Annotated in this window: 49 protein-coding genes and 6 tRNA genes (1 of these 55 running past the window's edge); 17 read left to right on the forward strand and 38 right to left on the reverse strand. The window is 46.3% G+C overall.

The features are described from left to right. Nucleotides 1-139: 139 nt before the first annotated feature. Nucleotides 140-613 (reverse strand): Lrp/AsnC family transcriptional regulator, encoded by a 474-nt coding sequence (locus ACQEXP_RS17200; RefSeq protein WP_426971058.1) that lies wholly within the window; start codon nt 611-613, stop codon nt 140-142. Between the two features lie 152 nt (nt 614-765). Between ACQEXP_RS17200 and ACQEXP_RS17205 the strand changes: the two genes are divergently transcribed. Next, on the forward strand, nt 766-1,728 hold the full coding sequence (locus tag ACQEXP_RS17205; RefSeq protein ID WP_426971059.1) for a hypothetical protein: 963 nt from the start codon (nt 766-768) through the stop codon (nt 1,726-1,728). A gap of 30 nt (nt 1,729-1,758) precedes the next feature. On the opposite strand, the gene ACQEXP_RS17210 is transcribed toward ACQEXP_RS17205, so the two are convergent. Then, on the reverse strand, nt 1,759-3,318 hold the full coding sequence (locus ACQEXP_RS17210) for a methyl-accepting chemotaxis protein (protein ID WP_426971060.1): 1,560 nt from the start codon (nt 3,316-3,318) through the stop codon (nt 1,759-1,761). Nucleotides 3,319-3,784: 466 nt separating this feature from the next. Here ACQEXP_RS17210 and ACQEXP_RS17215 point away from each other — a divergent pair, with 466 nt between their 5' ends. The 6 genes from ACQEXP_RS17215 (at nt 3,785) to cqsA (ending at nt 11,541) form a co-directional block, all read left to right on the forward strand. Next, complete coding sequence (locus ACQEXP_RS17215) at nt 3,785-5,173, forward strand: diguanylate cyclase domain-containing protein (RefSeq protein ID WP_426971061.1); 1,389 nt, start codon at nt 3,785-3,787, stop codon at nt 5,171-5,173. Nucleotides 5,174-5,235: 62 nt separating this feature from the next. Beyond that, the gene (gene ylqF / locus ACQEXP_RS17220) at nt 5,236-6,171 is read left to right on the forward strand and encodes a ribosome biogenesis GTPase YlqF (protein ID WP_426971062.1); all 936 of its coding nucleotides are present in this window, start codon (nt 5,236-5,238) and stop codon (nt 6,169-6,171) included. A 97-nt stretch (nt 6,172-6,268) separates the two neighbouring features. After that, the gene (locus tag ACQEXP_RS17225; RefSeq protein WP_269375474.1) at nt 6,269-7,249 is read left to right on the forward strand and encodes a CobW family GTP-binding protein; all 981 of its coding nucleotides are present in this window, start codon (nt 6,269-6,271) and stop codon (nt 7,247-7,249) included. Between the two features lie 418 nt (nt 7,250-7,667). After that, a complete protein-coding gene (gene clcA, locus ACQEXP_RS17230) occupies nt 7,668-9,068 on the forward strand; it encodes a H(+)/Cl(-) exchange transporter ClcA (protein WP_269375475.1) in 1,401 nt (466 codons plus the stop codon). 124 nt (nt 9,069-9,192) lie between these two features. Continuing rightward, on the forward strand, nt 9,193-10,149 hold the full coding sequence (locus tag ACQEXP_RS17235) for a TDT family transporter (protein ID WP_426971063.1): 957 nt from the start codon (nt 9,193-9,195) through the stop codon (nt 10,147-10,149). Nucleotides 10,150-10,359: 210 nt separating this feature from the next. Continuing rightward, nucleotides 10,360-11,541 (forward strand): alpha-hydroxyketone-type quorum-sensing autoinducer synthase, encoded by a 1,182-nt coding sequence (cqsA, locus tag ACQEXP_RS17240; protein WP_426971064.1) that lies wholly within the window; start codon nt 10,360-10,362, stop codon nt 11,539-11,541. Nucleotides 11,542-11,567: 26 nt separating this feature from the next. Here the strand turns inward: cqsA and ACQEXP_RS17245 are convergent, their stop codons facing one another. The 4 genes from ACQEXP_RS17245 to ACQEXP_RS17260 all read right to left on the reverse strand — a co-directional run bounded on the left by ACQEXP_RS17245 (nt 11,568) and on the right by ACQEXP_RS17260 (nt 19,106). Then, nucleotides 11,568-13,625 carry a hybrid sensor histidine kinase/response regulator gene (locus tag ACQEXP_RS17245; protein ID WP_426971104.1) on the reverse strand — a complete coding sequence of 686 codons (2,058 nt, stop codon included), beginning with the start codon at nt 13,623-13,625 and terminating at the stop codon, nt 11,568-11,570. Between the two features lie 118 nt (nt 13,626-13,743). After that, nucleotides 13,744-16,785 carry an SbcC/MukB-like Walker B domain-containing protein gene (locus tag ACQEXP_RS17250; protein ID WP_426971065.1) on the reverse strand — a complete coding sequence of 1,014 codons (3,042 nt, stop codon included), beginning with the start codon at nt 16,783-16,785 and terminating at the stop codon, nt 13,744-13,746. 9 nt (nt 16,786-16,794) lie between these two features. Then, entirely contained in the window at nt 16,795-17,925 is a 1,131-nt protein-coding gene (locus ACQEXP_RS17255) for an exonuclease SbcCD subunit D (protein WP_426971066.1), read from the reverse strand. 98 nt (nt 17,926-18,023) lie between these two features. Next, nucleotides 18,024-19,106: a ketoacyl-ACP synthase III gene (locus ACQEXP_RS17260; protein ID WP_426971067.1), complete on the reverse strand. Its 1,083-nt coding sequence runs from the start codon at nt 19,104-19,106 to the stop codon at nt 18,024-18,026. 103 nt (nt 19,107-19,209) lie between these two features. On the opposite strand from ACQEXP_RS17260, the gene trxC reads away from it, so the two are divergent. After that, nucleotides 19,210-19,644: a thioredoxin TrxC gene (gene trxC / locus ACQEXP_RS17265; protein ID WP_426971068.1), complete on the forward strand. Its 435-nt coding sequence runs from the start codon at nt 19,210-19,212 to the stop codon at nt 19,642-19,644. On the opposite strand, the gene ACQEXP_RS17270 is transcribed toward trxC, so the two are convergent. Continuing rightward, nucleotides 19,636-19,893, reverse strand: a complete 258-nt coding sequence (locus ACQEXP_RS17270) for a hypothetical protein (RefSeq protein WP_426971106.1) — start codon at nt 19,891-19,893, stop codon at nt 19,636-19,638. The two genes, trxC and ACQEXP_RS17270, sit on opposite strands and share 9 nt — an antisense overlap. On the opposite strand from ACQEXP_RS17270, the gene ACQEXP_RS17275 reads away from it, so the two are divergent. Further along, complete coding sequence (locus ACQEXP_RS17275) at nt 19,841-21,001, forward strand: MFS transporter (protein WP_269375512.1); 1,161 nt, start codon at nt 19,841-19,843, stop codon at nt 20,999-21,001. The two genes, ACQEXP_RS17270 and ACQEXP_RS17275, sit on opposite strands and share 53 nt — an antisense overlap. Before the next feature lie 36 nt (nt 21,002-21,037). On the opposite strand, the gene ACQEXP_RS17280 is transcribed toward ACQEXP_RS17275, so the two are convergent. Both ACQEXP_RS17280 and ACQEXP_RS17285 read right to left on the reverse strand, forming a co-directional pair. Then, nucleotides 21,038-21,418, reverse strand: a complete 381-nt coding sequence (locus tag ACQEXP_RS17280; RefSeq protein WP_269375513.1) for a nitrous oxide-stimulated promoter family protein — start codon at nt 21,416-21,418, stop codon at nt 21,038-21,040. A gap of 2 nt (nt 21,419-21,420) precedes the next feature. After that, complete coding sequence (locus tag ACQEXP_RS17285; RefSeq protein WP_426971069.1) at nt 21,421-21,939, reverse strand: GNAT family N-acetyltransferase; 519 nt, start codon at nt 21,937-21,939, stop codon at nt 21,421-21,423. A 109-nt stretch (nt 21,940-22,048) separates the two neighbouring features. Here ACQEXP_RS17285 and ACQEXP_RS17290 point away from each other — a divergent pair, with 109 nt between their 5' ends. After that, entirely contained in the window at nt 22,049-22,483 is a 435-nt protein-coding gene (locus tag ACQEXP_RS17290; RefSeq protein ID WP_426971070.1) for a DUF4174 domain-containing protein, read from the forward strand. Here ACQEXP_RS17290 and ACQEXP_RS17295 read toward each other — a convergent pair whose 3' ends face one another. The 6 genes from ACQEXP_RS17295 to ACQEXP_RS17320 all read right to left on the reverse strand — a co-directional run bounded on the left by ACQEXP_RS17295 (nt 22,484) and on the right by ACQEXP_RS17320 (nt 26,636). Beyond that, a complete protein-coding gene (locus ACQEXP_RS17295; protein WP_426971071.1) occupies nt 22,484-23,080 on the reverse strand; it encodes a class I SAM-dependent methyltransferase in 597 nt (198 codons plus the stop codon). It lies immediately after the preceding gene. Between the two features lie 38 nt (nt 23,081-23,118). Further along, nucleotides 23,119-23,880, reverse strand: coding sequence for a carbon-nitrogen hydrolase family protein (locus tag ACQEXP_RS17300; protein ID WP_426971072.1), 762 nt, complete (start codon nt 23,878-23,880; stop codon nt 23,119-23,121). 225 nt (nt 23,881-24,105) lie between these two features. Further along, nucleotides 24,106-24,179: transfer RNA gene (locus ACQEXP_RS17305), tRNA-Cys, on the reverse strand. Nucleotides 24,180-24,192: 13 nt separating this feature from the next. After that, nucleotides 24,193-24,279, reverse strand: a tRNA-Leu gene (locus ACQEXP_RS17310). 191 nt (nt 24,280-24,470) lie between these two features. After that, entirely contained in the window at nt 24,471-24,983 is a 513-nt protein-coding gene (locus tag ACQEXP_RS17315; RefSeq protein ID WP_269375518.1) for a hypothetical protein, read from the reverse strand. 96 nt (nt 24,984-25,079) lie between these two features. Continuing rightward, nucleotides 25,080-26,636 (reverse strand): hypothetical protein, encoded by a 1,557-nt coding sequence (locus ACQEXP_RS17320; RefSeq protein ID WP_426971073.1) that lies wholly within the window; start codon nt 26,634-26,636, stop codon nt 25,080-25,082. A 504-nt stretch (nt 26,637-27,140) separates the two neighbouring features. Here ACQEXP_RS17320 and ACQEXP_RS17325 point away from each other — a divergent pair. Both ACQEXP_RS17325 and ACQEXP_RS17330 read left to right on the forward strand, forming a co-directional pair. After that, a complete protein-coding gene (locus tag ACQEXP_RS17325) occupies nt 27,141-27,842 on the forward strand; it encodes a response regulator transcription factor (protein WP_426971074.1) in 702 nt (233 codons plus the stop codon). Further along, entirely contained in the window at nt 27,836-29,179 is a 1,344-nt protein-coding gene (locus ACQEXP_RS17330; protein WP_426971075.1) for an ATP-binding protein, read from the forward strand. Before ACQEXP_RS17325 ends, ACQEXP_RS17330 begins: the two co-directional genes overlap by 7 nt. A gap of 58 nt (nt 29,180-29,237) precedes the next feature. On the opposite strand, the gene nirD is transcribed toward ACQEXP_RS17330, so the two are convergent. From nirD to ACQEXP_RS17375, 9 genes are all read right to left on the reverse strand, one after another. Next, nucleotides 29,238-29,564: a nitrite reductase small subunit NirD gene (nirD, locus tag ACQEXP_RS17335; protein ID WP_269375887.1), complete on the reverse strand. Its 327-nt coding sequence runs from the start codon at nt 29,562-29,564 to the stop codon at nt 29,238-29,240. Continuing rightward, nucleotides 29,564-32,047: a nitrite reductase large subunit NirB gene (gene nirB, locus ACQEXP_RS17340; RefSeq protein ID WP_426971076.1), complete on the reverse strand. Its 2,484-nt coding sequence runs from the start codon at nt 32,045-32,047 to the stop codon at nt 29,564-29,566. Before nirB ends, nirD begins: the two co-directional genes overlap by 1 nt. Nucleotides 32,048-32,058: 11 nt before the next feature. Next, nucleotides 32,059-32,907, reverse strand: a complete 849-nt coding sequence (locus ACQEXP_RS17345; RefSeq protein ID WP_269375523.1) for an ABC transporter ATP-binding protein — start codon at nt 32,905-32,907, stop codon at nt 32,059-32,061. Between the two features lie 10 nt (nt 32,908-32,917). Beyond that, complete coding sequence (locus ACQEXP_RS17350; protein ID WP_426971077.1) at nt 32,918-33,886, reverse strand: ABC transporter permease; 969 nt, start codon at nt 33,884-33,886, stop codon at nt 32,918-32,920. Between the two features lie 65 nt (nt 33,887-33,951). Then, nucleotides 33,952-35,325, reverse strand: coding sequence for a CmpA/NrtA family ABC transporter substrate-binding protein (locus tag ACQEXP_RS17355; RefSeq protein ID WP_426971078.1), 1,374 nt, complete (start codon nt 35,323-35,325; stop codon nt 33,952-33,954). Between the two features lie 272 nt (nt 35,326-35,597). Continuing rightward, a complete protein-coding gene (locus ACQEXP_RS17360) occupies nt 35,598-36,179 on the reverse strand; it encodes an ANTAR domain-containing response regulator (protein ID WP_426971079.1) in 582 nt (193 codons plus the stop codon). Between the two features lie 72 nt (nt 36,180-36,251). Next, nucleotides 36,252-37,199, reverse strand: a complete 948-nt coding sequence (locus tag ACQEXP_RS17365; RefSeq protein ID WP_269375527.1) for a glycosyl transferase family protein — start codon at nt 37,197-37,199, stop codon at nt 36,252-36,254. After that, nucleotides 37,196-38,080: a uroporphyrinogen-III C-methyltransferase gene (gene cobA / locus ACQEXP_RS17370; RefSeq protein WP_426971080.1), complete on the reverse strand. Its 885-nt coding sequence runs from the start codon at nt 38,078-38,080 to the stop codon at nt 37,196-37,198. The genes ACQEXP_RS17365 and cobA overlap by 4 nt, the downstream gene beginning before the upstream one ends. Before the next feature lie 10 nt (nt 38,081-38,090). Continuing rightward, nucleotides 38,091-40,706 carry a nitrate reductase gene (locus ACQEXP_RS17375; protein WP_426971081.1) on the reverse strand — a complete coding sequence of 872 codons (2,616 nt, stop codon included), beginning with the start codon at nt 40,704-40,706 and terminating at the stop codon, nt 38,091-38,093. A 339-nt stretch (nt 40,707-41,045) separates the two neighbouring features. Here ACQEXP_RS17375 and ACQEXP_RS17380 point away from each other — a divergent pair, with 339 nt between their 5' ends. Then, entirely contained in the window at nt 41,046-42,026 is a 981-nt protein-coding gene (locus tag ACQEXP_RS17380; protein WP_426971082.1) for a diguanylate cyclase domain-containing protein, read from the forward strand. A 49-nt stretch (nt 42,027-42,075) separates the two neighbouring features. Here the strand turns inward: ACQEXP_RS17380 and ACQEXP_RS17385 are convergent. The 14 genes from ACQEXP_RS17385 to ACQEXP_RS17450 form a co-directional block, all read right to left on the reverse strand. Then, nucleotides 42,076-42,149: transfer RNA gene (locus ACQEXP_RS17385), tRNA-Cys, on the reverse strand. Between the two features lie 14 nt (nt 42,150-42,163). Continuing rightward, nucleotides 42,164-42,250: transfer RNA gene (locus ACQEXP_RS17390), tRNA-Leu, on the reverse strand. 69 nt (nt 42,251-42,319) lie between these two features. Further along, nucleotides 42,320-42,395 (reverse strand) — tRNA-Gly (locus tag ACQEXP_RS17395). Nucleotides 42,396-42,398: 3 nt separating this feature from the next. Next, nucleotides 42,399-42,472, reverse strand: a tRNA-Cys gene (locus ACQEXP_RS17400). A gap of 166 nt (nt 42,473-42,638) precedes the next feature. Next, nucleotides 42,639-42,992: an MmcQ/YjbR family DNA-binding protein gene (locus ACQEXP_RS17405; RefSeq protein ID WP_426971083.1), complete on the reverse strand. Its 354-nt coding sequence runs from the start codon at nt 42,990-42,992 to the stop codon at nt 42,639-42,641. A 46-nt stretch (nt 42,993-43,038) separates the two neighbouring features. Beyond that, nucleotides 43,039-43,386, reverse strand: a complete 348-nt coding sequence (locus ACQEXP_RS17410) for a HopJ type III effector protein (RefSeq protein ID WP_331428251.1) — start codon at nt 43,384-43,386, stop codon at nt 43,039-43,041. Nucleotides 43,387-43,510: 124 nt separating this feature from the next. Beyond that, nucleotides 43,511-45,823 carry a methyl-accepting chemotaxis protein gene (locus ACQEXP_RS17415; RefSeq protein ID WP_426971084.1) on the reverse strand — a complete coding sequence of 771 codons (2,313 nt, stop codon included), beginning with the start codon at nt 45,821-45,823 and terminating at the stop codon, nt 43,511-43,513. Nucleotides 45,824-46,052: 229 nt separating this feature from the next. After that, nucleotides 46,053-46,811: an SDR family oxidoreductase gene (locus ACQEXP_RS17420; RefSeq protein ID WP_426971085.1), complete on the reverse strand. Its 759-nt coding sequence runs from the start codon at nt 46,809-46,811 to the stop codon at nt 46,053-46,055. 22 nt (nt 46,812-46,833) lie between these two features. Further along, nucleotides 46,834-47,733, reverse strand: coding sequence for a 3-hydroxyisobutyrate dehydrogenase (gene mmsB, locus ACQEXP_RS17425; RefSeq protein WP_426971086.1), 900 nt, complete (start codon nt 47,731-47,733; stop codon nt 46,834-46,836). Between the two features lie 11 nt (nt 47,734-47,744). After that, complete coding sequence (locus ACQEXP_RS17430; protein ID WP_426971087.1) at nt 47,745-48,875, reverse strand: enoyl-CoA hydratase/isomerase family protein; 1,131 nt, start codon at nt 48,873-48,875, stop codon at nt 47,745-47,747. Nucleotides 48,876-48,886: 11 nt separating this feature from the next. After that, complete coding sequence (locus ACQEXP_RS17435; protein ID WP_426971088.1) at nt 48,887-49,675, reverse strand: enoyl-CoA hydratase; 789 nt, start codon at nt 49,673-49,675, stop codon at nt 48,887-48,889. A 9-nt stretch (nt 49,676-49,684) separates the two neighbouring features. Further along, on the reverse strand, nt 49,685-50,839 hold the full coding sequence (locus tag ACQEXP_RS17440) for an acyl-CoA dehydrogenase family protein (RefSeq protein WP_426971089.1): 1,155 nt from the start codon (nt 50,837-50,839) through the stop codon (nt 49,685-49,687). 9 nt (nt 50,840-50,848) lie between these two features. Next, nucleotides 50,849-52,342, reverse strand: coding sequence for a CoA-acylating methylmalonate-semialdehyde dehydrogenase (locus ACQEXP_RS17445; protein ID WP_426971090.1), 1,494 nt, complete (start codon nt 52,340-52,342; stop codon nt 50,849-50,851). Nucleotides 52,343-52,372: 30 nt separating this feature from the next. Further along, nucleotides 52,373-53,584 (reverse strand): thiolase family protein, encoded by a 1,212-nt coding sequence (locus ACQEXP_RS17450; RefSeq protein WP_426971091.1) that lies wholly within the window; start codon nt 53,582-53,584, stop codon nt 52,373-52,375. 174 nt (nt 53,585-53,758) lie between these two features. On the opposite strand from ACQEXP_RS17450, the gene ACQEXP_RS17455 reads away from it, so the two are divergent. The 4 genes in view from ACQEXP_RS17455 to ACQEXP_RS17470 are tightly spaced (at most 57 nt apart) and all read left to right on the forward strand, a layout consistent with a single transcriptional unit that may run on beyond the window. Next, entirely contained in the window at nt 53,759-54,133 is a 375-nt protein-coding gene (locus tag ACQEXP_RS17455; RefSeq protein WP_138973529.1) for a MerR family transcriptional regulator, read from the forward strand. A 57-nt stretch (nt 54,134-54,190) separates the two neighbouring features. Beyond that, nucleotides 54,191-55,360, forward strand: a complete 1,170-nt coding sequence (locus ACQEXP_RS17460; protein WP_426971092.1) for an isovaleryl-CoA dehydrogenase — start codon at nt 54,191-54,193, stop codon at nt 55,358-55,360. A 12-nt stretch (nt 55,361-55,372) separates the two neighbouring features. Further along, a complete protein-coding gene (locus ACQEXP_RS17465; RefSeq protein WP_426971093.1) occupies nt 55,373-56,986 on the forward strand; it encodes a carboxyl transferase domain-containing protein in 1,614 nt (537 codons plus the stop codon). A 3-nt stretch (nt 56,987-56,989) separates the two neighbouring features. Next, on the forward strand, nt 56,990-57,671 hold the 5' portion of the coding sequence (locus ACQEXP_RS17470) for an enoyl-CoA hydratase-related protein (protein ID WP_426971094.1). It continues 137 nt past the right edge of the window; 682 of the gene's 819 nt are visible here — the first part of the coding sequence; the start codon lies at nt 56,990-56,992; its stop codon lies beyond the right edge, outside the window.

The raw sequence follows: 57,671 nt of genomic DNA on the forward strand, positions 1-57,671 counted from the left end.
GGTGAATCAGCGCCAGCTGACCAACTGTTCAAGATGTTTGGTTTCACTACTGAAAACGTAGTAAACACAGCAAAAGAGTTGCTAGCGTAATCAACGCACTCTTCGAAGTGGAAGCCCTGCTCATTTGAGCAGGGCTTTTTTATTCTGGTGAGGAATCGAGATTTACTTCGGTCGTATATTTGACCGTTTTGGTCGACACTGAAGTATGAAATTTGCGAATATTCCTGTCTTGGTGGAGAACACGCTCGATAAATTGCTCGTAAGCCTGAATATCGCGCACCGAGACAATTAACATAAAATCGTATCCACCCGTGATTTGATAACACTGAGTCACTTCCGGAGCCCTTTCTATTGACTGCCTGAACTGACTGTAGATATCCCCCCTATCTCGTTCCATCTCTATCGAGACAATCAAGGTCAATTTATTTCCTGCTAGGCTGGGATTCACAATCGAAACATCGCGAACAATAACCTTGCCCTCTCTTAAGCGTTTTACTCGTTTTAAGCACGCTGGTGGAGAGAGACCCACTTCTTCCGCTAGGTCAACATTAGCGATGCGATTATTCGTTTGCAATACCGCTAGAATCTTTCGGTCAAGACGATCAATTTCCATATATTTCTTAAATTCCACACTCTACGAAATATAGTTATCAAATGGGCATAATTAAGAAATTATGCCTCGATTATTTCGCATTTAGTTTACTCATATTTCTTAACATTCACATAATATTTTGACCATATCGACCGATTTCAAGGATTTACAGTATGCGCAAGCTACAGCAGTTCTTCTCAGAGCTCGCCAAGGAAGTATTCGACGTAACATGGACACTCTATAAAGTAATGGTGCCGATCATTATCATCATCAAAATCATCGAAGAGTTCGGTGGCGTTACACTTCTGAGTCAGTGGTTAAGTCCACTCATGAGTGTTGTTGGTCTGCCTGATGAAATGGGATTAGTTTGGGCAACGACAATTCTGACCAATATTTACGCCGGGCTATTGGTGTTTATGAATACCAATGCCGAACTCAGTGTCGCTCAAGTTTCTGTCCTTGGTTCACTTATGCTTATTGCCCACTCCCTACCTATCGAGGCGGCTATTGCCAAGAAAGCCGGTGTCAGCATATTGATGACACTCGCCGTGCGCTTAGGAGGCGGATTGCTATTCGCAATAATACTTCACCAGATTTATCAAGTTGGCGGTCTGTTCACTGACACAGCACAACTGGTTTGGTCACCTGAACCGACAGCAAAGCAAAGTTATCTTGAATGGGCGTGGTCACAAGCCGAGAATCTGGTGGTCATATTCATTATCATTTCAGCCTTATTATTAACTCTTAAAATCCTGAAATTGCTTGGGATAGAACGGTTGATGGCGGTTATTCTCCGACCTGTGCTCAAAGTCCTTGGAATTAGCCAAGCAGCAACCAATATGACCATTGTTGGCGTAACTTTGGGTCTTTCATTTGGCGGTGGACTGCTCATCAATGAGGCTAAACAGGGTCACATCCCAGCAAAAGATGTCTTCACTGCCATCATGTTACTTAATCTGGTTCACAGCATGATCGAAGATACATTACTCATACTGCTGATTGGTGCCGACTTCATGTCTATATTTTGGGGGCGATTGATATTCGGCCTAACCATCGTCGCGATTCTATCTTTACTCGTCGGTAGGATAAGTAACACCAAGTATCAACACCTGCTGTTTCGAAGTGTCAAACCCTAAACAAAAAAGCCCCGTTATACGGGGCTACTGTTATTTCTCTTCAAATCGTTTGGCTAGTTGATAGAACTCACTGACCTGTCCTTTTAGCTGAATTGCGTTTTCCTTGACGGAATGCGTTGCTGCTAGGTTCTGCTCTGCGGTAGAAGCAATCGACTGAATGTGCATATTAACATCCGTGGATAGCTGGCGCTGCTGGCCTGCTGAATCTTCTACAGCCTGCATCAGTTCATTCATCGCTTTCATTAGCGACTCAACTTCGGACAAACGCAGAGAACTCTCCTTAGCTACTTCGCTACAAGCATTGGTTTGTTCTTGGTTAGCAATGATATCTTTCTGCCACTCTTCGATCGTATTGAGCATCGTTTCAATGCTATCTTTGATTTGTACCGTTGCTTTTGATGTTCTACCCGATAAAGCACGAACCTCATCAGCCACCACAGCAAAGCCACGACCTTGCTCTCCTGCCCTAGCGGCTTCGATAGCGGCGTTGAGTGCTAGTAAGTTTGTTTGCTCCGCAATACCACCAATTTCTTCCATCATCTGGCTTACTTTTTGTGCTTGTTCACTCAATTGGTAAGTGGTACTTGTCGCCTTTTCTGCCTGAATATTAAGGCTCTCAAGATTACTGTGCGTTTGTCGAATGCTCTGCTGTGCGTCAGCACAGGTATTTAAGGTGACATCAACTATCTGGTGTGCTTCCTGAGCCTTCGAAGAGACATCATTGGCCGAGCCCTCGACCTCTTCAGTAGCTTGACGTACTTGGAGGATATCTTTCGTTTGCTGCTCCAGCGCATCAGTCAGTTGGTAAGAGGTCGCACTAAGATTATCTGACAGCTCTTGCAATGGTTTCGCTGAATCCTTCATTCGGCCTAACACAGTGCGGATTCGCGCCGACATCAGTTTTAAATGGAAATCAGCGACAGAAAACTTATCGCCGCCAGAGAATACCAGTCGGCTGATACTGTCATATTCACTCTGGAGCTTTTTAAGCTTTGCTGGTGTATCAATCAGCTCTTGGCGGAACAGTAAACCAAGCACTGAGATAGGAAGCAGACTCGCGATTAAACCGGCGTGACTGCCCAACTCAGTTAAATGAGTAACAAGTGGAGCGGACACCGCGCCAAGCAATACTGCATAACGTAACGTATCACCCAATTGTAGAGACCAACGTCGACCTGACTTTTCTGCTTTGAGTAGTGCGCGATAGGCTTTGTCGGCAATCTTTACCCATTCGGCTTTTGGTCTAACTCGAACGGACTGATAGCCAACAATCTGATTCTCTTCGTAGATAGGTGTCACATAGGCGTCTACCCAATAGTAGCCATTAGACTTAGTTCGATTCTTTACAATCCCACGCCAAGCCTTGCCTTGTTTAAGGTTGCTCCACATGTCCGCAAAGGCGGCCTTTGGCATATCACTGTGGCGAACGATATTGTGGTTCTGGCCTAACAACTCATCAACCGTGAACTCAGCAACCTGCGCAAAAGCTTCATTACTATAGGTAATGACTCCTTTTAAATCGGTTGTGGACACCAATTGTTGATCTTTTTCCAATACAGTTTCACGTTCTAAAGAAGACTGACCTGACATTTATACTACTTTCGAATTAATAATTTGCTGCCGAATATAAACAACTATTTATTTTATGACAAAATATTAATGGAAATGTTTTGGGATTTTTTGACCTAATTCACTTCCCATATCCATACGAACCCCCCTACAGACAATTCTGAGGATTCACGCTATAAGCCCGGTGCAGTTAAGCACCCCATGTATTGAGTCAGGTGAGTGCAATCGATAAACAAAAACAATTTGCTGGTGAGCGTTCCGTATCGTTCTACAATTAATACAAAAGTATGATTAAATGTTCATTCAGTCACTAAAAGGTGTGATCATATTGATCCAACAATTCACTCAGTCTTTAAAGCATCTCAGCTTACGGTACCTAACGATTCTAGGCTCCACGATAACTGTCGTTGTTTTTCTGATCTTGTATTTCTCATTCAAGATTTTTTGGAAACATGAGCTAGATATCCAGCACTCGTTAAACAGACAAATGTTTGAAGTGGAACGTGTCGAGACAGTACTGCAAATGGAAGAGTTAGAGCTCAGAGCGTCACTCGAAGATTATGCGGCTTGGACGACGATGGCGGAGTTTGTGCAAACGCCGTCACAAGAGTTTATTAATGACAGCATTGGTCCCCATGCTTTTGTCTCTGCTCTAATCGATAGCGCGATTATTTTTTCTCCTGAAGGTGGAGTTGTTTGGAATGGTACCTTTGATGGTGAACATGTCACCGATCGTGCGCTAGTAGACCTCACAGACCCTACGATAGTGAATAATATTTTGTCAGTTGCCCATCAGGCATCTGAGCAAGAGATAGAATCGTTTGTCGAGTACGCTCGAATTGGTCAATCTGCAACGATGATCGCCTCATCACGAATTTGCTTGAGTGATGCCACTCAATGCAAACATGGTTACTTGGTTTTTATTCGCAAGATTCGAGATGAATTCGTCGCGCAACTTGAACTCGCAACGGGAGTTGGCATTCATATACTCAAAGGAGAACATCCCCCTGTAGTGAGGGAAAATACACACATCGTCATTCGAAACGATATATTGTCCAATGGCGCTATCCGTATAGAAGTGGAGCATAACGAGAAGCTTCCACCCTTTTTCTCTTGGCAAGGGGCGATCGCTTTGTCTTTATTTAGCTTGATTATGTTTGTGGTCAATCTGCAAGTTATGAATTTTTTTATCAGGCCTTTTACCAAAGCCCAACGTTATTTAAAGCAGTTCCAACATTCAGACGGCAGTCTGCCAAATGAAGACACCTTTATTTCTAAAGAAGCTCGCGATTTTGCGCGCCAACTGAACAGTGTCATTTCGGAGCTAGAAGAGAGTAGAGCTCTACTTAAAATGCAATCGACCATCGATTCCTTAACCGGCATAGCCAATCGCAGGCACCTTTACGATACCGCAAATACCTACATCGAGCTGGAACAGTATCATTACATTGCTGTTGTTATTGTCGATATCGACCACTTTAAGCTTTACAATGACACCTATGGTCATATCGAAGGCGATCGCGCCCTAGTCGAAGTGGCTCAGTGTCTGAGCGCGGTCGAAACACCCTATCAACATCTTGTTGCCCGCTACGGTGGCGAAGAGTTTTGCATCATCATGGCAAATGACATGCCCATCGATCTTGAGCCCTATGTAAGTCAGTTAATTACTTCGGTTAACGCACTAAACATACCGCACCATACCTCGGCAACGGCAGAGTTCATCACCATCAGTGCTGGTGCGACAACCGCCCATGTTGATCATTACGATGAACTATCAGCGATGATACAAGCCGCAGATCGCGCCTTGTACCGGGTCAAGGAAACGGGACGAAACCATTATAGAATCGAGCCTAAACATGACTCATCTCCCGTTTAGCGCTTTACTATGGGCAATTTCTCCTTACAATTGTCGCAAGTTTGAATTTCAAGGTTAATCCTATGTCTATCCAATGGTTTCCTGGGCACATGCACAAAGCCCGTAAAGAGATCGAAGAAGCAATTCCTCAAGTTGACGTCATCATCGAAGTGTTGGACGCTCGCATCCCTTTTAGTAGCGAGAACCCGATGATTTCCGAGCTCCGTGGCGACAAGCCTGTCGTTAAGGTTCTCAACAAACGTGACTTGGCAGATCCTGAGTTAACTCAGTTGTGGATTGACCATTTTGAGAAAGAAAACAACGTTAAGGCGATGGCCATTACCACCAGCAACATTCAAGAAGTTACAAAGATTCTTGAGCTATGTCGTAAGCTCGCACCTCATAGAGAAGAGATTGGCAAAAACATTCGCACCATGATCATGGGCATTCCGAATGTGGGTAAGTCAACCATCATTAACACGCTTGCGGGGCGTGCTGTTGCCGTTACAGGCAACCAACCTGCAGTGACCCGACGCCAACAAAGGATCAATCTGCAAAACGGCATCGTTCTCTCTGATACTCCGGGAATTCTATGGCCAAAAGTTGAGAATCCACATAGCGGTTTCCGCCTTGCCGCCACCGGCGCAGTTAAGGATACGGCGATGGAATATGATGAAGTTGCCTTCTACACGGTGGAATACTTAGCTAAGGCCTACCCTGAACGTCTTAAAGAACGCTACCAAATCGAAGAACTTCCTGACAGTGACATTGAACTGATGGAAGAGATCGGTCGCCGCCGAGGTGCATTACGCGCTGGCGGGCGAGTTGACCTACATAAATGTTCCGAAATCTTGCTTCACGAACTGCGTAACGGCACGCTAGGGCAAATCACCCTAGAATTGCCTGAGATGATTACGCAAGAGCTTATCGAGGTTGAAATCGAAGCGGCACAAAAAGCAGAAATGAAAGCGAAGAAGAAAGAAGAACGTCGCAAACGATATCTGAAAAACAAGCGCTAAGCGATTGTTATAGGGCAGCTTCTCCGCTGCCCTTTTTGTACTCCACTACACGAGATTTCTGTTATATTATAACAAAAACCACACAGGAACATGATTGATGAAAATTCCTACCAACATCATTACAGGCTTTCTAGGCACTGGTAAAACAACGGCGATTCTTTCCCTTCTTAAAGAAAAGCCACAAAACGAGCAGTGGGCCGTTTTGGTCAACGAGTTTGGTGAAATAGGTATTGATGGCGCCATGATGACAGACCAAGGTGCGTTAATAAAAGAAGTTCCTGGTGGATGTATGTGCTGTGCTGCTGGGGTACCAATGTCTGTCGCGATAACCGCCCTACTGCGCACCAAACCCGATCGTTTGATTGTCGAGCCTACGGGTTTAGGCCATGCTCACAAGGTGCTGGCAACGTTAACATCTGCTCAATTCGCTGATTATATCGATCTGCGTGCAACAATAGGCTTAGTAGACCCGCGCAACTTATCGAACCCCAAATATACCGAGAATAGCAACTTTACCGATCAACTGGCCATTTCGGACATTATCATTGGTAACAAAGTTGACCAGTGCCATGTGAGCGATATTGATACCTTTAATGACTGGGTCACCGATCAAAACCCACCTAAAATCTACAGTCAGCTAGTCAAACAAGGACACTTTCCTATTGAACTACTTGATAGTCAACGCCGTAACAATGCTCCATCTTCTGAGCTAGCGCAGCATCATCATGAACACGCAGAGCAAGAACCTCAATTTGCGTTGGCTCCCGATCAGCTCTACGTACGTAAGGAAAACAAAGGTCAGGGCTATTTCAGCTGTGGCTGGTTATTTGGCGCGGAAGTTATTTTTGATTTTGATTTACTGTTCTCGATGCTTTCTGATCTCACAGCGGAACGCGTGAAAGGAGTATTAAATACCACAAACGGTTGCTACGCATTCAACGTAAGTAATGGCGTTGTATCCGTTAATGAAATGTCACTACAAGGCTTTGAGAGCCGTATCGAGGTGATCGATAGCCAGCTACTCCCTTGGGACCAGCTAGAGTCCGTCTTAAAAAGAATTGCCAACCTTGAGCAGTAGAACTCCTTAAACGACAAAAGGCGCACCGTAAGTGCGCCCTATCCCTCGTTACTCAATCGTGAGTTTGCGAATCAGGAAGTCATAAGTTGCGACCTGATCAATGACGAGGCTTTCAAATATTTCGTTGAATCCATCCAAATTGTAGGTAAGGCGACAATTTCCTCCATGCGGGTCGGTTCAGATTGCCTTACACTTAAACTATGGTTCAAATCCCCAGTTTTGCAAGCTTCAGCAAGGCATTTATGCGTCACTATTGTGAACTCGCTCCAGTATTTATTCACTTTCCATCCGTTCGCTTGTTCTCTTTTTATCAATTATGAAAATCAATATTTCAATCTTGTCGCTATAGTTAGTCTAAGACAGGCGTATAATTCGCGCTATACCCCATCTATCCTCAATTTACGGAGCCCTCACGTCCATGACCAAAAGAGAAAAATTGAAGCATTCCTTCCTTGCAAAAGTTCCTAAGGATGCAATTAATCAATTTCTCTCCAAGGACAAGACTCCGATTTCCGTGTTGTTTCTTTCACTCCTAGTCGGAGTGCTAGCTGGGCTGGTTGGCACCTATTTCGAAATCGCAGTTCACTTCGTATCAGAAACCCGTACAGAGTGGCTAAAAAGCGAGATTGGCAGTCTACTTCCATTGTGGTTAGCGGCATTTATCATTAGCGCGTCGCTCGCTTTCATCGGCTATTTTCTAGTCCATCGATTCGCTCCAGAGGCCGCCGGTTCTGGTATCCCTGAAATCGAAGGCGCGATGGACGGAATTCGCCCTGTGCGCTGGTGGCGAGTGATCCCTGTAAAGTTCTTTGGTGGCATGGGAGCATTAGGCTCAGGTATGGTGCTGGGACGCGAAGGCCCAACAGTGCAAATGGGTGGAGCGATCGGTCGCATGGTGACCGACATTTTTAAAGTCGACAATGACGACACCAAACACTCTTTGCTGGCATCAGGTGCTGCCGGCGGCCTCGCGGCTGCATTTAACGCGCCTCTCGCAGGGATTATGTTCGTTGTTGAGGAGATGCGTCCGCAGTTTCGTTACTCGCTAATCTCTATTCGAGCGGTGATTATTTCCGCTATTTCCGCCAACATTGTGTTTCGCTATATCAATGGCCAAGATGCTGTCATCACCATGCCCCAATATCAAGCACCGGATCTCGCGACGTTGTGGCTCTTTCTCCTCCTTGGTGCCCTGTTTGGCATGTTTGGGGTTGTGTTTAACCAACTGGTGACTTTGTCACAAGATCTGTTCGTCAAACTGCATAAAAACGACCGTAAACGTTACTTGATCACAGGCTCACTTATTGGCGGTTGCTTTGGCATTATGCTGCTCTACTTCCCTGAAGTAACAGGTGGCGGTATTAGCCTTATTCCCAATATTACTAATGGCGGGTACAGCGCGTCGATACTATTGCTGATGTTCGTCGCACGTATCGCCACAACCATGATCTGTTTTGGTTCAGGAGCGCCAGGTGGTATTTTTGCGCCAATGCTGGCACTTGGGACGCTGTTTGGATACGCCTTCGGTCTCATCGCACAAGGACTCTTTCCAGATCTACCTATTACACCAGGTATGTTTGCCATCGCGGGGATGGGAGCACTATTTGCTGCGACGGTTCGGGCTCCTATCACCGGTATTTTGTTGGTGATAGAGATGACCAACAACTACTACCTAATCCTGCCATTAATCATCACCAGCTTGGGGGCGGTAATTTTTGCTCAGATGCTAGGTGGACAACCGATCTACAGCCAGTTGCTGCATCGAACTCTTAAAAATGAGAAGTTAAGACAGAAAGATCTACCGACAAATGCGCAATGAGATTTGCCTCGCAACCGTTTGGCTTGCTATTATCGCCGCAGATTAAAGCAAGGCAAAGGAGTGTCTCAGTCAAAAGATAGCTTTGCTTATCACGCCGATTTAGCAGCATATAGGATGAATCTTTTTGAACTGGCGACGTTTTACTCAATTCCAGAGTGTCCCTCCGTCTCAAGCCGCTTTGGCTCTAGGCATGATCGGGCTTGGTCATGCTTGGGCACTCTACATTCCAGAAATTGGTGAGCTAATACGCCCTTACCTTGCAGGTTTTGGGGCACTATTGCTTTTTCCGGTTTTGGTTAAATATCTCACCAGTTACTCCACTTTTATTAATGACATTCGTCACCCGTTGAGCGGCAGTCTGATGGCTCCAATGAGCATGGCACTGTTGATTTTGTGTGATTATCTCGCTCTAATTTCGCCGGTGATCGCTTACCCAATTTGGTTTGTAGCCCTTCTATTACATCTGACAATGATGACCTTGTTCTTCACTTTTCAGTTGTTGAACTTCAAGATGTCTAACATCGTACCAAGCTGGTTTCTCTATCCAGTTGGCCTGATCAGTAGTTCGTTAGCAGGCACTAGATTTGGTCACAACGTTTTTTCTGAATCACTGGTTATGGTTTGCATCGGCATTTACTTCTTTATGCTGCCGTTGGTTCTCTATCGTCTCGTTTTTGAAGGAATGTTACCTAAGCGTGCCAAGCCAACACTCGCCATAATGGCAGCCCCCATCAACCTCACGTTAGCGTCTTACCTAGTTAACTTTCCTCATCCAGATCCGATTTTGACAGGCGCACTGGCGGGAATCGCTATCACTATGACGCTACTGATTTATCTCTGTTACATACGCTTGATGCGTCTCAAGTTTCAGCCTTCCATCGCTGCAGTCACCTTCCCTTCCGTCATTAGTGCGATAGCTATGCACCGTCTCACCTCTTTCTTTGGTGAAAACTATCCCCACTGGTACTGGTTGCATCGATTTGGTCTATTTGAACTTTCCGTCGCTACTGGTTTGGTTGTCTGGGTAACGGTTGGTTATTTCAAAATGTATTGGCCGGAAATTTTGACCGACAATAAATAGATTTTTCAAAATAGCACACAATGGACGGTATTATTTTATCGTCCTAAGACGGCTAAAGCCTATATAGGAAGAGCAGCTATAAATATAGGCAATATTTATCTCTGTAGCCAACACTACAAATATTAAATACCGCACTCGCATAACTTCATCATTTGATACATATATCCTTTGTCAGCTGGCGTTGTCTCGTAATAAAAAGGATATTCAAAAATGAATACATTACACAACCAATCGACCTTGCCACAATTTATTCACGACAAGCTTAATCACCATATTGAAGATCTTATCAATCAAAATGAAAATTCTCGGCATCTTGTTCTCGGTTTAACACCTAAACAAGATGATATTGTTCTTCAGAGCAATGATTATCTTGACCTTGCTAATCATGATCAGATTGTTAAGCAGCATATTAATGCGATAGCGAGTTGCCAAACCAGCCCTTTAATGTCTGGGATATTCCTACAGAGTGAAGAGCGTAAACCGAGTCTTGAGCATCAGTTAGCGAACTTCACTGGGTTTCAATCGTGTTTACTTTCTCAATCTGGTTGGGAAGCGAACATCGCTCTACTGCAAACAATTTGTCACCAACACACGAAGGTTTACATCGACTTTTTTGCGCATATGTCATTATGGGAGGGCGCAAGAATCGCTGGGTGCGATGTCCACCCATTTATGCACAACAATGTCCGTCATCTTGAAAAACTCATCAAACGACATGGTGCAGGTGTTGTTGTAATTGATTCGATATACAGCACTATCGGTACCATTGCCCCGATCAGCGATATGATATCCATCGCTAAAGAATATGGCTGTGCGATTGTTGTCGATGAGTCTCACTCGCTTGGTCTTTTTGGCGCGCAAGGAGCAGGTCTACTTCACCAACTTGGCCTGACTCATTTGGTTGATTTTATGACCGCAAGTCTCGCCAAAACATTCGCTTATCGTGCTGGTGCTATATGGTGTAATAACCAAGCCAATCAGTGTATCCCATTCGTTGCTTACCCTGCTATTTTTAGCTCTGCACTTTTACCCTACGAAGTTGAACGGCTTGATATGACCTTACAAGTTATAAAAGCGAGTGATCAACGACGTCATCGATTAGAGGAGATCAGTCATTATTTAAAACATGAACTGGTTAAAAAGAACATTACCATTCGTAGCCATTCTCAAATTATTTCACTGGAAACTGGTGACGAACGAAATACAGAAAAAGTGCGCAGTTTTTTAGAACATCATGGTCTATTTGGTGCCGTATTTTGTCGGCCGGCAACCGCAAGAAATAAAAACTTGATTAGATTCTCTCTGAACAGTTCTCTTAGCGAAAAGCAACTCGATAAAATTATCTACGTATGCTCCAAAGCAGCCGAGCAATCAGACATGTATATTCTTTAATCTTCAGGCCCTTTATAGGGCCTGAATTAAATCCAATTAGCAATCTTATCGAGCAGTTTATCTGTTGCCGCAGGTTTAATAATGTAGTCATTCATACCTGCCTCGTGAATTTGAGCAATGACGCTTTCACTCGAATTACCGGTATGGGCCAATATCGGAATGGAAGCATAGCGCTGCTGCGAAGCGCGAATAGCACTGGTCGTTTCCAATCCATTCAATTGCGGCATTTCGAGATCCATGATGATTAAATCGACATCTTTTTGCTGGAGTTCATCAAGTACCTGCTGACCATTACTCGCTTGGAGAACAGTGAAGCCCTGCTGCTCAAGTAATACCGATGTATAAAATCGTAGCGATTGGTTGTCATCGGCGACAACAATGGTTTTGCCAGAATCAAACGATTTGCGTGGCAAAACGTTTCTGTTCGGCTCTATGTCCTCGAAAAATAGCTCATCAATAATGTTACTGGCACTAAGCATCATGCTATGTTTTTCAACTGGATAAACGACTAAGTGACGCTCTATATCATTGTGATACTGACTATTTTGATCATATAAGAAGACTATCCTGCCTTCTGTAAAATGCAGCTTACTCTCCAACTCTGCCAAAGAGAGTGGCTTATCAACGGCACTGTCTAAGTCGACTAGGATCAAATCGAATTCGAACTCGTACTCTTCTTTTTTACTCGCTGCATCTAAATCTAGTATTTTAAGCCGGAAATCTTTGTAGAACGCCACTTCGTTTATTTGTCGCATCAAGGCATTTTGCTGACCAATATATAACACCGATTTTGACTTCATCAGATCTTGTTTGATTTGCTTAACTTCAGAGGAATCATACTTAGGGAACATCAAGGTGAATTCAGTCCACTCTCCGAGTTTAGAACGGCATGACACATTGCCACCAAGCGCTTTCATCACTTTTCGGCAAAATGGTAGGCCTAATCCATAGCTGCCTGTTTTCCCAAAGGTATAGAAGTCGTTGAAAATATGGTCAATAACTTGGGGGGCGATGCCCACTCCGTTATCGGTAAAGGTCAGCTCGTTGTGCCATTCATAACTTCTAAGTTCGATAACGATTTCAAACTGGTTGTTGTTTTGGTAATAGAACGCGTTTTTCAACAAGTTGTACAATGCGTATTTTATTAATGCATCACTACCAAAAAATTCAAAATCGATGCCTTCAGCTAACACTACCGCTTTCTTATCTTTCAGGCTCTTGTAGGCAAAGCTGTCTAAGGCATTTTCAGTGATTGATCTTATCGAGTGCTTTTTAAATGTCGTGCGTGAAACGCGATTCTCATCAATCGAGGTAAGCAATAAGTCGATGGTCTCATTCCCGGTTCTAATCACTTCATCGGCGTCGCTAATCACATCGCGTGCTAGCGACAACTCCTGTGAAGACAACTTGTAGCCTGATTGGCGGCTTGTGCTCTCATCAGGCAGCAGAGAATTGAGTACATCGAGAGACGCTTTCAGTGCACTAAGCGGATTACGCATCTCATGAGCCATTCCTGCACCGAAGGACTTCGCAAGTGACACTTTACTTTCATGTTCCACCTGATTCCTGAAATAAAACAGGTTTCCGAACACATAGGTAAAAAGGAATATCGGCATATATGCCCATACGACTTCTTGCTGTACATATTCGGTATCTAAGCCGTAGGCGGTGAGATAGGCAAATACGATAGCAACTGTCGCCTGTATCAGCATCAAGCTCGTCTGGTGAACAAGTAGCACGTGAAGGAATATAGATGCCATGAATGACATTGCCCAAATTGTCGACCAATGATTCATGAACATCATGTAGCTAAAAAAGTAGGGTAAACAGATACCTATCGCAAAAAAATAGTAATACGGTAGGTAGCGTTCAAGGTGCTTAGGTACATAGTTGCGTAGCGCTAAAACGGCAAACAATGCGGAACACGCCAATCGCATTGACAATGATTCGTACGGCTGTGGGAACAGATAGCTCCACACATAGTAGTATGTCGGAAACCCAAGCAAGCCCATCCAACCAACTAACGTTAGATTGGGTTCTGCATATTGGTAAACTTTACGAACTGATTCCGATATCGAGACCATTGTTAACCCTAACGTCACCTAACCACACAATAAGACAAAGGTTTATTATTGTTCTGCCTAACTAATTCTTAGCACACATAACGACAGCTAACCAATTAGCGCCGCAAGAGATCTGGCGTTATGTGACCACGAGTTTGATTGTGCTGCCGACACGACTTGCGTGCACATCAATTCTTTGCGCTATCTGCTCTTTTAACTCACTGACGTGAGAGATTAGACCTATCATTCGCCCTGCTTGCTGCAAATCAACTAGGGTCTGAATAGCCAGATCCAATGACTCTGGATCTAGGCTGCCAAAACCTTCATCGATAAACAACGTGTCAAGACGAATACCGCCACTGTATGACTGGACGACGTCTGATAGCCCAAGAGCCAAAGCCAACGCCGCCATAAAAGATTCACCACCAGATAAAGTCGCCACATCACGGCTTTTTCCGGTATAGCCATCCTCTACACTCAAATCGAGTCCTCGCCCTGCCGAACCTTTAAAGCCATCCATCTTTCGCACTAGGTGGTAACGACCTTTACTCATGATGCTTAATCGTTGTGATGCTTGAATCAACACATCATCAAGCAATACACCTAGCACAAAGCGATGTAAGCTTACTCGGCTTCCTGTTTTACCGCTGGCGACATCGTAAAGTGTTCCGTAGACTCGGTATTCGGCTTCCAGTTGTCTATTTTTTTCATGCAGAATCGCAATGTCTTGCTGTACTTTTTCGACCCTTTGAAACAAAGAACGGACGGCGTCTAACGCTGCTCTCACCTGCTGATACTCTTGCTCAACCTGCGATAATTGAGACTTTTTGCTATCTAAATCAGGCTTCTCATAATTGGTCAGATGTTGTTCTAAGTCAGCCACGGTTTGTTGCAACTTAACCGTTGTTTCTTGATACTCATTCGCCGTCTTTTGCCACAATACGATTTGAGATTCTTCTGCTCGACTTTGCAAAAAGATTTGCTCGGACTCGAAGCCTGATCGCTCTAGCTCCGTATTCCATATCTGTTCAAACTGATCGCGTTTTTGCTGCGCTTCATTACATAGCTGGTTATTGGTTTCCAGTTGGCTTTGTAGGTTTGTCACTTGTAAAGTGAGCTGTTCATTGGTCTGCTTGGCTTTTTCTAACGCCTGCTTAAGCTGTTCAATAGCCGCTTGATTGCTTGCATACTGCTGTTCCACTGCTGCAACAGAGGGGTAATTGGCATCAATCGCTGATGCAACTTTCTCAAGCTGCTGTTGTTGTACCTTGAGGGCTGATTCATTTGCCGCGATTTCCGCTTTGAGTTGGTTGATTTTCTCATCACCGTTGGCACAACGCTGATTGAGTTCAACCACATCCTGTTCCATCTTCGCTAAATCAATGGTCGATAACGCCTCGACCCTCTGCCTGATCTGAAGCAATTGCTCCTCTAACTGAACAACATCAACTGTTACATTGTCTTGTAGCTGACTCGCCGCTTCATTTAGCTGCCGTTTTTGCAGTTCTAGCGTATTGTTATGCTGGCTGTACGCATTATTGACAAGATTGAACTGCTCTAACGCATGGCGCTCTTGCTGTCGCGCACTCTGAACTTGTTCCTTGGTGACACTTTCGCTGCTTAATTTGGCGGGATCAGGATGCTGGCAACTACCACAGACTGGGCAAGGCTGATCCTGTTCCAGTTTCTGCGCAAGAATCGATGCCTGTGCATTGTGCCACCCTAACTCCAATTGATCGGCATAGTTCCGCTTTTCCTCAAAGGAAGTTTTTGCTGCCGCAAGTGATTGTTCGTGCTCACCTGACAAACCGATTAGACGATCAAGTTCAATCTTGATCGCGTGGTATTTCTTCAAATCTGTTAACAGATGCTGGTGGCTCAACATCTTGTTTTCTAGCGCTGCTTTCTCACTCATGTCCTGACGAGCCTGTTGCAAAGAGTTAGCGGCGATATCGGACTCTTTAACCAACTTATCTTTCAGTCCGAGGTACTGAATCTGCTTTCTTGCTAATTCGTCACGCGTTGCGACGAGTGAACTCACTTGCTGCTCTAGCAGTTGCTTTTCTGCAAGTTTTATCTTTGCTTGTTCAAGCTGAAATTGGGACTCATTCAGTTTGGCAATCTGATCGGCGTTTGTTTGTGCTTTCTCTAGCTCCATTTGGCTTTTGCTATGAGCCAATCGAGCCTCCTCTATCTGTCCATTTAACTTGGCAATACTGTTCGCGAAGTTGTCGATTTGTTTCTTAATGGACGCAAGATTTGAATATGGCACCTCAAGCTTAGTGGCAATATGCGCTGCGTGAAGCTTAGAGTTAATCTCTTCTATCTGATTGCTATTGGCACGGTGATTCGCCAGCGCGTTACGACTAACTTCCAGCTTGATGAATTGATCATGAATCGCCTGAGCCTGAAGGAGTTCACTTTTGACGTGGTTTAGCTTTTCATGCTCGCTATGTTCTAGCGCTTTCGCCGATTCTAGCTCAGCCCCCAAGGCTTGCTCACGTGCTGCCAGCTCTTGCTCGGTAGGGACTTCGGCTACCTGTAAAGCGCCGCGAATTTGGTTATCAAATTCATCTTTCGCTTTGCTAATAGCACTCGCCTTGTCTTTGAGGGCAAATTCAATCTTCTTATAGACATCTGTTTGAAACAGTTGCCCAAAGATCGCCTCACGATCTTTCGAACTGGCGAGCAGCAATTCACGAAACTTACCCTGAGGCAACACCATCACTTGGCGAAACTGAGTTTCATTTAGCCCGAGTAAGCTTGTTACTTCTGCTTTTACTTGTACCGTCTTACTGGTAATGAGTTGCTCACCATGGGTTATTTCATAAAGCGACGCAGTATGTTTTCGGGTTGTCGTTCCTTCTCCGCGCGCTTTCGGTGCTTCTTGCTCTGGCGAGCGAGTAACACGGTAATGGCGATCATTTAGTGTAAATTCCAACGTAATTTCCGTTGGCAATTCCTCTTTGGCTTGGTCACAACGCATCTGGATACCCTGACGCTCGTTACCCGTTGTTTCTCCATACAGAGCGAAACAGATAGCGTCGAGAATCGAAGTCTTACCCGATCCCGTAGGACCGTTGATAAGAAACAGAGGGTTACTTCCTAACTTAGTAAAATCGACAATTTCGCGCTCAGCAAAAGGCCCGAATGCTTGCATGGTCAGTTGAGTCGGTTTCATCGTGTACCCTTAGTGCTGGTTTAGCTGTTTGACGATATCTGTGATCGCTTGATCTTGCTCTGGTGTCAGTACGCTATCCTGAGCTTCAATAAAGAAATCTCGGAACATATCCACCTCACTTCGAGCCAGTTTGGCTGCGGCCATTTGCTGCTCAACACCGATCAACATCCCCGGTTTCTCTAAATGCAGCACGTTGGGATACACGGCTCTTAATTTTTCCATTGGATTGAGGATGGCATGCTTGTCCATTAAACGAACCAGCAGATAGTCGTTAAACTGTGGATCGGTTTTCGCGCCAGAGATGATGGCATCAAGTTCGCCTTCGATGATTCTCATTTGATGAGGCGCAACAAGATCAATATGGGTTGCTGACTTGAAACCATTGAGATCGAACTCCACCAATGTCATGCCTTTTTTCTGATGTTGCTCAGAGAAGCTGTACTTCATTAAAGAGCCAGAATAACGGATAAACTCTTCACCCTTGTACTGAGGCTGATGGAGATGGCCTAGTGCCACATAGTCAAAATCGACAAAATGCTGATGGCTGACTCGATCAGAGCCACCGATAGACAGTGGGCGTTCTGACTCAGACTCGATGGCACCATCAACAAAACAGTGACTGATTAGAATGTTCTTAGAACTTGGCTGAACGCACTGCTTAATCTGCTCACACAGTAATGCGTGTGCCTGATCGTAAGTCGATACCGCTTGGCCGAAATGGTGACGAACCTGTTCAGGATCACTGTAAGGCATGCCATAAAATGACACTCGACCAATGTCAGTCTCTAATTCAACAGGTTGCAACATATCCTGAAAGCTCGACAGAATGTGTAGACCAGAGCTTTTCATCTGTTCAGCACCAAAACCTAGTCGCTCTGCGCCATCATGGTTTCCCGAGATCATGATGATTGGAAGCTGCAATTCTCCACACACTTTTGTCACAAATTGATTGAGTACTTCGATGGCAGCCGTCGGTGGTACGGAACGATCGTAGATATCTCCCGCAATGACCAAGGCATCTACAGGATGTGTCTCGATATACTCAATAATTTGCTGAAGTACGACTTTTTGATCGTCTAAAAGTGAGACGTTGTGAAACTGGCGGCCAAGATGCCAATCAGAGGTGTGGAGGAATTTCATACAAGCCCAGCGTTGTTCTTATCGTTAGGCCAATATAATAATATTAATGCTAGTGAAAGTCGCACCTTAAGTGCGACTTTTACTGATATATAAGGGAGTTAAGCGCGCTTTTTACAATGCTCGATAGCGTTGCTCAGTAGCTCAAGTGCGCTTTGATCACATTCAGGTAGGGCCGCGTCACTTTCACCTACAGGGGTTACTCGTTCACCCCATCGAATATGACAAGCGCCCCAAGTGAGACCCGCACCAAATGCAGCCAATAGTAGGTTATCCCCTGGTTTAACGAAGCCTTGCTCTAGGGATTCACATAACGCGATTGGTACCGTCGCCGCTGATGTATTGCCATAGTTGTGAATATTAACGAACGCTTTATCTTGGTTGATTCCAGAAAGATCGCATAAGGTTTGGATAATGCGAATGTTTGCCTGGTGCGGAATGACCACATCAATGTCGTCAGTGGATAAACCACTACGTGCCAATACGTTTTGCGCCGCGGCGCCCATACCTTTTACAGCTCGTTTAAAGATCTCTTTACCTACAAAGTTGAAATCCCAATAGCCATTGTCAGCAGCAAAACGATCCATTGATGTGCCAAATTTAGGAACAGAAAGAATATCACGTCCAGCAGAGTCACAGCCTAGTTGTGCCTGCTGTAAGCCCACTTGCTCTTCTGTACGCGTTAACACAACTGCGCCCGCGCCATCGCCAAACAACACGGCAGTATCACGCATTGTCCAGTCAATGAAGAATGACAAACGCTCAGCACCAACCACTATCGCATTTTGATAATTACCCGCCTGCATCAGGCGTGTTGCTGTTTCTAAGCCGTAAACGAATCCCGTACACGCAGCATTAAGATCAAACGCAGTCGCAGCTTTGATGCCAAGATTCTGAGCGACTTTAGAAGCAATATTCGGAATGAGTGAGTCGGGTGAACAGGTTGCAATAATAATGAGGTCAATCTCATCAGCACTTTTACCCGCACAAGCCAACGCATGCTTTGCGGCAACTGTGGCCATGTCAGAGGTGTTTACGTGACTGATACGGCGGTTTTCAATACCAGTTCTCGTTCTAATCCATTCATCTGATGTATCAAGAAAAGTGCTTAAATCTGCATTAGAGAGCGTAGCTGGCGGTAGGCATTTCCCCCAACCAGTAATTTCTGCATAGAAATTTTTCATTTAGAGCCTTTGAATTTGTTATTTGTATCACTCGATTGTTTCAGAGTATAACTATCGATGACATTGACTGTCATCTTATAGAAAAAATAACGAGAGAAAAACTATGTCTACCTTTAATACACGATGCCCATCTTGCTCAGGTATCAATCGGGTGCCGACCGAACGTATTGCAGAATCTCCAGTATGTGGGAAATGCCAAACACCCCTACTTGATGGGGCACCTATTGAAGGAACCGATTTAAACTTCACTGCACTTTTAAACAGTGACGTACCCGTGGTGGTCGATTTTTGGGCACCATGGTGTAACCCATGTGTTGGATTTGCTCCCGTCTTTGCGGACGAAGCCAGTGAGCGAGCAAAAAACGTTCGATTTGTAAAAGTCGATACTGAAAGCCAGCAAAACCTCGCAGCAATGTATCAAATTAGAAGCATTCCAACCGTAATGGTGTTTAAAAACGGCAAAAGAGTCGACATGATTAATGGCGCCCTACCTAAGGGTCAGTTTAATCAATGGCTTAGCCAAGCAATTTTAAAATAACCAACTGTCAAAACCCTCTATTACAGCGGTCAAAAATGCATATTTTGGCCGCTTTTCTTTGCAATTATTCAGCCTCATTATTGATAATGGTTTTTTATCGTCAAGATTAAAACCTTTCGCTTTACCTTCACCAGCTTTAGTCCGATAGTCGCGCCAAATCCTGTTCATATTTAATCCATACTTTGAGGCCACGACATTGGAAAACACCCTAGCCCCTGCTCCTAAAGCTCGCATTTCAGTACCTGTCATTGCGCTTGCTCTATATGCAGTCGCTTCAGGCTATTTAATGAGCCTAATTCCTTTAATGTTGCCTGAATATGGACTCGAAGGTTCTCTAGCAAGTTGGCTAGCAAGCGTGTTCTACGCTGGCCTACTGATCGGCGCTATTGGTGTTGAGCCTTTAGTCAAGAAAGTCGGTCATCGCTCAGCGTTCGTTTGGTGCTTAGTGGCATTTATCATCACCATCATGATGCTGCCTTTATTACCCAACGCCACCGCGTGGATCATCGCTCGTTTTGTCGCTGGTATGGCCGTTGCGGGCGTATTTGTCATCGTCGAGTCATGGCTGCTACATGGTGATGAGAAAGCCCGAGCTAAACGTCTTGGGTTGTACATGGCATCATTGTATGGCGGTAGTGCGTTAGGACAACTTGGCATTGGCGTCATCGGCATTTCCGGCGGTGTCCCTTTTATCACCATAGTGACATTGCTCATTGTCGCCGTAGTGGTATTGCTATTCGGTGAAAGTGACCAGCCAGAAAGCGCGCACAGTACTCCGTTATCCCTAAAACAGATTGGAAAACTGAATCACGCCGCGATCATTGGTTGTGCGGTATCCGGACTGACCCTTGGTGCCATCTATGGTCTTATGCCTATCGAGTTGCAGACTCGCGGTATTCAAAATAGTGATATTGGTGGTCTGATGGCGATTATTATCCTTGGCGGAATGGCGGTTCAACCTATCGTGCCATGGTTATCTAAATTCTTAGGCCGCACATTGTTGATGGCGCTGTTTTGCATGTTAGGTGTAGCAGCAATTACATTCACAACCATGGTTGATGGCCTGCAAGCTTTAGGCGCTGGCTTGTTTTTATTAGGTATGGCGACATTCGCACTCTACCCTGTTGCAATCAACTTAGGATGCGACAAGTTAGACGCTAACTACATAGTGTCTGCCACTCAAGTTATGCTCTTTAGCTATAGCATCGGCTCTGTTGCAGGTCCTGTTGCCGCTGACTGGTTTATGGCGGGTACACAAGGCTTAATGGGCTACTTATTCGCGACTCTATTGGCAACGTGTTTGTATATGTTGATTGCTAGTATCCGTACGAAACGTCAAGCAGTCGCTGGCGAATAACCACCACAAAAAAGGACACGATTTGTGTCCTTTTCTTTATCTATTGAGTCTCTGAAATCGATTGGAAGCATTAGGCTCAGGCTTGTCAGGTACCGCTTTTCGTTCGTGAAGTAGGTGACGAATTGATAACAATGGATGAGGCAACAACATTCTTGGCCCAGCGTATCGCATCACAAGTTTCATCTGTTGCTTCGGTTCTGGTTTGTAGCAATGAATCGGACATCGATTACAAGTAGGTTTCATCTCACCATACGGGCAACGATCTAACTTAGTTTCGGCGTAATCACGCAGTGCCTGACACTCCACACAGAGTACCCCGTTTGTCTTGTGATGATCGCGACAGTAAATGGCGATCATGGCACAAACTGTTTTGAACTCGGTAAGTAACTCGCCCTGTAAAATGCTCGATATGGCCATGTTTATGCTCTGGTCAGGTTCATTTGATACAAAAGTAAATCTACTGTATCACTTATTGGCTCTTGAACTTTGACATAGGTAAAGCCTAGTTTAGATAACAAAGCTCGGCTTCCAACGTTGTCGCTCGTTGTGATCGCCACCAGCTCATCTATGTTTGAAATCTGTTTGGCGTAATTAATCACTGCCTGACCTGCTTCATAGCCAAATCCTTGCCCATACGTTGAAGGCAAGAAACCATAGCCAATGTCATATGCACTCAATTCAGGCCTTTTGATTAAGCCGCATACGCCAAGCTTCTCTTTGCTATCGAGTCGCTCTACTAGCAAAAGACAAACACCATGCTGGTGATGCATGGCTAGAATCTTCTCTTCGATATACTTCACTGCATCTGCTTGTGAGCGTATCTGCTTATCACCAATAAATTGAAGGAAATCAGGTGTGTTGTACAACTGCTCAATAAAATGAGCATCGCTTTGTTCAACCATTCTCAACCTTAGTCGCTCAGTGATCAGTGAATGCATAAATTTTGTTTCCTATAATTTTACTTAGGTGTGAGCTTAACATCGCCAAGTTACGTAAAACATCTATCAATGTCGATTGTTGTTAGGTATTACCGGGAGATGAGAACTGATGCGTATTTTCCTTCTACTCACTGCCCTGCTGTTCGGTCCCATGGCTTGGGGCTACCCTACTTATAGCCACCCAATGCCTCACCGTAGTCTGATCTATTTTGCTCCGACTAACGACTCTCACGTCAAACAATTTGTTCTGGAGAGCTTAATCAACGAATGTGAGCTAGAAGAGCGAGATTTGATCACGCTTGTCGTTACGGCGGATGGTTTTACCTCTCCAGCATGGATGAAAGAGGAGTTTGACCTGCCAGCGTTATTTGACGCTTACAAGGTTAAGCCTGATTCACATACCATAATATTGCTCGGCAAAGACGGTGGCGAGAAACGTCGCTGGGACAAAAAAACGGATTGGGAACTCGTCAAACACATTATCGACCTAATGCCAATGAGGCAGCGTGAAATGGCGACTAAAGTGAGCCCGTGTTCCGCTTAGTTAACGGCGCTTTATTGCCACAACTGAAAAGGTATGCCAATGCTTTAGCTTGCCTAGTGATGTCGGAGCTTGTTCGTCACGCTCATAAAACCGTACGACTTCAAAATTGGTGAAGAGTTTACGAATATTCTCCTCACTAAACGCAGACGTTACACTTCTATAATTATTTGCCCAGCTGTCCTTTAATCCCATGAAATCACCGGCAAAGACACCACCTAACTCTAAACAAGACTCGATACGACGCCAAATTTCATCAAAGTAATCAGGATCAGCGAAAAACAGACTTGAATTTGCAATAACAACACCCGCGCTTGGATAGTCATAGTTTTCGAAGGAAGATTGGGTTAACTCGATGAATGGATTTGCCCCAAATCTGTCATTACAAATGGCTAATGAGTCCGGATTAATGTCAAAGCCATATACTTGGTAACCTTGTTGGAACAGATACTCCATATCACTACCCGTCCCGCATCCACAATCAATCGCAACTTTAGTAACAGATTGGTTTAACCTCACCACCCATTCGGTTCTTTGAGAATGAGGACGAGCCAAGGCTTTTTGGTAATACTCTTGCCAGATTTTCTTATTCTCATCCATGCTGGGGTCGCTCCATAGTTCTACTTAAGTGGCGATGACTAGTTGATATCAATAAGTACATAACGTGCGTCAATATCGCTGCCCTTAACAGTACAAAGGACTAAACCGCTCTGTGCCGATTCTGAACAAAACACCAGCTCACCTTTGGCGTTCCATAGTGAGTTTTTACCACATGCTTTCCAACCACCCGTTGTCGATATGTGGTTACTTAGCAGTACTGGGAAACGGCATTTTGTCGCGATGTCAGCGAGAAGATTTGCATCGGCTTCAAAGCCTTGTTGTGAAATAAGTGCACTAACCAAATAAAGAGTTGCGCCCAACTGATGCGCGGCTTGTGAGTGCTCTGGTGCTGAAAAATCTGCACATATTGCTAGTGCAATCCTGTGACCAGCGATTTCGAGTAGATAATCCTTGTTTCCGGCTGAGCAATATATTTCCTCACCTTGGTGCAAATATTGTTTCGAATAGAATTCCACCTTTCCGTTAGGAAGACAGATCACCGCAGCGATCGTGGGTTTTAGCGTCGCAGATGTTTTTAAAGGAAAGCCAGCAATAACCGCGGCGTTATGCTCAACGGCAGAATCTGACAAACGAGTGAACACGTCAGATTGAGTCGTCATTGCAAGCTCTTCAGCCATTTCGAGCTCATAACCGGTCAGCGACAACTCTGGAAAGACAACTAAATCGGCGCCCTTTTGTGCAGAGATTGCGATCATCTCCAGATGCCGTGAAAGATTGGCTGGCAAGTCACCTTTTGTGACTGGGGTTTGCACCAAGCTGATTGTGAGTCCAGTGTTCAAGGTTCCTCCTTAACCAAACAAATACTCGCTTAGGCTTATAGTGCCGTGAGTTCTTTCTTCTCGCAACGGTAAGATGGTTTTGAATGTTAGACACGTGGGGTGCTGCCAAGAATCTCCGTTCAATCGGAGTGCAGCTTAGACAAACGTTAAGCCTTAAGTAACAAGAGAAGTGGTTGTTTTAGATGGATACAAAAAAACCAGCTCTTAGCTGGTCAATATCTGAAATGGAGGCGCGTCCCGGAGTCGAACCGAGGTCCACGGATTTGCAATCCGCTGCATAGCCACTCTGCCAACGCGCCTCAAATTTTTAGATGGTGCCCCGGGCCGGACTTGAACCGGCACAGCGCGAACGCCGAGGGATTTTAAATCCCTTGTGTCTACCAATTTCACCACCAGGGCAACGCAATTTGCGATGGTACACCATCATCCGAACGAGCGTGTCATTCGAACGAGGTGTACTTTAATCGATTGTTCGCCAAGGTCAATATAATTAAGACTTAATTGAGTTTGAATGCCGAAAAATTCATCTTAGCGGTTACAAAACAACTGAAACAGCTAAGAATCAGACAGTTCCCAGTTCATCAGTACGTTCAACAATTAATCGACGCGTAGTAGATATCGTCTTGAGTTGTGTGCACAAAATGGAATTCAAGTTTTTTACCGTCTTCATCGGTTACTAGGATGGTCAGTTGTTCTGGTTTCGTTTTGAGCGGTGGATATTTCGCTTCAAACCAAGAACGGTATATACCTTCCGAGTCATAGTGTTTTGACGTCAATTGAAACAGGCTCGGCCCGCTCATCAGTGCACCACTTTCCGTCACAACTTCTGCGTCGATCAATTTATTGTGCTCAAGTGTAGACTCAAGAACCGCAGTGATGGAGATACTGTTGTCTTCATCTCTGCTCGGGAAAAGGCTCACCTTGTGTTCTGCGTACTGCTCCGCTATACCGTCATGCTTTGCTTTGTGATATCCACAACTGGTACTAGCGACTTCGATTTGACTACCTTCGACTACAGGTTTGTAGTATTCACGAGTTGTCGGATAAAGCACACAACCCGCGAGGAGTATGCTTAATAAAGCCACATGCCAAATTCTATTCATAATGTCTCCTAATTCGGCCGTTATTATGAACACTGTTTTATTAAATCTCTACCACTATATGCAAATGCTAATTTTTCATAAATGTAAATTTGCCGTCTAAGGGACGATGGCGAGGGTTCTGTCCTTAAAGATGACGTTCTCGATATTGACCAGCGTATCTTTGCCTGTTGAAGGACAAGCGACGATGTATCCACTAACACTTGGTTGGACTTGAGAGCACTCACTATACTTGGCATCAACTACATAGCTATCGTTACCCATTTTTCCATCAACAGTATTATTGTATTTGTTCCCTTCGAGTCTATTGTCCCTATCGTTTGCGATAAGATTGATGGCTCGATTGCCGATGATTTGAGCATTAAGTAGCCACTGTGATTTATAGGTATACTCTTCCCCAGCAATGGCGTCATCACGATTCATTTTAAACGTCGCAACATCACTGCTAGCCGGAAACTGGTTGATCTTAAATGTATATACGCCCTCAGAGTCGATACGAGCCGTGTACTGGATATAGTCATGGAAGAACTGCGAAATCCACTGTTTGGCATCGGGATCTTGAGTGTCCATCGCTTGGCGCGTCAAAGCCTGATAGCCATCCAAACCAGTTCCGTTATGTTGAGCGAGCCCCATATACGCTTCAAATGCAGCAGCAAAATACTCATGCGAGTATGTAGTGCCTATCGTTGCGGAGTTAACGTCATCCCCTAGCCACTCTTGCCATGTGTCTTCTTCTGGTCGCCATACGGCATTTCTTCCCGCTTTATGGTCTTGATAAAGGCTCAGCGCCCGCGCATCAATCTGCTGTTGCAACGCTTGATAGTTGCTGTTCGGCGCAATTCCTTGTGCTTGAACAAGGTGAAGTATCTCTTCATAGGCAGCATCTCTATCGGCATTACGACCGAGGTTCGTACAGTAACTGGCGTACTTACTCATGTAATGACAATCGCCATCAAGCGTGAGCTCTCGGTACATTAATGCTTGGCTGTTCATTAGCCATTTGGGTGTCTGTGTACTTTTTGATACACCCTGAACAAAACTTTCGCTAACCGCTTCAACATCCGCTTCACTTTGGTTAGCACTGTAGTTGGTAAACGAATGGATAAACGCCTGTTCACTGGTAAAGTCCAGTCCAGCTAAGGTCGAAGCACCTGAAGCCGTGACCCATGCTTCGAGTTGACCTTGCTTAAACGCTTCTTTGACGAACAATCTCGTCATCAAAGCTTCGTTCGCTTGATCATTAGCGGTTAACATTAGGGTCGCATTTCGTTCAGCCATACTATTGGCGATCGACGTCTTATCCGAACCATAACTGCTACCTGAAAAATCAGTGAGTAGATGCTGCATAATCATAACGGCACGACGGATTTTCTCTCCATTGACTCCATCATCAGCGGCAATGATATGAATGGCGGCTTCGGATGTTGACGTTTTAGAACTTCGACTCACATTCGCTCGCGGTAACAGTTTCACGTAAGTGGTAATTCCTTGAACAGCAAATTCACTTGGTACATCTTTATATACTGTCGCAGACCCAATTGCTGAGCCCTGAATAATGGGTAAGCTCACATTGTTATTCACGCTTGATTGAGTATCACTACCGCAGCCTGACAAAACCGTAAGTGACACCAGTAAAGATAAGTTTGTTTTGTTCATTTTCGCATTTCCCAATACGGCTAGATGAGTCGATTTCGAGCAGTTTCTAAGTAGACACATCGATTTTTTGAGCATGCTATTGGTCAGTATGGCCAATTTCAATTATGCATTCGATTACACATCCGAGTTCGCATTTGCTATGTAAGCGATACCTTTTCGCTTCTTACATTTGGTTGACATACTCAAGCACGGAATGGGGAAAATTTGGCAGCAACATCGAGAGTTGCATGTGGTGAATCACGCGAGTCAATGCTTTTTAAAGAAGATGAATACGGTAAAAAACCGGACGTAAGCGTTTGTAAGCATTTTCCTATCACAACCGCTCATCTTTATTGAGTATTTACCTATCAAACGTACGCAATATATAGCGTCAGCGTTTAGAAATCGTTCGTAAACCTTCCGTTCTAGCGCGGCTATCCATATACACCAACAATGTGTTCGCTTGATGCATCACTCTATTGATATATACTGCGGCGAAAATGAGCGAAGGTGGTGCGTCGTTTGATGAACTCAAAGATTTTACTAATCGAAGACGATAAAGATATTTCCCAGTTAACCAAAATGTATCTCACAGCAGAAGGCTATGATGTCGACGTGATCGATAACGGCAATATTGCTGTCGAGAGAATCCGTCAAAGCAATCCTGATTTGGTGTTACTCGACCTGATGCTACCCGGCAAAACCGGCGCAGAAATTTGCAGTGAAGCGCGCCAGTTTTACTCGGGTATGATCATGGTACTGACGGCGACAGAAGACGATATGAGTGAAGTGAGTTTACTCAAATTCGGCGCAGATGATTACGTCACCAAGCCTGTTCGAGGTCACATACTCGTCGCGCGTATTGAAGCTTTGTTACGCCGTTATAAGAGACAACAAACACTCGAACAAGTTAACCATATTTGCGATGCTCATGGCATCGTCATTAACAATCAAAACCAAACCGCCTACTACGATCATAAGCCGATTTGCCTTACAAATTCCGAATTCGAAATCCTTCAACTGTTGATCGAACATGCAGGTCAAACGGTGTCTCGGGAGCATTGTTGCCGATTGGCCAGAGGCATCGAATACGATGTCAATAATCGTTCTATTGATATGCGTATTTCTGGGCTACGCAGGAAACTGATCCAAGCGGAAGTCTATACCGCAACGATCAAAACCGTCCGTAACCAAGGTTATAAATTAGTAGGCACTAGCCAATGCTGATCAGTTGTCGTCCTAAGTCTATGTTCAGTTGCCTCTATGCTGAAAGCTTGGTCGGTCTTGTCATCACCTTATCCGTGTTCATGCATTTTGGTAGCCAGTATCTACGCCAATCTGATATCGAGGTCTTTGTTCAAGATGGAATCAGCCACGCGCAGCATTACCTCAATAGCCGTTATGAACCACAAGGTTTGTATGAACGACTCAACCGATTTCAACACCTCACTTTTTACGACTACACCCTGTCGCTTGAATCGAATCTCGATGAAAATCAATCGCTGTGCGACGACTGCACGTTATACTCAAGTTCACAAGGCGTTAAGGTGTATATGGATGCCGATGACCTCCTCCATACAGCCTTGCCGCTTCCTAACTCCACTAAATATTTAGTGTTCAGAGAGATCGAAGACCCCTTTATTGCCGCGGTTCCTTGGTATAAGGATCGTGAAGTTCGCTTTATGTTGACGCTCTTTGTGACCATGAGCCTTGCATTGGCACTACTTATTTACCTTCCCCTTCACCGCGTCAATAAACGGATAAATCGTCTCATCTCTGTTCAGGAGCGCTTTGGGCAGGGTGAGCTGCACATTAGAGCCGACGATTACCATATCTCGCCTATCAAGGAGATCGCGCAGAGCTTTAACAGCATGGCGGATGACATCGAGCGTTTAGTTAAACAGGGACAAGTCTTTGCTCATGCTTTCCCACATGAAATTCGCACTCCACTCAGTAAGATTCAAATGGCGTGTGATCTCGTTCAACGTCAAGACTGTCCCAATCGAGATCAACTTTTCAATGATATCGATGGCTATATTCAAGATATCTGTAGCCTATCCGCAGACATCCATCAATTATCCCGGCTAAGCAATGAGTCTGGTTTTCACACCAGTCGGCCAGATAAAACCGTTGTCTCACTCAAAGAGTTTTGTGCAAACCGTCTCAACATGATCGCAAGTTGTGACGTTCAATTAGAGGTTAAGCACAACCGAGTAATGGACTCATTATCTTTGCCCGTGACATTAGCAAAACTTGTTCTCGATAACTTAGTTAAGAATGGCGATCGCTATGGCAATGGGTTGGTAAAAATCACCATCGACAGAGCCGATAGACATTGGATCATTGATGTCGAGGATAACGGAGTGGGAATCCCAGAAGATAAGCGAAGTGTAATCTTTCTTGCCTTTTCTCGCCTGGACGCCAGCCGCAATGCTAACAACGGAGGCTTTGGATTAGGGTTAGCCATCGCAAACAGCGCTGCCAAACTGCTTAACTGGACTATCTCGGTCGGTGATAGTGACTTAGGTGGTGCAAAGTTTCGCCTTTCTATCAGAGATGAATAACGTTAAAACAAGCCCCATAACGAGACGGGGCCTGATAACCTATTAAGGCAAGACCAAGCTAGCCCAGTAATACATCACCGTGACTTTCACGCACTGGCCAACACTTTACCGATACGCTTGGATCTTCAATGCACTCTCCCGTAGATAAACAGAAGTGCTGTTTATATAAGGGGGAAGCTACACATAGTTTGCCTTTTACGTCCCCAACGATGCCCCTACTTAACACATACGCTTTGCCAATAGGGTCCCAGTTTTGTAGCGCAAAGAGACCTGAATCGGGGACATAAAACAGCGCTACCTGTTGCCCATCAATAAGCGCGGTACGGCCTTGATACGGGGTCAACTGTGACAAGTCACATACTTTGATCGCTTCAACCACTTCCATCACACTTCCTCCTTGATTGGAATTCGTTGTCCTCTTATGCGTTGATAAGGCAAACTTTGGCTGCCAATATCAGCGTTAATGAAAGGCTTAAACTTGTGTAACTTAGCCGGTGTTTCCAATGTGCTCTTCCATTCGCACTGATAGGTATCGACCACATGTTGCATCTGTTCTTCTAGTGACTGAGCAATATCCAATGCATCGTCGATCACGACTTGCTTGAGATAATCGAGTCCCCCTTCGAGATTTTCGAGCCAAACGGATGTTCTTTGTAAACGATCCGCGGTGCGCACGTAGAACATCAACACTCGGTCAATCAAGGCAATCAACTCTGTTTTGGTTAAGTCAACTGCGATTAAATCAGCGTGTCTGGGCCTCATTCCTCCATTACCACACACATATAGATTCCAGCCGTTTTCCGTTGCAATAACGCCGATATCTTTGCTCTGTGCTTCAGCACATTCTCGGGTACACCCTGAGACGGCAAACTTGATCTTGTGTGGAGCGCGAAGACCTTTGTAGCGATTTTCTAATTCAATCGCCAAGCCAACTGAATCGTCTACGCCATAGCGGCACCATGTTGAACCAACACACGATTTGACCGTACGAAGCGACTTGCCATACGCGTGCCCTGTTTCAAAGCCAGCATCGATGAGCGCCTGCCATATTTCGGGTAGCTGCTCCACTTGGGCACCAAATAGATCGACTCGCTGACCACCGGTTATCTTGGTGTACAAATCATATTTCTTTGCCACCTGTCCCAGTACAATCAGTTTATCTGGAGTAATTTCCCCACCCGCCACTCTTGGGACAACGGAATAGGAGCCATCTTTCTGCAAGTTGGCCATGAAGGCATCATTAGAATCTTGCAAACTGCTGTGCTGAGGTTCCATGATATGTTCATTCCATAGCGAGGCAAAAATAGAAGCAGCCGTCGGTTTACAAAGGTCACAACCATGCCCTTTGCCATGTTTTGCAATCAAACTGCTAAAGTCTTTGATCTGTTCAACCTGACAGATATGGAAAAGCTCTTGTCTCGACAGTTCAAAGTGTTCGCATAGATGGTTGTTCACCTCAACACCCATCGCAACCAGTTGTGCGTCCAATACCGTTTTGACCATATTGCTGCAACCACCACAGCCTGTGCCGGCCTTTGTTTGCGCTTTTAAGGTATCCAGATCGTGCGCACCCGCTTTGATCGCCGAGACCAAATCCACTTTGGTCACATTATGACAGGAACAGATCACGGCGTTATCCGCTAACTCACCATCGAGTATGCTTGAATCAAACAACAAGTTAGCCGCATGGTCAGGTAAAGGTGTTTTATTGAGGTAGCATTGCAAAAGTGCATCGTAATCGGAGTTGTCCCCAACCAGTATTGCCCCAAGCAGTTGGGTACCCGAAGCATCCACCACCAGCTTCTTATATATCCCTTTTACCGAATCGTGAAGTGTCATCTCTTGTGCCCCTTCGGTAGCCTTGTGGGCATCGCCAATGGACGCAACATCTACGCCAAGCAGCTTGAGTTTGGTACTCATATCAGCACCGGTGAACCCTGCATTTCCTCGCTCTAATAAGCCGTCAGCAACCACTCTCGCCATCGTATATCCAGGCGCGACTAAACCAAAGATTTTCTCTTGCCATAAGGCACACTCTCCGATGGCATATATGTGCGGGTCACTGGTTTTACACTGATCATCAATGACAATTCCCCCTCTTTCCCCAACGTCGAGTTGTGCTTCACGTGCCAGAAAATCTTGCGGACGAATTCCCGCAGAAAAAATAATCACGTCAACTTCAAGTGGCTCGGCATCTTTAAATACCATGCGATGGCAAGCAGTTTCCCCATCACAGATACGCTCGGTTGCAGTCGAGGTATGAACAGACAAACCCAGCGCCTCAATTTTGCCTTTAAGCACCGCGCCCGCTTCATCATCGAGCTGAACTGGCATCAATCGTGGCGCAAATTCAATTACATGAGTCTTTACCCCAAGTAACTTCAATGCGTTAGCCGCCTCAAGCCCTAATAAGCCGCCACCAATGACCGCACCTGTTTTCGCTCCCTGACACGCCGTCTTGATTTCTGACAGATCATCCAGTGTCCGATAAACGAAGATATTACTGCGATCATTGCCGTCAATTGGTGGAACAAAGGGATATGATCCGGTTGCCAACACCAATTTGTCATACCCAATCACCGTATCGCCATCGAGCACTAGACGTTTGTTTTGACGTTCAATTTTACTCACCTGAGATCCCAGCAGTAGTTCGATACCATGTTTGTGGTACCACTCTTCACTGCTTAGCATCAGGTCTTGGTGACTCTTTCCGGCGAACATTGAAGAGAGCTGAACTCGGTCATACGCGATAAATCTTTCTTCACCAATGACGGTAATGCGTTTTTCCAAATGAGCGCTTCGCTCAACCAATTGCGCGACCAGGTGGTGACCAACCATACCATTGCCAACAACTACAATATGTTCCATTTCCATTCTCCTTACGCCGTTTCGCTGAGGTCTGTCTTATCGCCCTTATGTGACGGCGTAACCTGCTTCGACTGTTTCTCATACAAAAAGCGCAGCACACTCTGACGATATTTCTGATACTGGCTATCTTCAGCCAACGCGACGCGGTCTCTTGGTCTCGGCAATTCGATAGAAAGCACCTCGCCAATTGTTGCTGCCGGACCATTGGTCATCATGACGATCTTGTCTGACAACAACACCGCTTCGTCGACGTCATGAGTAATCATGATGACGGTGTTGTTGAGCTCGGCTTGAATTTTCATTAACGAGTCCTGCAAATGCGCACGTGTAAGTGCATCTAAAGCCCCAAACGGCTCATCCATTAACAGCACTTTAGGTTGCAACGCTAGCGCTCTTGCGATGCCGACACGCTGCTTCATACCTCCCGATATCTCATCAGGCTTTTTGTCCGCAGCATGGGACATCTGGATCAACTCAAGGTAGTGTTCGACTTGTCGTTTAATCCATAACTTTGGGTTGGTCTCACCACAGTATTTCGACGCGATTTGTTTCACCGCGAGCTCCACGTTTTGATAAACCGTTAGCCAAGGCAGTAAAGAATGGTTTTGGAACACCACCGCCCGCTCAGGCCCCGGTCCACTCACTTCACGACCATCAACAATTACACCGCCGTCTGTTGGTAAATTCAGGCCTGCGACAAGGTTTAGTACCGTAGACTTTCCGCATCCAGAGTGCCCAATCAAGGAAATAAACTGGCCTTTTTCTATTTGCAGATTGACGTTCTTTAGTGCGATAAATTCACCGTTAGGCGTTGGAAATCGCATTCCCAGTTGTGTTAAATCGAGTATCGCTTTCGACATATGACTCTCCCTATCGCAATGCCTGTTGTTTGTTCCAAGACAGCCATTTCTGCAGCTGCAACATACCTCGGTCTAGTAGTAAACCAATGAAGCCTATGGTGATGACCGCAACCATAATGCGTCCAAGTGAGGCCGAACTGCCATTTTGGAATTCATCCCAAACAAACTTTCCAAGGCCGGGATTTTGCGCCAGCATTTCCGCAGCAATGAGCACCATCCACGCTATGCCTAACGAGAGGCGCAGTCCGGTAAAGATCATTGGAATCGCTGAAGGTAGAACGATCACGCGAATATGGCTCCACCACGATAGTTGCAGTACTTTACTGACGTTGATTAAGTCCTTATCGACGCTGGTCACACCAACCGCCGTATTAATCAGGGTTGGCCAGAGACTACACAGCGCAACGGTCAGCAGAGAGTTCACAAACGATTTCGCCAACAGCGGATCATCACTGACATACGTTGCGCTAACGACCATGGTAACGATGGGTAACCAAGCAAGCGGCGACACTGGCTTTAGCAGCTGGATTATCGGATTGAACGCCTGATACACCCCTTGGTTTAAACCAAGCACGATACCAAGAGGGATCGCAATCACCGTAGCGAGTGCGAAACCACTCGCAACCGTAATCAGACTGGTGATGATCTGGTCAAAAAAAGTGGGCTTCCCCGTGTAAGGTCTGATCTTGACCTCTGCATCGGGATTCTTGGCTAATTTTTCTGCATTGCGTTTTTCTTGTCGCTCGATAAAGGCAACTTCTTTTGCGCGTTCGTCCCAATGCTCGACAACCAAATTACTCAATTGTTGGTAGGTTTGAGCTGGGCCAGGTAAGGTACCCAATGAGGTTTCTACCTGACGAGCACTAAAGTGCCACATCAAAAGGAACATCACGATGCCTATCACTGGTAATAGAAACGCTTTGCTTTTGTTTGCAACCCGATTCTTGCTCGGGATTAACGAGATAACATTGCTCGACATAACGACTCCTCTACATCCTTGTCATTGTTGTAATTTTGAGGGGAGTTGCTCCCCTCTCAGCTTTGCTACACCTTGTCGTGCCCTTTTAGACCAATCGAGAATTTCTCTAGATAGGCATTGGGCGTTCGGCCGTCGTATACGATGTTGTCGATGAAGTGTTTCTGTGGCGCACGGAAGCCGTCTTGCTGTTTAAAATCAGGGAAATCTTTTTCGCTCAATAGACCATCCTCAATCAAAGACTGCGCTGCTTGTTGGTATATGTCAGGGCGATAAACTTGCTTAGCGATGTCCATGTACCATTGATCGGACTTCTGTTGCGGAATTTGTCCCCAACGACGCATTTGGGTCAGGTACCAAATAGCATCACTGTAATAGGGGTAAGTCGCGTTATGACGGAAGAACACGTTGAAATCTGGAACTTCTCTTACGTCACCCTTTTCATATTCGAATGTTCCGGTCATTGAGTTGGCAATAACATCAAAATCCGCTCCCACGTATTTGCTTTCAGATAGCAACTTAACCGCTTCGACACGATTTTGATTGTTGTTGTCGTCAAGCCAATGTGCGGCGCGAATTAAGGCTTTCACCACTCTAATGTGAGTATTGGGGTACTTCTCCGCCCAACTCTTGGAAACACCGAACACTTTTTCTGGATTGTTCTTCCAGATTTCGTAATCAGTTACGACTGGTGCGCCTATCCCTTTAAACACCGCTTGCTGGTTCCAAGGTTCGCCTACGCAATACCCTTGAATCGTACCCGCCTCCATAGTCGCGGGCATTTGCGGTGGCGGTGTCACACTCAACATAACATCTGCGTTGAGCTGCCCACTGTTGTCGCCTACTTCTGGGGCGTAATAGCCTGGGTGTAACCCGCCAGCGGCTAACCAGTAACGCAGTTCGTAGTTATGAGTTGATACCGGAAATACCATTCCCATGTTGAACGGCTTGCCTTGATCCAAATAACTCTCTACCACTGGTTTAAGCGCATCCGCCTTAATTGGATGTACAGGTTTGCCATCCGCCTGCTTGGCGATAAATGGTTTCATTTTTTGCCAAGTGTCATTGGAAACCGTGATTGCGTTGCCGTTAAGATCCATACTGAATGCAGTAATGACTTCCGCTTTGGTTCCAATACCTATCGTAGCCCCCAAAGGTTGCCCCGATAACATATGCGCCCCATCAAGCTCTCCGTCAATGACGCGATCGAGTAACACTTTCCAGTTCGCCTGCGCTTCTAATGTGACGTAGAGCCCTTCATCTTCAAAGAACCCTTTTTCATAGGCGATCGCCAACGGTGCCATGTCCGTCAGTTTGATAAAGCCAAATTTGAGGTCTTCAATTTCAGGCTCACCAACGTTGGCGTACGTATGAGGTAAATAAAGCAATGTCGCTAGGCTTAGTGCGGTTAACGACTGCTTTGAGACTGTCTTCCATTTCATAGATTTTCTCCAAAAAAAAGGCGCCACGTCTCCGAAGAGTCGTAGCGCCATTGCATCCTTGTCTATTACCGCCGTTGATAATGTCAGGTTACGATTGAACAAATTGTGATACTGCTTGTTTTACCTATTCCAAGTTGCGTGCCAAAGATGAAATATTTTAAATATCAAATGGTTAACGTAACTTTCCATTCCTAAAATTCTATATTTGCCTTGAATTAGTGCACGGCGCACCATTGCGGATTTTTTTGTATAACCCCAAAGTGGTAGAAGAGTTACTGAAGCGCCTCAAGGGTTTGCAATAAGTTTCGCGCTACTTGAGCAAGTGATTGGCTTGACTGCATCGCTGTCTTTCGCATCGCCTTGTATGCCGAATCCTCATCAACCTGATGGAGTTTCATTAGCATGCCCTTGGCTTTTTCGATCACCTTCCGTTCTTGTAAATTGGTTTCTAGCGCGGTAATTTTTTGCTGTAGAAGATCCAGCGTGGTACGTAGTTGGCATGCATGCTCCAGCCATGGACCTAGCGATAACGTCTGTTCATTTGAGAGCAAAACATAATCAACCGATTCAGGTAAGCGATTAATATCATTAACATTTATCCCATCCAATATAATCACTAGTGGACGGTTTTTGAGGCTACAAAATTCAATCATCAGCTTCACTTCTGCGCAGGCTCTTTGCCAGCCCACTACGACTAACGCGTCGGGCTCACGTTCCAGCATCTTTTCAAAATTACTTAACTGACAAGTGATGATATTGTCATAGTCTTTGGCGAGTTGAGTCGCAAGTTGTGCCTGCTGATCGAGGCGATCACAACAGATGACAATCGGGTTTTGGGAGAGTTTTTGTTTCATCAACATTCCTTGTTTTTCTCTCAATCTTACAGAGACATAACAAGGAATGTGCCAAACAGGAATTAATAGGAATTAGCGACAGTAGTCAGACCAAATCTGATACGCTTTTTCAAACGCCAAATCATAGTCGTTAAATTGTGCGAACAGCGTCGCAGCCATCGTTGCGACAACTGTGTTAGCCATCATGTTGAGATCATTAGGGTCAGTATTGAACACACACGATTTTGGTAAGGGAATATCCGTCAACATACGTTCAGTCCAATAGTGTGACTCGACACCCTTTGTCGTGCTTACCCACACGGTTTGGCTCACTTTAGGATTGTATTCGGATTCACCCGACTGACCTTTAAATGACACCACAGCGTGGCTCGTTAAACCTATTTCAGATTCGACTTCAGCATGTAGTTGCTGGAACCCAGGGTGGAAGCTACCACGAAGTCCAAGCTTGGCGCCTCCGGGATTCAGAGCTCGAACAACGGTGTTAATCGGCGTCCTTAACCCATAGCGATTCTTCCAACCAATCATCACTTCAGCTTGAGGCGCAAAGTGTTTAAGAGGTAGATAGGCGATCCCTTGCTGCTCTAACAGCGTCTGCGCATGCTGTGGGGAATCAGCCAGTGGCACGGATAGCGCATCTAAATAATCTTCAGCATGCAACCTTCCCGCAGGTCGATCGTGATAACCATGCAGCAACACCTTGTATCCATCATTAGCCAATAGCTTAGCTGCCAATAAATGCCATGGCTGGCCAGCGCTGGCTCGTTTTCCTGCGTAGCAAGGCCAATCAATATCGGCACCTAAGTTTGGCACACGAGATTGGAAGGCTTTGACGAAACCACCTATCTCTTGTTGAGTTTCATTCTGTACACGGATCAGCATAAGCAACATCGCCATCTGATCGTCACCACACTGACCATCAAGATATTCGTCCATTACTTGATAAGCTTGCTCAAAGCTCAAAGGCTTGCGCCCTCGCTCACCACGTCCTACTGTGCGGATACATTCCAATATTGTACTCATACTTCCTCTTGCGAAATCACTGACTCTACGGTTCTTTTGAGTTCTTCTCGCAGTTTGACGACTTCCCCTAAGATAATCAATGCTGGACTGACGCCTTTAAGTTCATTCGCCTTTTCAGTGAGCTGATTTAAGCCACATACATGTACTTTTTGTTGGCGACTGCAACCATGGGTGATGATGGCAAGAGGAAAATCGGCAGCGACCCCGTGGCTTAACAAGCCCTGTTCAATTTCTTCTGCTTTCTCCAGCCCCATATAAAACACCAATGTCTGCCCCGCCCCAACAAGTTCAGACCACGCAGGCAACGCACCTGTGACCACTTGTCCTGTAACAAAGGTGACACTGCGCGCCAGTTCACGGTGAGTCAACGGGATATAGGAGGAAGCAGCACAGCCAATCGCCGCGGTAATTCCTGGGATTACCTGATAGTCAATGTTGTGCTTGGCGAGCATTAAACCTTCTTCTCCACCACGGCCAAAGATAAATGGGTCTCCCCCTTTAAGCCGCACAACCGATTTACCTAATTTCGCGAATTCAACCAAGATAGTACTGATTTCCTGCTGGGTTAAGCTCGGTTGTCCACAGCGTTTTCCGACATAGATTTGTTGGCACCCTAAAGGGGCAAAATCTAGGATTTCTCGATTTACCAATCGGTCATAGATGATGACATCAGCCTGCTCAATCGCTCTGAGGGCTTTCAGTGTCAATAGCTCTGGATCATTTGGTCCTGCTCCGACTAAATAGACTTTACCACCGCGCGCGGTTGGCTCTGAGCGGTTATCCTTCATGATTTGCTGATAGTTTGTATAGCAATGGCTGACAAACCCAGCACTGCGTAGGTCACGAAATGATCCCTCTTTATGCAATCGACTTGTTTTCATTGGCTATCTCCTACTTGCTGACGCTGATCATTTGTCCATGACGTTCTACCAACTGATTTATCTGTGGTAGGCATGAACCACAATTGGTTCCACATTTAAGCCGGTTTTGGAGCTGAATGACGGTATTGCATTCGCCGCTTTCCAGCGCGTTTATAATTTGCCTGTCATTAACCCTGAAGCAGCTACAGACCAATTCTGTCTGCTCTTGCTGCGCTGCAAGAGAAAGTAGTTGAGAAAACGTTAGTTGTGTCCCAACCAGCCGAGCCAGTTCACTACTCGATGACTTAATCGGCTGGCGCGCGACAATCAGCAACGAGCGGACAATTTTTTGCTCACCAACGTCATCAAACCCTACCGATAACCACCCATCAGCCAGTTCAAGCACAATTCTACGTTGGCAATTCGTCCCACCAATATCGTTGGCTGTACTTTTGTCGATCCAATCACGGCTAGCAAAACGCCAGACACCTGTACGCTCTTCGGTTTGGAAGGAACGGTATAGGCAGTCATTCATCTCAAATCGTTCACCGAGATAGAGGCCATAGCTAGCGACTCTAACGGGTTGCAGATCAACCTGTTGAGACTTGAAGGCAGGTTGACCAGAATGGGGGTCAACCGTACGGCTTAAAAGAGCATTAATCTGACTATCCGCGCCGTAGACGCCACCCCAGTGCATCGACATAAACAGCTGTTTGTCACTTAAACCATCATCAAAAGCGGCTTTAACAACGATGCTTGTTTCGCTGCTTGTCCCAAGCAAACTGACCAATTGCCCCTCTTCGATGCCCATATATGCGGCTGAATGTGAGTTGATGTATACCGTTGGTTCTGGCTCGGTGACGGCTAAATGCGAGATGTGACCTGTGCGCGTCATCGTATGCCATTGGTCGCGCTGACGACCACTGTTGAGCCACCACTCGCCATCACTCGTCGTTATTTTTGGTTCCGTTACAACAAATCTCGCTCTTCCGTCAGCATGGCTGAATTGACCACCAGAAAATGGTCGATCACCGCCCCACTGCACTGGCTGCCACGCACTGTAGTCGAGCTCACTGATATTGGCGTATTGGGAAAGATTTAGCAGCAAAGGGCTTCCTTCGTTTAATCCAGTCATTGCAGCGTACTCTCGAAACACCTGTGATTCCGTCGAGAAATCAAGCAAGTTGTGCATGCCGAGTCTTTGACATAATTTCGCGCCAACCTCTGCGATGATTCGCCAGTCTGGCTTCGCTTCACCTTTGGTCGGTAAAAACTGGCGCTGCCTTGTGAGCATACGCTCGGAGTTGGTGACCATGCCCTGCTTTTCCCCCCAACCAGCGGCCGGTAACAACAGATCCGCATACTTCGCTACATCGCTATCGGACGTGACATCGGAAACAATCACCAACGGACATTTTTCCAATGCGCGCCGAACAAATAGGTTATCAGGCATCGATACCACAGGGTTGGTCGCCATTATCCAGATGACTTTGATATCACCTCGATCCACCGCTTCAAATAACTCAACCGCTTTTAGACCCGGCTTGGTTGCTAGATGATCAGTTTGCCAAAAATCACTGATTATCTTGAGTGACTGTGCATCAAAGCCTCTGTGAATAGCTAATTGATTTGCCAATCCTCCCACTTCACGTCCGCCCATCGCGTTGGGTTGGCCTGTTACTGAGAAAGGTCCCGCCCCCGTCACTCCGAGCTTTGCTGTTGCTAAGTGAGCATTTATGATGGCATTGGCCTTGTCTGCACCAAACTCTGATTGATTTACCCCTTGGCAAAACAGTGTCACGGTACGCTTGGTTGTCGCAAACCAGCGATAGAAGGTCGTTAATTGTTCCAGTTTTAAGCTCAACTGCGAACAAAGTGATTTGAGAGTATAAGTTTCACACGCTAGATGGCTAAACAGGGCTTCGCTGCCACTGGTATGTTGTTTGATGTAGTCACTATCTAGATACTGATTATCGATACAAAAGCGCAGCAAGCCGTTATATAGCGCGATATCACTGTCATTGGGTATCGGAAGGTGTAAATCCGCCTGCTGCGCCGTCACTGTTTCTCGTGGATCTATGACGACCATTTTAAGATCAGGATTGCGTTCTCGAGCCTGCTGAATACGACGAAACAGCACCGGATGAGTCCAAGCGGTGTTGGCACCACAGATAACAATCAGCTCCGCTGCGTCGATATCATCATAGTTCACGGGGACCACATCTTCACCAAACGCTCTGTTGTGTGCCACTACCGCCGACGACATGCACAATCGTGAGTTAGTATCAATGTTGGCACTACCCACCACACCTTTCATAAACTTGTTCGCTAGATAGTAATCTTCGGTCAGCAATTGTCCTGAGACGTACATTGCGGTTGAGTCTGGCCCATGATTTTTTATCGACTGAGAGTAAGCATCAGCAATTAAGTCGGTGGCCTGCTCCCAGCCAATCTGATCCCCTTTGTATTTTGGATAGAGCAACCGAGTAGGCATGTCGAGGCTCTGTGCCAGTGCCGACCCTTTTACGCACAATGATCCTTGGTTCGCAGGATGCTGTTTATCACCAACAATACCAAGTTGATTGACCTCTACTCCACAGCCCACGCCGCAGTACGGGCAAGCCGTTTTCATACATTCCGTTGTCATCACACTCTCCTTAAAACGGCGAAAGCCTCTCTCACTAACGGAGAGAGGCTTCGCTGCCTGTGACGTTGTTATCTATATTTTTGGCCGCCGTTTACGGAGGCAATTACTAAAGAGCAAATAGAGTGCCAGACATTTGAGTCTAATAAATTCAATGACTTAACCTAGCGTCATCATGATGGTCGCACTAGATGTGTGCAACAACGTTCGATTCGGTGCGAAGCGAACCAACATTTGGTGCTGTTGTTTGATTCTCACCTTCTCTTATCCCACCATAGATATTCACCAGACAGATGAGTTATAGTGGCTCAAGGCTGATTAGTCGCTATAGCAGGGAAGGAGATGGACGACTATAAACAACAAATTGAACAGCTCAAGCATGAGAATGAAGCGTTAAAACGCGCCAACCAGCGTTTGCAAGAAAAGCTTAACGTTGCACTCGATGGCAACGGACTTTGTCTATGGGAACAGCATGTGCCGTCAGGAAGGTTGACCATTTTTAACATGGAATGGGGAAAGATGCTCGGCTACCAGCCCAATGAACTCACTGCCACGGTAGAGACATGGAAAAGTAAGCTGCATCCCGACGATTATGATTTGGCTGTTGGCGCTTTTGAAGACCATATCGCAGGTAAAACCGACCTTTATCAGGTCATTCATCGTATGACCCATAAAGATGGCACCGACAGTTGGGTTTCCGATCGTGGCAGAATTGTTGAGTACGCAGAAGATGGTTCGCCGCTGCGTATGATGGGCACGCATATCGATATCACCCAAGAAAAACGCTATGAAATACAGCTCGCCAAGCTCGCCAATAGCGACCCTTTGACTGGTGTGTTAAATCGTATCGCCATTGAGGATGCTTTTGATCACCAACTCACGTTCAATCAACACAAAACCAGCGCACTTATCTTTATCGATATCGATAACTTTAAAAACATTAATGACCAATCCGGTCACCAAGCGGGCGATAGGTTATTGATTGAAATTGCCGAAGGTTTGACCCGTCATATGCCTAAAAACGCAAAAATTGGCCGTCTTGGTGGCGATGAATTTGTCATTCTTTGTGGTAATTCCACTCGCAACCAGATCACACACCTTTGTGATTCACTGTTGGTCAATGTGATCCCATCGATAAATGCCAACAACAGAGCCGAGATTGGTCTAAGTATAGGAGCTTGCCTATATGCTGGAAGTCACCATCAATTCGCTGATATCTATCAACGCGCTGATGAAGCCATGTATGAGATTAAGAAAAACGGCAAAAATGGTTTCGCACTGGTTGAGTTGGACGACTCAAATAAACCATTGGCAGAAGTGTAAAAACAGCAGATATAAAAAAACCAGCAATAAGCTGTTTTTTTTAATGGAATGGAGGCGCGTCCCGGAGTCGAACCGAGGTCCACGGATTTGCAATCCGCTGCATAGCCACTCTGCCAACGCGCCTCAAATTTTGTAGATGGTGCCCCGGGCCGGACTTGAACCGGCACAACGCGAACGTCGAGGGATTTTAAATCCCTTGTGTCTACCAATTCCACCACCAGGGCACACAAATCTAAACTTGTGATGGAGACACCATCTAGGATATCGATATAAAAATCGCTACCCAAATAATCTGGAGCGACACACGAGGTTCGAACTCGTGACCTCAACCTTGGCAAGGTTGCGCTCTACCAACTGAGCTAGTGTCGCAAATGGAGGCGCGTCCCGGAGTCGAACCGAGGTCCACGGATTTGCAATCCGCTGCATAGCCACTCTGCCAACGCGCCTTTTTTTTCAACGCTTTAGGTTACCCACCGCTGCGTTCGCTGCATACTTTACGGATTGAGCGATGAGAGTCAAATAAAAATATCACATTTTATTTTGATTGCTGAGTTTTGAAGCAATATGGCGCTTGTTTGATCTATACGTTCACTGATTGTACTAACACAATCACTAGCTACCGAGTGAAAGCTGTTGCAACTTAGGCAACTTTTTCACAACGAGCTGATAAGAACGCTCACACAAGTCTTCAATCATACCGTCTTCTACATCTCCCGGATAATAAACCGTAACCCAATGACGTTTGTTGGTATGGTAACCAGGTGTGATGTCAGTGAACTGGCTCGTCAACACCTCACCATCTTCAGGCACCACTTTGACTGTCACATACTCCCTTCCTTCCCTTTCCGACAATATGGCAAACATCTTACCTTTAACTTTGTACACAAGAGCCTGAGGACCAAATGGATAATCGGCTTCTGCACCTACGAATCCATCGAGAAACTGGGCAAGTTGAGTATTGTTCATCGTGTTACTCCCAAAAACAAAAAGGAGCATGACGCTCCTTATTTGGCTAAGACTTAGCGACTAATGCATTGCCTGAAAATTCAATCCCTTGCCATCCGTACTGAATAAAATTACGGATGTTGGCGTGATCTTCACCTTGAGGATTACCCAAAACATCATCACGGTAATATTGACCAAAGCAAGCAAGCGTTGCCGCAGGTTGCAGTTGATTTAACTGAGCAAATGCAAAGATCTTACAAGACCCATTGTTTTGATCGGCCTGATTGTGAGTATTGCCGTTAGTGAATGCCGTTGGGGTAAAGCTGTAGTTCGCATCAATAACTGCCATCGTCTCTTCAAACTGAACACTTTCAGGTGCCTGAGCAAGTTTGTCTAGAAAAGAATTAAGTTCCATATCAGTGTGTACTCCTTTGATTTCGGAACACTTTATAATAGGGAGTACGAGAATGAAAGACACACAGCACTGACGGACAGAGGTTGTCCGTCAGTGCTGGGTTGATTAACCGTTCAAATTTGCGTTAATACTTGAATTGAGATACCTCGGAATTGAGCTGTTCCGCTTCACTTGAAATGCCTTGCAACACCTCGTCTGCATCCTGAACTTGCACCGATACTGAGGCGGAAGCGTCGGCAATAGACGTTATACTGCCGCTTATCTCATCCGTCACCGCTCTTTGTTCTTCCGTCGCAGCCGCTATTTGTACATTCATCTCATTGAGTTCGTTGAGCATGTTGACGATTTGCTCAAGCATATGGGTATTTCGATCACACGTAGTGACCCCTTGTGAGACCGTCGCATTCGCATTTTGGATACTGGAAGAAACCCCATTTGTTTCTCGTTGCAGTGACTCAATTTTACCGCGAATTTCTTCAGTAGAGGCTTGTGTTCGCCCAGCGAGAGAGCGTACTTCATCGGCAACCACAGCAAAGCCTCGCCCTTGTTCACCCGCACGAGCGGCTTCAATAGCGGCATTGAGCGCAAGTAGGTTAGTCTGCTCTGCAATACCTTGGATGACATCTAAAACTTCAGCGATCGAATTAGTCTCATTGTTCAATCTGTCTATTGCTGCGACCGCAGTCTGCATTTCCGCATCTAAGCGAGAAATTTCGTCACCGAGGCTTTGCCCAACCAATACCCCTTCACTGCCGGTTTCATTGGCTTGTTTTACAAATTCGGCCGCACGGTTGGCAAACTGAGCCACTTCCGCGATAGAAGCGCTCATTTGATTCACCGCAGTGGCAACAGTTTCGGTTCGCGCGTTCTGATCAGCCACCGAGGAGCGAGTATTATTCATATTACCCGCCATACTTTGGGTGTTGTCATTCAAGTTGTTAGTCACTTGGGCAAATTTGCCAATAATGTCCTGCAAATGCGTAAACAAGCCGTTTAACGATACCGCAAGATCCGTCATCTCATCTTTGCCTTCAACAGTTAAACGTTGAGTCAGGTCGTTGTTTGCACTGATGTGCTGAATTTTTTGACTCGCTAGCCTGATCGGTTTAGCAATGCTGCTGCCGAGGAAATATGAAATGATCATTGAGATAGTGACGACAACAAATATGCTACTAATCACTGTAATGACCACGGCTTTGTTGAGCGTTGTGATATCTTGTAGCGCTTCATCTCGGTCAATTTCAGTAATGATTCCCCAAGACAACCCAGCCGCTTTGATTGGCGCATAGGCCGACAGCACTTCAACCCCGCGATAATCAAGAATTGACTCCGAGCCACTTTGCCCTCTAAGGGCGAGTTTAGACGTTGATGTGGACACAGGCTGGCGACCAATGGCTGAGGATTTGGCGTCAATCTGATTGATGACCTGAGCACTGACGCCCGCCGCCTCTAAGGCAGAAAAATAGCCATCTGGCGACTCCAAAAAGAATCGCGACTCACTGCGTAACAGGCCATCCTGCCCCACTAGGTAAGTCTCGCCACTTTCCCCTAAACCAGCGTAGCTCCAACTACCACCAAAGGTCATGATTCTATTGATCTCATCAACGGGCATTTGGAAGATTAAAACGCCTAAGGTTTCACCGTTTCTTTTTATCGGTGTTGCGATAAACGAAGCCGCGGCTTCGTATGAAGGGAAATAAGGCGCAAAGTCATCCAAGTAATACTGGTTCGCTGATAAGTTCAAAGCTTGGTTATAGGCCTTGGCCAAGCCACTATTCGCATACGGGCCTTTCTTTAGGTTGGTCGCATAATCCAGCTCTTTAAACACCGAATAGACAACCAATCCTTGCATATCGACCAAGAAAATATCGTAGTAACCAAACTGTTCCAAAAATCCCTTGAAGCTGGGATGGTAAATACTATGGACTTTGTCGTACTCCGTCCCGAGGGAGTCACTCATTAGCTGGTGTTTTTCTCCCAGAGGATTGGGGTTGGTACCTATGTATCTGGCTTGAATCGCCCTTGAGGTTGCATCCAATGAGTTCAGTTTCTCTAACTCACCCGCGGATTGCCCAGAGTTAGACTGACGATATTTCGCGCCGAAACTTGATTGGTAGTAGTCTCGGAGTTTACCGAGATCACTTTCAGAAACAGATTCGATGGGATAGCTGGCAAACGCGTTACTAAACAAGGTTATCGCATCTTGAACCCCGACAGCATTTGCCGTCGTCACCACTTGACCTGCAATTTGATTGAAATAGTTTTCTATTTCATTTTTCTTAATTTCTCGAACAGAAATTAACTGGCTATTTGCTCGCTGATAGAGCGCACTCTCGGACAGATCCGAGGATCGCCACCCGACAATAATACCAGTCGCGACCACAGCTAAAGTACATAATAGCGTTGAAGCCAACACCATTTTTGTTGCGATTTTCATAACGACAACCTCTTGCGGATTGCTCAAGTCCGCATTTCATATTTAGAGGAATCGCCAGCCAACGCATTAGACCCAAAATGTTACGTGTGCGCGCTATGTATTTATATATCTTTCCTAGATATTGTATGCGCACTTGTCATTTAGTGTATGCAACCAATCTTAACCTTTCAACAAGATGGAAAAACAAATTAATCAATAGGAAGCCAGAGCACTCACAAAAGGGGCGACCTTACATCCGAATCCCCCCATCCACTTCAATGACTCTTGCGTTGACATAATCGTTTTCGAAGATGAACTTCACCGTATGAGCAATCTCCGATGTTTTACCCATGCGTCCAGCAGGAATCATCGCCTCAAGCCGCGCTATTGCCTCGGGCTTCATCTGCGCAGCCATTGGGGTTTCGATAACGCCTGGCGCTATCGCAACGGCACGTATTCCATAACGCGCTAACTCTTTACCCCACGTTGTCGCGAGTGTCGCCACGGCAGCCTTAGACGCCGCATAGTTTGTTTGTCCGATATTTCCTGCGCGAGCGACACTCGATATATTGATGATCACGCCCTGACTATCCGTTTCTATCATGCGCAGTGCCGCTTCCCGCCCACACAAAAACGTTCCGGCCAGGTTGACATCAATGACAGCATTAAATTGCTCCAACGACATTTTACTTACTACGCCGTCTTTCACTTTGACCAGCAATCCATCTCGTAGAATGCCTGCGTTATTGATTAAGCCATTCAATCGTCCAAAATAAGTGACAATGTCACTAAAAGCTTGTTCAACTTGCGCTTCATCGGTTACGTCAACACGGTAAGTCAGTGCTTTTACGCCCAACATATGGCACTGGTCTTGGGTACTTTTCAACGCCTGTGGATTAACATCTATCAGAGCCAGTTCAGCGCCTGCGTGGGCGAGCGTAATCGCCATCATCTGACCTAGCCCCTGCCCTGCACCGGTAATTGCAATGACACTCTCTCTTAACTCCATGGCTTCTTCCTTCGTATCTTGGTTAGGATTTCGATTGATAGAATTCAAACAAGCTAGAAAAATCGAGTAGCTCATTACCCTTCGCATTGTGAAGAGCATAAAGGTTCCGCGCTAAAGCTCCCATAGGCACCGAAGATTGGCTTTTCGCAGCCGCCTCCATACCGAGACCAAGATCTTTGAGCATAAGTTTACTCATAAAACCAGGCTGATAACCGTTTGAAGCGGGTGATGTTTCCATAACATCGGGACATGGGTTGTAGAGTTCTAACGCCCAATTACGTCCAGAGCTTTGGAGCATAATATTGGACAACACCTTTGGATCTAAGCCGTTATCCATCCCTAAGGTCAGCGCTTCACACGTTCCAGACATCAAAATACCCAGCATAAGGTTATTGCAGATTTTGCCCATTTGACCACTGCCCACAGACCCCGCGTGAAAGATGTTCTTACCCATGTGTTTCAGCACTTTCTCGGCATGTTCAAATGCCACATCGCTTCCGCCAACGATAAAAGTTAACGTCCCTGCTGCTGCGCCAGCAACACCACCCGACACAGGAGCATCAACGAATTCGATCCCTTGTTTTTGTGCTGCTTGACCAACAACGCGTGCCGACTCCGGATCAATGGTCGACGAATCAATCAATAAAGTGCCCGAGGTAACATAAGCCAGTAAACCTTCATTGTTTTCCGCACCGAGATACACGGCCCTGACATGCTCACCCGCTGGCAGCATAGTGATCACCACATCTACATTGGTAACCACATCTTTTAGTGAATGACACAGTGTTGCCCCTGCTTCAACCAGTGGGCGCGCCAACGCTTCCACCAAATCAAACACCTGAAGATGACAACCTGCGTTGATCAGGTTTTGAGCCATTGGTGCACCCATGTTACCAAGTCCAATAAACGCTATCCTTGTCATGGTTTTCTCCTTTAATAATGACCCAACTGTGCCAATGGGTGTGCCTCTTCACTCCATAATGAAGTAAACATTTGATCAATTGCAGCGGTATCTACAGCGGCCACGTTGGGGAATCGCCACTTAGGTTGACCATCCTTATCGACGAGTCTTGCTCGTACCCCTTCTTGAAATTCCCCCATCAACGCACTTCGTACCGAGAGAATCAATTCCAGACGAAAGCAATCCGCTAATGAGAGTTGGTCAAACTCTGTCATCTGTCGATAGCAAAGATGGACAGTAATCGGGCTGCCAGAAACCAGATTGGCTTTCGCTGTCTCTAACCATGCTTGATTTCCCTTTAATGCAAGAATATTGTCGGTAACTTGCAGAGCACTGTCGCCATCGCACGCCTGTTGTATCTCATGAAAATAAGGCATGATCTGTAAGTCAGGCTTATAAGTGCAGCTTTCCGCCTCGAAACTTTCTAGTATTTCGGTTACGACCTCATAGGCATCATCCACACACTCCCAGTCGGCGACTTGCAGTTGTTCGAGTAACACTGATTTATGCTGAGCAAGTGCGATATGATCCGCCAGATGAAGTTCCAACGCATCCGCTGAGTTGACCATGATGCCTGTCATACCTAGAAACATCCCGATGCCTCGATCCAGTCGATTGAGGAACCAAGTTCCTCCTACATCAGGGTAGAGACCTATCGTGACCTCAGGCATGGCCAAGCGAGACTCTGGAGTAACGACCTTATGGCTAGAGCCCATATACAAGCCCATACCACCCCCCATGACAATACCCTGCCCCCAAGCAATAATCGGCTTACAATAGGTATGGATTAGATAGTCACATTGATATTCAACGCTAAAAAATTGGCTGCAAAACTCTTGAACTTGCTGTGGCGTTTTGTCACGCATAACCTGATGCATGGTACGAACATCGCCCCCTGCACAAAATGCTTTTTCTCCACTGCCGTCAAGCAATACGCACACGACTTGATCATCTTCGTGCCAACGCTCTAACTGATCTTTAAGTACAACCAACATCTCATAGGTGAGCGCATTGAGTGATGATGCGTTATCTAATGTCGCTACGCCTACCATGTGATTGTTATCGCTACAGGTTAATTCAGTGAAGTGAACCGTGTCCTTCATGCTGATTCCTCCTATCTGTTTTTCCATTGGGGTGGGCGTTTTTCCAAGAAGGCATTGACGCCTTCTTGCTGATCTTCGCTGTCAAATAAGCCAATAAATAGCTCCCTCTCCATGACCAAGCCATGAGATATAGGGCTTGTACGTGCATTCTGGATTAACTGTTTACAGGCCGACACTGAGGTTGGTGACTGATTGGCGACGTTGTTCGCAAGTGCAACCGAACGACTTAATGCGTCACCTTGTGGCACCACTTCTTCAATCAATCCTATTGTTAATGCTTGGCTTGCATCGACTTGCTCTCCGCACAAAATAATACGTTTGGCCCACCCTTCTCGCACCAATGCAGTGAGGTTCTGCGTTCCTCCCGCACAAGGGAGAAGCCCTACTTTCGCTTCAGGTAGTGCCATTCGTGCCTGCTGCTCGGCAATGCGTATATCACAGGCAAGTGCAACTTCTAGTCCTCCCCCCATGGCGTAGCCATTGATCGCGGCAATGGAGACACCTCGAAATGCAGTGAGTGTCTCAAATGCTTCCCCAAACACCCTTGCCATATCGATGGCGACACTTTTGTCACCCGATGCAAAAAGATTCAGATCCGCGCCTGCTGAAAAGAACTTCTCTCCTTGCCCAGTGATGACTAATGCGTACACGTCCGGCATAGCGTTAAGCGACAACACCAACTGTTTGAGTGCGACAAGACTGTCTCGCGTCCAAGTATTTGCTGGTGGATTGCTGATGGTAATAACGGCGACGTGATCAGTAATCTGGTATTGAATCGCGCCATCTTCATTCTGCTGCATACTTTCCCCCTAAAGTAGTTGCGCTTCTTCCTGAAGCAACCGTCTTGCGATAATGACACGCATAATCTCGTTAGTACCTTCAAGGATTTGATGCACGCGTACATCCCTGAAATAGCGTTCCATCGGATACTCTTTGATATAACCATAGCCGCCATAAAGCTGTAGCGCCTGATCGCAAACCGCAAAACCTATGTCGGTTGCGTAACGTTTTGCCATCGCGCAATAGGCCGTCGCCTCTGAGTGATGATTGTCCAGCTTACTCGCTGCAAGTCTTACTAACTGCCTCGCGGCAACCAATTCCGTTGCCATGTCTGCGAGTTTGAATTGAAGCGCCTGAAATTGTGCCAAGGACTGACCGAACTGCTTGCGCTCCTTGAGATATTGGGTTGATTGATTGAGGGCTTGTTGCGCCGTTCCTATCGAACACGTCGCGATGTTGATCCGTCCTCCATCTAGCCCTTTCATCGCAAAGGTAAATCCTTGCCCCTCTTCGCCAAGTCGATTTTCTGCTTCAACGAACACGTTATCAAAACTGATGCTGCGCGTTGGTTGGCTGTTCCAACCCATTTTTGGCTCTTTACGCCCATAACTGATCCCTGCACGATCAGCGGGCACAACAAAAGCCGAGACTCCCTTGGCCCCTTTATCACCGGTTCTCGCCATCACAACCAGTACGTCCGTCTCCCCTGCACCTGAGATGAACACCTTTGCCCCGTTGAGAACATATCCATTGTCTGTTTTCGTTGCGGACGTGGTTAACGCTGCGGCATCAGAACCTGCATTGGGTTCCGTCAAACAGTAGGAACCAAGCCACTCACCACTGGTGAGTTTAGGACAGTAAGTATCAATCGCCTGTTGTGTGCCAAAGGACCCAACCATCCAAGTGACCATATTATGAATGGTCATAAAGGCAGTGGTCGACGTACACCCCATCGCTAATTGTTCAAATATCAAAGAGGCATCAAGACGCGATAATCCTAAGCCACCTGCCTGTTCAGGTGTGTACAAGCTTAGAAAACCTAATTCACCCGCTTCGCGCAGTATCGCCTTAGGAAAAACCTGTTGTTCATCCCACTGCGACGCCATTGGCATCAGCTTTTCTCTGGCAAACTGACTCGCCATATCGACGAACGCTTTCTGATCTTGGTTGAGTTCAAAATCCATAGTGACTCCTTAACGCAACTGAATGGTCATATTTGGCCCACTGGGAATGTCATCTTCAAACCAGCGCGCTGTCACTGTTTTGGTTTCCGTGTAAAAGCGCACGGCCTGCTTACCATACGCATGCAGATCACCGTAGAAACTTGCTCGCCAACCGGTAAATGAGAAGAAAGGAAGCGGAACAGGGATTGGCACATTAATTCCGACCTGTCCTACCTGAATTTGGTGCTGGTACTTTCTCGCTGCGGCGCCACTGGCGGTGAATATGGACGTTCCATTGCCATAAGGATTGTTGTTAATCAACTCTATCGCTTGCTCTAAGGTATCCACCTCTAGGCAGACTAAAACGGGGCCGAATATCTCTTGCTGATAAATGGACATATCCGTAGTCACGCCACTAAACAAGGTCGGAGCAAGCCAATTGCCGTTCGGGTATCCATCGACGGAGCACTGGCTACCATCAAGCACACAAGTTGCCCCCTGTGCTTTTCCTTCCTCAATCAAACCAATGACTCTGGCTTTCGCCTGTTCACTGATAAGAGGTCCGTAACCCGCTTTATCGTCATTCCACGCTCCCGGTTTTACTTTCGCCAACTCGGTCGCCAGATCGCTGATCCACTGCTTAGACTCTCCGACAAACACAGCGGCAGAAATCGCCATACAACGCTGCCCTGCGGCACCCACCGACGCTCCAACCAAGTTACTAATCACTTGAGCTTTGTTAGCGTCAGGCATTACTACCATGTGATTTTTTGCTCCCGCAAAGGCCTGTACTCGCTTATTGTGCGCCGTTCCTGTCTGGTAAATGTATTTCGCCACGGCAACAGAACCGACAAACGACACCGCCTTGATCACTGGGTGAGTCAACAGATAGTCCACTTGAGCCTTGCCGCCATGAACAATTTGCAGCAGTCCTTTTGGGGCTCCTGCTTGGGCAAACAGTTCCGCCAAGCGCATCGCAGTTAAAGGGACTTGCTCTGAAGGTTTGAGGACAAAAGTATTACCAGCTGCAATGGCAAGGGGAAACATCCAAAGCGGAATCATGGCAGGAAAGTTAAAGGGAGTAATACCACAGCAGACCCCAAGAGGTTGAATCAGCGAATAGGTATCAATATCTGTCGCAACGTTTTCAACCGTTTCGCCCATCATATTGCTAGCGATATTCGCCGCCTGCTCAACCACTTCAATACCTCGCCACACATCACCTTTGGCATCGACGGAGGTTTTGCCTGTCTCTTTTGACAGCAGGAGTGCCAGCTCGTCATGATGCTCTTTGAGCAAATGCTGATATCTGAGCATCAGACGCGCTCTGTCTGATACGGCAACTTCTTTCCAAACGTGGAACTGCTCTAGCGCGCTCTCTATCGCCTGTTCCATTTCAGCATCAGTCGCACAGGGCAATGTTGCGATGATCTCATTCGTTGCGGGGTTGGTTACTTCTATCCAATCTCTCGTTGCGGACTGACAAAACTCGCCACCAATAAATAAACTGACTGACTGTGTCATTGTGATTTCCTTTTCCATCGTGAAGTTTGTTTAGAGCGGGATCTCGATACCGATCGCGGTAGCCTCTCCTCCACCAATACAGATTGCGGCAACCCCTCTCATGACTTTTCTCTGGCTAACATCGCCGTCCACTCCAAATGCCTGTAACTGTCTTAGGCTGTAGATCAGCGTCGTTAATATTCTCGCCCCACTCGCACCTATTGGGTGGCCCAAAGCACAAGCTCCCCCCTTAACATTTACTTTGTCTTGGTCGAGTTTAAGTTCGCGAACAGCAATTTGTGTCACAACCGCAAAGGCTTCATTGATCTCCCAAAGATCAACGTCGCTCACCTCCCAATCAAGCTGCGAAAGTAGCTGTTTAATCGCATACACGGGTGCAATGGTAAATTCAGCGGGTTCTCTGGCGTGGCTCGCGTGCGCTTTAATTACCGCCAAGGGTTTCGCGCCATGAGATTTGGCGGTTTCACTATCCATGACGATTAACGCAGCGGCGCCATCAGAAATAGCACTTGAATTGGCCGCAGTGATCGTCCCATCCTCAGAAAAAGCCGCTTTGAGACGTGATATTTTTGACAAATCGATGGATGGTGGAAGTTCATCACAACTCAACGGCTCTCCGTTTTGAGCTTCAACTGGAACCATCTCTTGGTCGAACATGGCTTGGTTTTGCGCTGCTAATGCACGCTCTACAGACAAGGTGGCCCATTGGTCCATTTGCTCACGGGTGAAATGGTATTTATCCGCCGTTCTTTGACCATAGACGCCCATAAGTTCACCTTCATAAGCGTCTTGCAGGCCATCAAGGAACATATGATCATAAGTGGTTTTGTGGCCGATTCTCATACCACTACGCGCATCTTTCAGCAGATAAGGGGCATTACTCATACTCTCCATACCACCAGCAACCGCGCATTGAATCGAACCTGCTCGAATCAAATCGTTCGCCAGCATCACAGACTTCATTCCTGAACCACACACCTTATTGATCGTGGTACAAGCAGTGTGCAGAGGCAACTTCGCTGCCCGAGCTGCTTGTCTTGCTGGCGCTTGGCCGCATCCTGCGGGTAGTACACAGCCCATGTAAACTTCTTCAACAATTTGCTCAGTTAGGCCCGACTGTTCTAGCGCTGCACGAATGGCGATGCCACCTAACTGCGGGGCAGAAAGACCAGCCAGAGCACCTTGAAAACGACCCATTGGAGTTCGTTTCGCTGATACGATCCATATCTCTTTCTGCTCCATTTGATGCCCCTTTTATGCTGACATTATTTCTTGACGTTTACGTAAGCATAGCACTAACATTTACGTAAACGTAAAGAAACGAATCAATTACATTTTGTCTGTTTAGGTTGATTAGCCAACATAGGTGCCAACCGTCTGATAGCCCAAATAAGAACACACAGGAAATTTAGCTCAGTGGAAAAATATAAGATCAGCGAACTCGCTAAAGAATTTGATGTGACGACTCGCAGTATCCGCTTTTACGAGGATGAAGGACTGATTCATCCAGAGCGCAAAGGCAGTATGCGTATCTACAACCGTCGTGATAGAACCCGCCTCAAGCTGATTCTACGTGGTAAGCGTCTTGGGTTTTCTTTAGCAGAAATCCGCGAATTATTTGAGCTGTACGATACACACCAAGGTGAAACTCAGCTAACAGAAATGCTGAAGATCATTGATGAAAAAGAAGCGGTGCTACTGCGCCAACTCGAAGACATTAATCATATGCTTGAAGATCTCAACGTAGCGCGTGAACGTTGCCAGCAAGCATTAGTTGTGGACCCGCAATAACTTATAGTCCTTAAACGTCTTCGAATACTACGTTATTAGCCGATAGTCGGAGGCGTTATGATAAGCCAATATACACCGCTCAATTTTGGGCACGATGAATCGATCAATTTGTTGCGCGAACACGTCAATGGATTCGCTCAACAACAGATCTCACCGCTTGCCAGTGATATAGACCGCTCCAACTCATTTCCTAACCATTTATGGCCATTGCTCGGTGAAATGGGGCTACTCGGCGTGACCGTTTCTGAACAATATGGCGGTGCTGAGATGGGTTATCTTGCCCATGTTGTGGCGATGGAAGAGATCAGCCGCGCCTCAGCGTCCGTAGCGCTCAGCTATGGGGCTCACTCCAACCTCTGCGTCAATCAAATATTCCGCAATGGAACCCAAGCGCAAAGGCAACAATTCCTGCCTAAACTGATCGAGGGTAGCCATGTCGGAGCGCTGGCGATGAGTGAGCCTAACGCAGGTTCAGACGTTGTTAGCATGCAACTCAAAGCGGATCTTAACGGCGACCACTACCTACTCAACGGGTGCAAAATGTGGATTACCAACGGCCCAGATGCCGATGTAGTGGTCGTCTACGCGAAAACCGATGCGAGTCAGGGTGCCCATGGTATCAGTGCATTCATCGTTGAAAAATCGGTCTCTCCTTTCCAACATGCTCAAAAACTGGACAAGCTTGGCATGCGGGGGTCCAACACCTGTGAGCTGGTCTTTAATAATTGCCCCGTCCCCGTTGAAAATATGCTGGGAGAAGTGAATCAAGGCGTAAAAGTATTGATGAGTGGGTTGGACTACGAACGCGTAGTACTCGCCGCAGGTCCGCTTGGAATCATGCAAGCGTGTCTCGATTTGGTGATCCCTTATGTTCACGACCGCAAACAGTTTGGACGTTCAATTGGTGAGTTTCAGTTGGTTCAAGCCAAAGTTGCCGACATGTATACACGTTCCAATGCAGCCCGAGCCTATGTCTACGCGGTTGCCAGTGCTTGCGATAACGGACATGCGAGCCGCAAAGATGCCGCGGGTGTGATTCTTTACAGTGCTGAACTTGCGACCCAGATGGCACTGGATACCATCCAGCTGCTTGGCGGCAATGGATACATAAACGAATTTCCTGCGGGTCGATTGCTACGTGATGCCAAGCTGTATGAGATTGGTGCAGGTACTTCAGAAATCCGACGCATGCTAATTGGTCGGGAACTGTTTGAAGAGTCACGTTAAAGGGAGCTGACTATGGCCGTGATTAAGTCGAAGATTCACACCGACGCCCCACTCTACATGAAAAACGTTGCCGCGATGTCCACGCTGGTTAAAGAGCTAGAGGATGACATCGCTTCTATCAAACTAGGCGGAGGCGAAAAAGCGATCGCCCACCAGCGAAAAAAAGGCAAGCTTCCGGTACGTGAACGCATCGAGCATCTTCTCGATGCCAACTCTCCATTTCTCGAAATAGCTCAGTTCGCCGCGTGGAACGTGTATGACGAACCAATTCCTTGTGCGGGTGTTGTTGCTGGCGTAGGACAAATCAACGGGCAGTCATGTATGGTGATTGCGAATGATCCTTCAGTGAAAGGCGGAACATACTACCCTCTGACGGTAAAGAAACACTTACGAGCGCAAGAGATCGCCCAACGTTGTCAGCTGCCATGCATTTATTTGGTGGATTCAGGTGGTGCCAACTTGCCTCACCAAGCCGATGTCTTTCCTGACCGCGATCATTTTGGTCGCATCTTTTTCAACCAAGCCCGAATGTCGGCGAAAGGGATCCCACAAATCGCCGTTGTCCTCGGATTATGCACCGCAGGAGGCGCTTATATCCCAGCGATGGCGGATGTATCGATCATAGTGAAACAGCAAGGCACGATATTCTTGGCTGGTCCCCCTTTGGTTAAAGCCGCAACCGGTGAGATTGTGACCGAAGAAGAGCTCGGTGGCGCAGATGTCCACTGTCGAAAATCAGGCGTAGCTGACTATTACGCGGAAGATGAACTGCATGCACTTCAGTTGGCAAGACAAGCTGTCTCTAACACTAACTTATCGTGTGAACTCACCCCATCCGCTCAGCAGACACAAAGCGCATCCCCTCTTTACAACATCGAAGAACTTTATGGCATTGTGAATGCGGATCTTCGCTTATCGTTCGATGTGCGTGAAGTTATCGCCCGAATTGTTGACGGTTCGGAGTTCGACGAGTTTAAAGCCTTATTTGGTACAACTTTGGTATGTGGCTTTGCGCGTATTGAAGGCCATTTGCTTGGCATTATCGCCAACAATGGCATTCTGTTTTCCGAATCGGCTCAAAAAGGAGCTCATTTCATTGAGTTGTGCGCTAAACGAAAAGTGCCGCTTTTGTTCCTGCAAAATATCACCGGCTTTATGGTGGGGAAAAAGTTTGAAGAAGGCGGTATCGCCAAAAATGGCGCCAAACTCGTCATGGCCGTAGCGTGCGCCGAGGTACCCAAGTTTACCATTATCATTGGAGGTTCGTATGGTGCGGGCAACTATGGTATGTGCGGCAGAGCCTATGATCCAACGCTGATGTGGATGTGGCCGAATGCGCGAATATCCGTAATGGGGGGAGAACAAGCGGCGGGTGTGTTAACTCAGGTTAAACAACAAGTCATGCAGCGTCAGGGAGAAAGTTGGGTTCAGGAGGACGCCGACCAATTTCGCCAACAGATCCTTGAACAATACAACCATCAAGGGCATCCCTACTATGCCAGCGCCCGTCTATGGGATGACGGCATTATTGACCCCAAAGATACGCGACAAATTCTGGCGCACGCGCTCAAGCTAGCTCTTCGTCACCCGATTAATGATAGCCAGTTTGGTATCTTCAGGATGTAAATTATGGCCACCAGAATCGACCGAAATCTCCCCCAAAGCATTGTCTACCATATCGATAACAACGGTATTGCGACCGTAACTCTTTGCCGACCTGAAAAGGCTAATGCCTTCAACGCCGATGTCATTGCTCAACTGAACAGCGCTTTAGATAGCCTCCCCGCCGACCCTACGGTGAAAGCCCTGATCCTCAACAGCCAAGGTAAGCATTTTTCAGCCGGTGCAGATATCGAGTGGATGCGCTCCATGGTGACCAAGAGCGAGCAGGAAAATCACCTCGATGCGTACCAGTTAGCCACTCTGCTTGATAAGCTTGATCGATTCCCTTTTCCGACAGTAGCAATTGTCCAAGGTTGCGCCTTTGGCGGTGCGTTGGGACTCATTTGTTGCTGCGACATGGTGTTTGCCAGTGAGAACTGTCAATTATGCTTGAGTGAGGTCAAGCTAGGGCTCATCCCTGCGACGATCGCTCCTTACGTCATCAGAGCCATGGGCGTACGCCACGCCAGACGATATATGCTATCGGCAGAGCGAATCGATGCCCACACAGCACTCGAACTCAACCTAGTTCACCGCATCTCTCCTAGCTTAGATTTAAACGAGGATGCGCACCAATGGCTACTGCCAATACTGAATCATGGACCACAAGCGATGGTTGAAGTTAAGCGCCTTTGCCACCACTGTGCCG

The sequence above is a fragment of the Vibrio sp. TRT 1302 genome (assembly GCF_050113875.1).
GTDB lineage: Bacteria > Pseudomonadota > Gammaproteobacteria > Enterobacterales > Vibrionaceae > Vibrio.

Bases quoted from the DNA above. Each gene is read 5' to 3' on its own strand.
- ACQEXP_RS17330 (WP_426971075.1), top strand. From the start codon at position 27,836: ATGCTGATCAGTTGTCGTCCTAAGTCTATGTTCAGTTGCCTCTATGCT.
- ACQEXP_RS17270 (WP_426971106.1), bottom strand. From the start codon at position 19,893: ATGACAGGTACTGAAATGCGAGCTTTAGGAGCAGGGGCTAGGGTGTTT.
- ACQEXP_RS17415 (WP_426971084.1), bottom strand. From the start codon at position 45,823: ATGAAAATCGCAACAAAAATGGTGTTGGCTTCAACGCTATTATGTACT.
- ACQEXP_RS17440 (WP_426971089.1), bottom strand. From the start codon at position 50,839: ATGGATTTTGAACTCAACCAAGATCAGAAAGCGTTCGTCGATATGGCG.
- ACQEXP_RS17225 (WP_269375474.1), top strand. From the start codon at position 6,269: ATGAAAATTCCTACCAACATCATTACAGGCTTTCTAGGCACTGGTAAA.
- nirB (WP_426971076.1), bottom strand. From the start codon at position 32,047: ATGGAACATATTGTAGTTGTTGGCAATGGTATGGTTGGTCACCACCTG.
- ACQEXP_RS17450 (WP_426971091.1), bottom strand. From the start codon at position 53,584: ATGGAGCAGAAAGAGATATGGATCGTATCAGCGAAACGAACTCCAATG.
- ACQEXP_RS17200 (WP_426971058.1), bottom strand. From the start codon at position 613: ATGGAAATTGATCGTCTTGACCGAAAGATTCTAGCGGTATTGCAAACG.
- ACQEXP_RS17445 (WP_426971090.1), bottom strand. From the start codon at position 52,342: ATGACACAGTCAGTCAGTTTATTTATTGGTGGCGAGTTTTGTCAGTCC.
- cqsA (WP_426971064.1), top strand. From the start codon at position 10,360: ATGAATACATTACACAACCAATCGACCTTGCCACAATTTATTCACGAC.
- ACQEXP_RS17410 (WP_331428251.1), bottom strand. From the start codon at position 43,386: ATGGAACTTAATTCTTTTCTAGACAAACTTGCTCAGGCACCTGAAAGT.
- ylqF (WP_426971062.1), top strand. From the start codon at position 5,236: ATGTCTATCCAATGGTTTCCTGGGCACATGCACAAAGCCCGTAAAGAG.
- ACQEXP_RS17205 (WP_426971059.1), top strand. From the start codon at position 766: ATGCGCAAGCTACAGCAGTTCTTCTCAGAGCTCGCCAAGGAAGTATTC.
- ACQEXP_RS17355 (WP_426971078.1), bottom strand. From the start codon at position 35,325: ATGAAATGGAAGACAGTCTCAAAGCAGTCGTTAACCGCACTAAGCCTA.
- ACQEXP_RS17345 (WP_269375523.1), bottom strand. From the start codon at position 32,907: ATGTCGAAAGCGATACTCGATTTAACACAACTGGGAATGCGATTTCCA.
- ACQEXP_RS17255 (WP_426971066.1), bottom strand. From the start codon at position 17,925: ATGAAATTCCTCCACACCTCTGATTGGCATCTTGGCCGCCAGTTTCAC.
- ACQEXP_RS17250 (WP_426971065.1), bottom strand. From the start codon at position 16,785: ATGAAACCGACTCAACTGACCATGCAAGCATTCGGGCCTTTTGCTGAG.
- ACQEXP_RS17320 (WP_426971073.1), bottom strand. From the start codon at position 26,636: ATGAACAAAACAAACTTATCTTTACTGGTGTCACTTACGGTTTTGTCA.
- ACQEXP_RS17405 (WP_426971083.1), bottom strand. From the start codon at position 42,992: ATGAACAATACTCAACTTGCCCAGTTTCTCGATGGATTCGTAGGTGCA.
- ACQEXP_RS17435 (WP_426971088.1), bottom strand. From the start codon at position 49,675: ATGCAGCAGAATGAAGATGGCGCGATTCAATACCAGATTACTGATCAC.
- ACQEXP_RS17325 (WP_426971074.1), top strand. From the start codon at position 27,141: ATGAACTCAAAGATTTTACTAATCGAAGACGATAAAGATATTTCCCAG.
- nirD (WP_269375887.1), bottom strand. From the start codon at position 29,564: ATGGAAGTGGTTGAAGCGATCAAAGTATGTGACTTGTCACAGTTGACC.
- cobA (WP_426971080.1), bottom strand. From the start codon at position 38,080: ATGAAAACAAGTCGATTGCATAAAGAGGGATCATTTCGTGACCTACGC.
- ACQEXP_RS17465 (WP_426971093.1), top strand. From the start codon at position 55,373: ATGGCCGTGATTAAGTCGAAGATTCACACCGACGCCCCACTCTACATG.
- ACQEXP_RS17315 (WP_269375518.1), bottom strand. From the start codon at position 24,983: ATGAATAGAATTTGGCATGTGGCTTTATTAAGCATACTCCTCGCGGGT.
- ACQEXP_RS17260 (WP_426971067.1), bottom strand. From the start codon at position 19,106: ATGAAAAATTTCTATGCAGAAATTACTGGTTGGGGGAAATGCCTACCG.
- ACQEXP_RS17295 (WP_426971071.1), bottom strand. From the start codon at position 23,080: ATGGATGAGAATAAGAAAATCTGGCAAGAGTATTACCAAAAAGCCTTG.
- ACQEXP_RS17365 (WP_269375527.1), bottom strand. From the start codon at position 37,199: ATGAGTACAATATTGGAATGTATCCGCACAGTAGGACGTGGTGAGCGA.
- ACQEXP_RS17245 (WP_426971104.1), bottom strand. From the start codon at position 13,625: ATGGTCTCGATATCGGAATCAGTTCGTAAAGTTTACCAATATGCAGAA.
- ACQEXP_RS17285 (WP_426971069.1), bottom strand. From the start codon at position 21,939: ATGCATTCACTGATCACTGAGCGACTAAGGTTGAGAATGGTTGAACAA.
- ACQEXP_RS17375 (WP_426971081.1), bottom strand. From the start codon at position 40,706: ATGACAACGGAATGTATGAAAACGGCTTGCCCGTACTGCGGCGTGGGC.
- ACQEXP_RS17350 (WP_426971077.1), bottom strand. From the start codon at position 33,886: ATGTCGAGCAATGTTATCTCGTTAATCCCGAGCAAGAATCGGGTTGCA.
- ACQEXP_RS17460 (WP_426971092.1), top strand. From the start codon at position 54,191: ATGATAAGCCAATATACACCGCTCAATTTTGGGCACGATGAATCGATC.
- trxC (WP_426971068.1), top strand. From the start codon at position 19,210: ATGTCTACCTTTAATACACGATGCCCATCTTGCTCAGGTATCAATCGG.
- ACQEXP_RS17420 (WP_426971085.1), bottom strand. From the start codon at position 46,811: ATGGAGTTAAGAGAGAGTGTCATTGCAATTACCGGTGCAGGGCAGGGG.
- mmsB (WP_426971086.1), bottom strand. From the start codon at position 47,733: ATGACAAGGATAGCGTTTATTGGACTTGGTAACATGGGTGCACCAATG.
- ACQEXP_RS17290 (WP_426971070.1), top strand. From the start codon at position 22,049: ATGCGTATTTTCCTTCTACTCACTGCCCTGCTGTTCGGTCCCATGGCT.
- ACQEXP_RS17210 (WP_426971060.1), bottom strand. From the start codon at position 3,318: ATGTCAGGTCAGTCTTCTTTAGAACGTGAAACTGTATTGGAAAAAGAT.
- ACQEXP_RS17280 (WP_269375513.1), bottom strand. From the start codon at position 21,418: ATGGCCATATCGAGCATTTTACAGGGCGAGTTACTTACCGAGTTCAAA.
- ACQEXP_RS17215 (WP_426971061.1), top strand. From the start codon at position 3,785: ATGTTTGAAGTGGAACGTGTCGAGACAGTACTGCAAATGGAAGAGTTA.
- ACQEXP_RS17360 (WP_426971079.1), bottom strand. From the start codon at position 36,179: ATGAAACAAAAACTCTCCCAAAACCCGATTGTCATCTGTTGTGATCGC.
- ACQEXP_RS17430 (WP_426971087.1), bottom strand. From the start codon at position 48,875: ATGAAGGACACGGTTCACTTCACTGAATTAACCTGTAGCGATAACAAT.
- ACQEXP_RS17380 (WP_426971082.1), top strand. From the start codon at position 41,046: ATGGACGACTATAAACAACAAATTGAACAGCTCAAGCATGAGAATGAA.
- clcA (WP_269375475.1), top strand. From the start codon at position 7,668: ATGACCAAAAGAGAAAAATTGAAGCATTCCTTCCTTGCAAAAGTTCCT.